Origin of the sequence: Bacillus sp. ISL-34 (assembly GCF_018613325.1) — a bacterium.
In the GTDB taxonomy this organism is placed as follows: Bacteria; Bacillota; Bacilli; order Bacillales; family DSM-1321; genus Peribacillus.
Window position 1 is genome coordinate 1 of record NZ_JAGGQJ010000021.1, and the last position, 57,671, is coordinate 57,671.

50 protein-coding genes and 4 pseudogenes (1 of these 54 running past the window's edge) are annotated in these 57,671 nt (G+C 38.7%); 28 read left to right on the forward strand and 26 right to left on the reverse strand.

Going from position 1 to position 57,671, the window contains the following annotated elements:
- Positions 1–405 precede the first annotated feature (405 nt).
- The 5 genes from J7E52_RS14505 to J7E52_RS14525 all read left to right on the forward strand — a co-directional run bounded on the left by J7E52_RS14505 (position 406) and on the right by J7E52_RS14525 (position 4,938).
- A complete protein-coding gene (locus J7E52_RS14505; protein WP_214747681.1) occupies positions 406–2,025 on the forward strand; it encodes a family 14 glycosylhydrolase in 1,620 nt (539 codons plus the stop codon).
- Between the two features lie 489 nt (positions 2,026–2,514).
- Positions 2,515–2,940 carry an OsmC family protein gene (locus J7E52_RS14510; RefSeq protein ID WP_214747684.1) on the forward strand — a complete coding sequence of 142 codons (426 nt, stop codon included), beginning with the start codon at positions 2,515–2,517 and terminating at the stop codon, positions 2,938–2,940.
- Between the two features lie 354 nt (positions 2,941–3,294).
- Positions 3,295–3,615 carry a hypothetical protein gene (locus J7E52_RS14515; RefSeq protein ID WP_214747687.1) on the forward strand — a complete coding sequence of 107 codons (321 nt, stop codon included), beginning with the start codon at positions 3,295–3,297 and terminating at the stop codon, positions 3,613–3,615.
- A gap of 251 nt (positions 3,616–3,866) precedes the next feature.
- Positions 3,867–4,328, forward strand: coding sequence for a hypothetical protein (locus J7E52_RS14520; protein ID WP_214747690.1), 462 nt, complete (start codon positions 3,867–3,869; stop codon positions 4,326–4,328).
- A 430-nt stretch (positions 4,329–4,758) separates the two neighbouring features.
- Positions 4,759–4,938: a hypothetical protein gene (locus J7E52_RS14525; RefSeq protein ID WP_214747693.1), complete on the forward strand. Its 180-nt coding sequence runs from the start codon at positions 4,759–4,761 to the stop codon at positions 4,936–4,938.
- Between the two features lie 365 nt (positions 4,939–5,303).
- Here J7E52_RS14525 and J7E52_RS14530 read toward each other — a convergent pair whose 3' ends face one another.
- A complete protein-coding gene (locus J7E52_RS14530; RefSeq protein ID WP_214747695.1) occupies positions 5,304–5,513 on the reverse strand; it encodes a hypothetical protein in 210 nt (69 codons plus the stop codon).
- Between the two features lie 522 nt (positions 5,514–6,035).
- Here J7E52_RS14530 and J7E52_RS14535 point away from each other — a divergent pair.
- Positions 6,036–6,965, forward strand: a complete 930-nt coding sequence (locus J7E52_RS14535; RefSeq protein WP_214747698.1) for a bile acid:sodium symporter family protein — start codon at positions 6,036–6,038, stop codon at positions 6,963–6,965.
- 399 nt (positions 6,966–7,364) lie between these two features.
- On the opposite strand, the pseudogene J7E52_RS14540 reads toward J7E52_RS14535, so the two are convergent.
- Together J7E52_RS14540 and J7E52_RS14545 are read right to left on the reverse strand one after the other, a co-directional pair.
- Positions 7,365–7,514, reverse strand: a pseudogene (locus J7E52_RS14540) (tyrosine-type recombinase/integrase); the annotation flags it as partial.
- Between the two features lie 965 nt (positions 7,515–8,479).
- Positions 8,480–8,758, reverse strand: coding sequence for a hypothetical protein (locus J7E52_RS14545; RefSeq protein ID WP_214747704.1), 279 nt, complete (start codon positions 8,756–8,758; stop codon positions 8,480–8,482).
- Positions 8,759–9,176: 418 nt separating this feature from the next.
- Between J7E52_RS14545 and J7E52_RS14550 the strand changes: the two genes are divergently transcribed.
- The 11 genes and pseudogenes from J7E52_RS14550 (at position 9,177) to J7E52_RS14595 (ending at position 21,990) form a co-directional block, all read left to right on the forward strand.
- Entirely contained in the window at positions 9,177–9,908 is a 732-nt protein-coding gene (locus J7E52_RS14550; protein ID WP_214747707.1) for a hypothetical protein, read from the forward strand.
- A 1,230-nt stretch (positions 9,909–11,138) separates the two neighbouring features.
- A pseudogene (locus J7E52_RS27005) lies at positions 11,139–11,378 on the forward strand (ArsR/SmtB family transcription factor); the annotation flags it as partial.
- A gap of 93 nt (positions 11,379–11,471) precedes the next feature.
- Positions 11,472–11,864, forward strand: a complete 393-nt coding sequence (locus tag J7E52_RS27010; protein WP_286197793.1) for an SRPBCC family protein — start codon at positions 11,472–11,474, stop codon at positions 11,862–11,864.
- Positions 11,865–11,944: 80 nt separating this feature from the next.
- Positions 11,945–12,538 (forward strand): YdeI/OmpD-associated family protein, encoded by a 594-nt coding sequence (locus J7E52_RS14560; protein ID WP_214747713.1) that lies wholly within the window; start codon positions 11,945–11,947, stop codon positions 12,536–12,538.
- A 924-nt stretch (positions 12,539–13,462) separates the two neighbouring features.
- Positions 13,463–15,406, forward strand: a complete 1,944-nt coding sequence (locus J7E52_RS14565) for a transporter substrate-binding domain-containing protein (RefSeq protein ID WP_214747716.1) — start codon at positions 13,463–13,465, stop codon at positions 15,404–15,406.
- 24 nt (positions 15,407–15,430) lie between these two features.
- Positions 15,431–16,807 carry a sigma-54-dependent transcriptional regulator gene (locus J7E52_RS14570; RefSeq protein WP_214747719.1) on the forward strand — a complete coding sequence of 459 codons (1,377 nt, stop codon included), beginning with the start codon at positions 15,431–15,433 and terminating at the stop codon, positions 16,805–16,807.
- Between the two features lie 162 nt (positions 16,808–16,969).
- Positions 16,970–17,977 carry a TAXI family TRAP transporter solute-binding subunit gene (locus tag J7E52_RS14575; RefSeq protein ID WP_214747722.1) on the forward strand — a complete coding sequence of 336 codons (1,008 nt, stop codon included), beginning with the start codon at positions 16,970–16,972 and terminating at the stop codon, positions 17,975–17,977.
- Positions 17,978–17,996: 19 nt separating this feature from the next.
- Positions 17,997–19,097: an ABC transporter substrate-binding protein gene (locus J7E52_RS14580; protein WP_214747725.1), complete on the forward strand. Its 1,101-nt coding sequence runs from the start codon at positions 17,997–17,999 to the stop codon at positions 19,095–19,097.
- Positions 19,098–19,142: 45 nt separating this feature from the next.
- Entirely contained in the window at positions 19,143–20,276 is a 1,134-nt protein-coding gene (locus tag J7E52_RS14585; RefSeq protein WP_214748094.1) for an ABC transporter ATP-binding protein, read from the forward strand.
- Complete coding sequence (locus J7E52_RS14590) at positions 20,240–21,184, forward strand: ABC transporter permease (protein ID WP_214747727.1); 945 nt, start codon at positions 20,240–20,242, stop codon at positions 21,182–21,184. Before J7E52_RS14585 ends, J7E52_RS14590 begins: the two co-directional genes overlap by 37 nt.
- Entirely contained in the window at positions 21,184–21,990 is an 807-nt protein-coding gene (locus J7E52_RS14595; protein ID WP_214748097.1) for an ABC transporter permease, read from the forward strand. Before J7E52_RS14590 ends, J7E52_RS14595 begins: the two co-directional genes overlap by 1 nt.
- 64 nt (positions 21,991–22,054) lie before the next feature.
- Here J7E52_RS14595 and J7E52_RS14600 read toward each other — a convergent pair whose 3' ends face one another.
- Positions 22,055–22,696 carry a hypothetical protein gene (locus J7E52_RS14600; RefSeq protein ID WP_214747730.1) on the reverse strand — a complete coding sequence of 214 codons (642 nt, stop codon included), beginning with the start codon at positions 22,694–22,696 and terminating at the stop codon, positions 22,055–22,057.
- 111 nt (positions 22,697–22,807) lie between these two features.
- On the opposite strand from J7E52_RS14600, the gene J7E52_RS14605 reads away from it, so the two are divergent.
- Both J7E52_RS14605 and J7E52_RS14610 read left to right on the forward strand, forming a co-directional pair.
- A complete protein-coding gene (locus J7E52_RS14605) occupies positions 22,808–24,214 on the forward strand; it encodes an FAD-binding oxidoreductase (protein ID WP_214747733.1) in 1,407 nt (468 codons plus the stop codon).
- Complete coding sequence (locus J7E52_RS14610; protein ID WP_214747736.1) at positions 24,211–25,536, forward strand: (Fe-S)-binding protein; 1,326 nt, start codon at positions 24,211–24,213, stop codon at positions 25,534–25,536. Before J7E52_RS14605 ends, J7E52_RS14610 begins: the two co-directional genes overlap by 4 nt.
- Before the next feature lie 223 nt (positions 25,537–25,759).
- On the opposite strand, the gene J7E52_RS14615 is transcribed toward J7E52_RS14610, so the two are convergent.
- On the reverse strand, positions 25,760–26,389 hold the full coding sequence (locus tag J7E52_RS14615; RefSeq protein WP_214747739.1) for a homoserine/threonine efflux transporter: 630 nt from the start codon (positions 26,387–26,389) through the stop codon (positions 25,760–25,762).
- A gap of 140 nt (positions 26,390–26,529) precedes the next feature.
- Here J7E52_RS14615 and J7E52_RS14620 point away from each other — a divergent pair, with 140 nt between their 5' ends.
- The 7 genes from J7E52_RS14620 (at position 26,530) to speD (ending at position 33,211) form a co-directional block, all read left to right on the forward strand.
- Positions 26,530–27,357, forward strand: coding sequence for a TrmB family transcriptional regulator (locus J7E52_RS14620; RefSeq protein WP_214747742.1), 828 nt, complete (start codon positions 26,530–26,532; stop codon positions 27,355–27,357).
- A 243-nt stretch (positions 27,358–27,600) separates the two neighbouring features.
- Positions 27,601–28,056, forward strand: coding sequence for a HEAT repeat domain-containing protein (locus J7E52_RS14625; protein WP_214747744.1), 456 nt, complete (start codon positions 27,601–27,603; stop codon positions 28,054–28,056).
- Between the two features lie 210 nt (positions 28,057–28,266).
- The gene (locus J7E52_RS14630; RefSeq protein WP_214747747.1) at positions 28,267–29,076 is read left to right on the forward strand and encodes a methyltransferase domain-containing protein; all 810 of its coding nucleotides are present in this window, start codon (positions 28,267–28,269) and stop codon (positions 29,074–29,076) included.
- Between the two features lie 633 nt (positions 29,077–29,709).
- Positions 29,710–30,405 (forward strand): GntR family transcriptional regulator, encoded by a 696-nt coding sequence (locus J7E52_RS14635; RefSeq protein ID WP_286197777.1) that lies wholly within the window; start codon positions 29,710–29,712, stop codon positions 30,403–30,405.
- Positions 30,398–31,315, forward strand: a complete 918-nt coding sequence (locus J7E52_RS14640; RefSeq protein ID WP_214747750.1) for a DMT family transporter — start codon at positions 30,398–30,400, stop codon at positions 31,313–31,315. The genes J7E52_RS14635 and J7E52_RS14640 overlap by 8 nt, the downstream gene beginning before the upstream one ends.
- A 310-nt stretch (positions 31,316–31,625) precedes the next feature.
- Complete coding sequence (locus tag J7E52_RS14645; RefSeq protein ID WP_214747752.1) at positions 31,626–32,552, forward strand: spermine/spermidine synthase domain-containing protein; 927 nt, start codon at positions 31,626–31,628, stop codon at positions 32,550–32,552.
- Between the two features lie 269 nt (positions 32,553–32,821).
- A complete protein-coding gene (speD, locus tag J7E52_RS14650) occupies positions 32,822–33,211 on the forward strand; it encodes an adenosylmethionine decarboxylase (RefSeq protein WP_214747755.1) in 390 nt (129 codons plus the stop codon).
- A 359-nt stretch (positions 33,212–33,570) separates the two neighbouring features.
- On the opposite strand, the gene J7E52_RS14655 is transcribed toward speD, so the two are convergent.
- Positions 33,571–33,942: a cyclic-phosphate processing receiver domain-containing protein gene (locus J7E52_RS14655; RefSeq protein WP_214747758.1), complete on the reverse strand. Its 372-nt coding sequence runs from the start codon at positions 33,940–33,942 to the stop codon at positions 33,571–33,573.
- Between the two features lie 399 nt (positions 33,943–34,341).
- On the opposite strand from J7E52_RS14655, the gene J7E52_RS14660 reads away from it, so the two are divergent.
- Positions 34,342–34,521, forward strand: a complete 180-nt coding sequence (locus J7E52_RS14660; protein ID WP_214747761.1) for a hypothetical protein — start codon at positions 34,342–34,344, stop codon at positions 34,519–34,521.
- A gap of 187 nt (positions 34,522–34,708) precedes the next feature.
- On the opposite strand, the gene J7E52_RS14665 is transcribed toward J7E52_RS14660, so the two are convergent.
- Positions 34,709–35,413, reverse strand: coding sequence for a FadR/GntR family transcriptional regulator (locus tag J7E52_RS14665; RefSeq protein WP_286197778.1), 705 nt, complete (start codon positions 35,411–35,413; stop codon positions 34,709–34,711).
- Positions 35,414–35,479: 66 nt separating this feature from the next.
- Here J7E52_RS14665 and J7E52_RS14670 point away from each other — a divergent pair.
- A pseudogene (locus J7E52_RS14670) lies at positions 35,480–35,687 on the forward strand (CPCC family cysteine-rich protein).
- Here J7E52_RS14670 and J7E52_RS27420 read toward each other — a convergent pair.
- From J7E52_RS27420 to J7E52_RS14765, 19 genes and pseudogenes are all read right to left on the reverse strand, one after another.
- Positions 35,684–35,857 (reverse strand): tyrosine-type recombinase/integrase, encoded by a 174-nt coding sequence (locus tag J7E52_RS27420; protein ID WP_214747765.1) that lies wholly within the window; start codon positions 35,855–35,857, stop codon positions 35,684–35,686. The pseudogene J7E52_RS14670 and the gene J7E52_RS27420 overlap by 4 nt on opposite strands.
- Positions 35,858–36,971: 1,114 nt before the next feature.
- A complete protein-coding gene (locus J7E52_RS14680; protein WP_214747768.1) occupies positions 36,972–37,184 on the reverse strand; it encodes a hypothetical protein in 213 nt (70 codons plus the stop codon).
- Between the two features lie 1,015 nt (positions 37,185–38,199).
- Positions 38,200–39,177, reverse strand: coding sequence for an NAD(P)H-dependent flavin oxidoreductase (locus J7E52_RS14685; RefSeq protein WP_214747772.1), 978 nt, complete (start codon positions 39,175–39,177; stop codon positions 38,200–38,202).
- Positions 39,178–39,246: 69 nt separating this feature from the next.
- Positions 39,247–41,130 carry a sigma-54-dependent Fis family transcriptional regulator gene (locus J7E52_RS14690; protein WP_214747775.1) on the reverse strand — a complete coding sequence of 628 codons (1,884 nt, stop codon included), beginning with the start codon at positions 41,128–41,130 and terminating at the stop codon, positions 39,247–39,249.
- A gap of 204 nt (positions 41,131–41,334) precedes the next feature.
- Positions 41,335–42,111 carry an acetoin reductase gene (locus tag J7E52_RS14695; RefSeq protein WP_214747778.1) on the reverse strand — a complete coding sequence of 259 codons (777 nt, stop codon included), beginning with the start codon at positions 42,109–42,111 and terminating at the stop codon, positions 41,335–41,337.
- Between the two features lie 45 nt (positions 42,112–42,156).
- Positions 42,157–43,539, reverse strand: a complete 1,383-nt coding sequence (gene lpdA / locus J7E52_RS14700) for a dihydrolipoyl dehydrogenase (RefSeq protein WP_214747781.1) — start codon at positions 43,537–43,539, stop codon at positions 42,157–42,159.
- A gap of 17 nt (positions 43,540–43,556) precedes the next feature.
- On the reverse strand, positions 43,557–44,777 hold the full coding sequence (locus J7E52_RS14705; protein ID WP_214747784.1) for a dihydrolipoamide acetyltransferase family protein: 1,221 nt from the start codon (positions 44,775–44,777) through the stop codon (positions 43,557–43,559).
- Between the two features lie 107 nt (positions 44,778–44,884).
- Positions 44,885–45,919 (reverse strand): alpha-ketoacid dehydrogenase subunit beta, encoded by a 1,035-nt coding sequence (locus J7E52_RS14710; protein WP_214747787.1) that lies wholly within the window; start codon positions 45,917–45,919, stop codon positions 44,885–44,887.
- Positions 45,920–45,940: 21 nt separating this feature from the next.
- A complete protein-coding gene (locus tag J7E52_RS14715; protein ID WP_214747791.1) occupies positions 45,941–46,933 on the reverse strand; it encodes a thiamine pyrophosphate-dependent dehydrogenase E1 component subunit alpha in 993 nt (330 codons plus the stop codon).
- Positions 46,934–47,259: 326 nt separating this feature from the next.
- A complete protein-coding gene (locus J7E52_RS14720; RefSeq protein ID WP_214747794.1) occupies positions 47,260–47,808 on the reverse strand; it encodes an NADPH-dependent FMN reductase in 549 nt (182 codons plus the stop codon).
- A 70-nt stretch (positions 47,809–47,878) separates the two neighbouring features.
- Positions 47,879–48,202, reverse strand: coding sequence for an antibiotic biosynthesis monooxygenase family protein (locus J7E52_RS14725; RefSeq protein ID WP_214747796.1), 324 nt, complete (start codon positions 48,200–48,202; stop codon positions 47,879–47,881).
- A 110-nt stretch (positions 48,203–48,312) separates the two neighbouring features.
- Entirely contained in the window at positions 48,313–48,906 is a 594-nt protein-coding gene (locus J7E52_RS14730) for a TetR/AcrR family transcriptional regulator (protein ID WP_214747799.1), read from the reverse strand.
- 588 nt (positions 48,907–49,494) lie between these two features.
- A complete protein-coding gene (locus J7E52_RS14735; RefSeq protein WP_214747802.1) occupies positions 49,495–51,483 on the reverse strand; it encodes an acetoacetate--CoA ligase in 1,989 nt (662 codons plus the stop codon).
- A gap of 107 nt (positions 51,484–51,590) precedes the next feature.
- Entirely contained in the window at positions 51,591–52,781 is a 1,191-nt protein-coding gene (locus J7E52_RS14740; RefSeq protein ID WP_214747805.1) for a sensor histidine kinase, read from the reverse strand.
- 250 nt (positions 52,782–53,031) lie between these two features.
- Positions 53,032–53,267, reverse strand: a pseudogene (locus J7E52_RS14745) (Lrp/AsnC family transcriptional regulator); the annotation flags it as partial.
- 179 nt (positions 53,268–53,446) lie between these two features.
- Complete coding sequence (locus J7E52_RS14750) at positions 53,447–53,779, reverse strand: (2Fe-2S) ferredoxin domain-containing protein (RefSeq protein WP_214747807.1); 333 nt, start codon at positions 53,777–53,779, stop codon at positions 53,447–53,449.
- A gap of 159 nt (positions 53,780–53,938) precedes the next feature.
- Positions 53,939–54,613, reverse strand: coding sequence for a C40 family peptidase (locus tag J7E52_RS14755; RefSeq protein WP_214747810.1), 675 nt, complete (start codon positions 54,611–54,613; stop codon positions 53,939–53,941).
- A 696-nt stretch (positions 54,614–55,309) separates the two neighbouring features.
- Positions 55,310–56,452 (reverse strand): acyl-CoA dehydrogenase family protein, encoded by a 1,143-nt coding sequence (locus J7E52_RS14760; protein WP_214747813.1) that lies wholly within the window; start codon positions 56,450–56,452, stop codon positions 55,310–55,312.
- Positions 56,453–56,557: 105 nt separating this feature from the next.
- Positions 56,558–57,671: the 3' portion of a GTPase family protein gene (locus tag J7E52_RS14765; protein ID WP_214747816.1), read on the reverse strand. It continues 134 nt past the right edge of the window; only the last 1,114 of its 1,248 coding nucleotides appear in the window; its start codon lies off the right edge, out of view; it ends in the stop codon at positions 56,558–56,560.

A 57,671-nucleotide genomic window follows, 5' to 3' on the forward strand; every position in this document is an offset into this window, starting at 1 on the left:
GTAGGCAAAAGAGGTTCTATCTAAATTTTATAACAGAGTTGATTGGAGCGAAAGGTGCGAGACTCCTGCGGGAAAAGCGCGTCTAGGGGAGACCCCGCAGGCGCAAGCCGAGGAGGCTCCCGGACCGCCCGCGGAAAGCGAGTGCCTGGAGTGGAAATCAACGTTCAAATTGTAAAAGCCGTAAAAAGACTGTAGACAAACTCGATGAAAATCGAGTTTGTCTACAGTCTGCTGGATAGTCTCTTAGACTATCCATTTTTTCTTTGACCTGACGGAATAATTGATAATTATTTCCAAAACAAATATAATTTCTAGTAAAGGAATGCCTTTATTAAACGAAGGGAATGTAAACGACTTCAATGAAGAACAAATGAATAAAGTTATAGGGGAAAGGTTGGCGTTTTTATGAACAAATTATCTGTTGGCGTTTTTACTTTTATGCTGTATTTTGTTCCATTATCAAGTACTTCACCTGGTTCAGCAGAAGTAAAACCAGATTACAAGCTTTATGTGATGGCCCCATTGGGTGAAATAACAGATTGGAAGGCTTTTGAAGCAGAGCTGACACAGTTGAAGAAAAATGGAGTATATGCCATAACGACAGATATTTGGTGGGGATTAGTCGAAAGTAAAAAAGATAATCAGTTTGATTGGTCCTATTATAAAAAATATTCGGAAACCGTAAAAGCTTCCGGTTTAAAATGGGTGCCCATATTGTCTACACATCAATGCGGCGGTAATGTGGGGGATGATTGTAACTACTCCATCCCGAGTTGGCTCTGGAATAAAGACACTCTAGAAAACATGGCATTCAAGAGTGAAAGTGGTTTCTGGAATAAGGAGGTACTTGCTCCATGGTGGGAAGGTACAGCCGATCAATACAACGAATTGTATCAATCCTTTGCAGAGAACTTTGCTGATAAGGAGGATTTAATAGCTAAAATATATTTAAGTGCAGGACCAGCTGGGGAACTAAGATATCCCTCCTATCAAAATGCTGATGGCTGGGACTATCCTGAAAGGGGACAGCTACAAGTTTATACTGAAGGAGCGAAACGGGACTTCAGGCTTACCATGAGGGAAAAATATTCATCGATAAAAAAATTAAATGCTGCCTGGGGCAAAACGTATAAAAACTGGAATGAGATTCAGCCGCCAGGAGACGGGAATGAATTTTTCACAAGGGGCGGAGCAATCGATACACAATTTGGATATGACTTTATGCAATGGTACCAAGGAGCACTCGAAAAGCATCTTGCAAAAATCTCGAAATTTGCCCATAAACATTTTGATGAAGTCTTTGGCGTGCCAATTGGAGCTAAAATCTCGGGAGTACATTGGAAAATGAATGATCCAGTACTGCCGCATTCAGCAGAGTATAGTGCAGGGTACTATAATTACTCCCAATTATTGAATCAGTTTAAGAAATCGAATATGGCCCTCACGTTCACCTGTTTGGAAATGGGGGATCAAGACGCACAAACTGCACCATCCTATAGCGCTCCTAAAACGTTGGTGACCCATATTGCCTCATTGGCTAATGAAAAAGGAATTTCATTAAACGGGGAAAACGCACTCCCGCTGATCAATAATGAAGGGGGCTTTGACAATATAGCAGAAATGGTTTTTAACCATGATTTTGAGGGATTTACCTTGCTAAGGATGTCCTATTTATTCGACGATGAAGGAAAACCAACAAATGAGTTCAGGATGATGGCTGATAAATTGGAAGGCATGTCCATTCCAGTTACATTCACAGTTGAAAATGTACCTGCCACACATGGAGTTTACTTAATTGGGGATAGAGGCGAAATCGGCAGGTGGAATCCTGAAGATTACGAATATAAACTCACTCAAAGCACAGATGGCAGCTGGAGTGGAACATTCCGTTTAGCCGCAGATCGATTTTATGAATTCAAGTTCGTACTGAAAGATGAAAATGGAAATATCACTTGGCAAGATGGGGAAAATAATAGTTATAAAACTCCTTTGAATGGGGAAGGAAACTATAAAACTTCATGGTAGATGGATATATAGGGCTATTTGGACACGCTTTTCCCGCATGAGACTCAACACTTGTTCCAATCAGCTTTGTATTAAAATTTAGATAGAAACCCTGAGTAGATTTAATAAATTTGCGACACTCCTGCCGAATAACTGGCTAGCCGAGACCCCACAGACGCTTGCTTTGATGAGGCTTGGCAGACAATCGGCGGAAAGGGAGCGTTTCTCTGAAATCACCCGGAATGTTTTTTTGAGGGTTTTGCCTGAAGGCAACGTTCGAATTTTATAATATGACTAACTAAGTAGGCCTTGTGGGAAGAATATAAGGTATGGAAAGGTCATCACAAGTTAGGTTCATATTACAAATTCCAGAAGCCAAGTATTCTATTTACGTTCTGACTGCAATATCGGGGGAATATTATTTTAAGACTTAAATGATCTGTACTTACATTAAATAAACATGTGGACTATTTCTAGGACAAAACAACAGATAGGGAGGAAATGAAATAAATGAAGACAATGATTACATGGACAGGGGAAATGGCCTTTTCTGGCACAACTCCGTCGGGACACGAAATAAAGATGGATGCTGCAGAAGAAGTAGGAGGAAAAAATAGTGGAGCAAGACCCACGGAGTTACTTTTGCATTCTCTTGCCGGGTGTACAGGAATTGATATTGTAATGATTTTAAAAAAAATGCGATTTGAAACAAAGGCCTTTCAAATTGAAATAGAAGGGGCACGATCAGAAAATCATCCTAAGCGATTTACCGATTTTCATATCCACTATTTATTGGAGGGTGATCTGCCTGAAGATAAAGTGGTCCGTGCGATTCAATTATCCAAAAATACGTATTGTTCAGTATATCATTCATTAAATGCCGCTATTAAAATCAGCTATTCGATAAATGGTGTTAAAGGAAAACAAGAATTATGATGTAATGGCTTTAACTGATAGTTGTTTATACTTTTTCATATAAGAAAACAGCCTTCATCTCATAAGAAATGGAGGCTGTTTTCGACTGAAATGAATATCCTTTTTCATGGATAATCATCTTAACCAAAACGTGCAAACCTCAGAAAATGATCCCTCTACATGTTAAACCTAGGAGTATTCTTGAGAAAAAATCAATCTCCAAAATTGATTTTCCAGGTAACGAACTCCATTTTTCGGAAGGAAAGGATTTATTTAGTCAGCAAGTAATCAAAATGTAATCGTTTGTCATTGGAATACCCTTGATGTTAGGCTTTTATCCATATAAACTTTATATACTATTGAGGAGTGGTTAAGATGAAAGAGATAACAATTGACAAATTAATATTTAAAGATCATTTATCGATGATTGAACAATATTCATTGAAAGATTTCATGTTTAAGTGGCTCGGCAGCCCCGAAGAAGGTTTAGATGATCTTCTTCCGCTTAAATACACAGATCAAGTCTTTGCAAAAATGGAAACGACATTGGAGACAAAAATAAAGATCCACGGAGAAGAAACATTCAGGTATGTCACCATTACGGAAGATAATCAAATTGTAATAGGAGGCTTAGACTCTAATCAAGAGTTAAAGTTTAGAATTGTTTCCCTGGAGGAGCGTTTGAAAAGCTACTAAAACTTTAGACTAAGCCTTTTCAGACAGATAAATAATTAAGGCCGTTCCTTTTTATTTAAGGAATGGCCTTTTTATTTTTTCATCACGTTAAGAGCAGCTTCAAAACCATGTACTGCAACGAAAGTTATGATAGTTGACTTCTTTATATGCGCAATATTTTGGATTAATTTAACAAAATATAAACGATTAATGGTTTGTCTTAGTGTATTATAAAGTAATGAAGTCGATTAAATTACTAGGGGGGAATTGAGATGAGCGAGACGTTGGCAAGTTCGATAAAAACGCTTTTGAAAGAAACGTTTGAAGGACCGGGAAATGATGGGAGCTATTATACTGAATCAAGACAGAACACAGGGATTTTTGGGACACTTGATGGTTTAACCGCAGAAGATGCTTCACGTTCCATAAACGGATCAACAATAGCTGCTCACTCAGACCACATTCGGTATTATTTATGGGTGATCCGAACAATGATAAGTGGTGCAGACTTTGAAAAAGATTGGGACGCAAGCTGGACCATTGCTTCTGTTGATGAGGTGAAATGGGGGGAAATCAGGGAGGGATTACATAATGAATATGTAACTCTTTTCGAAGAAATCGATACAATCGATTTAGGAAAATGGCTGACAAATGTAAATGCGACCATTGCCCACTCGGCTTATCATCTTGGAGCGTTACGGCAAATGATAAAAAGCCTGAAATTTCAAAAATAGTTTAACATATTGAGGATTTTCCGCGGGCGGCCCGCTCGCGGCCCTCTTTGCGCCTTAAAGTCCCCCTTGGACACGCTTTTCCCGCAGGAGACTCGAACACCCTCCAATCAACTGAAATGTTATTTAAATAAAAAAATGCAGGTAAACTCGCTTTTCATTGAGTTTCTCGACCTAATGAAAATTACCTCATCCCAGACCTCTAGCTTGGCTGACAGTCGATGGAAGGGGAGCGGATTTCTGAAATCAACTGGATTGCTATTTTTAGGGTTTGTAAAATCTGATCGTTGATATCCATTTTGAAAGAAGTAATAGTGTAAAATTGCGCCTTGTTTAAGGGATGATGGGATGAGCTGTCGTTGATCGTGGCATGATGGATATGTCTATCTATTAAATTGTGTTTTTACTTTAAAATGAAAAAAGGAGTGAAGATATGAAGAAAGAAAAAGTTGATTTTCTTGAATTAAATAAGCTGTTAAATCGGGTTGAAAAACAGCATGAAGAGCTTCGGAAAGCAAAAGGAGAAGAAGGTCCTTATAAAGATCTAACGAAGCAAGATCGAGTCACTGTCTATACAAACGACAAACAAGCTATGAAGTTCTGGGAGGAATGAATAAAGTGATAAGAGCATAAGGAAAAACTGACCCCAACTAGGTTGTGGTCCTAGGCAAAGCCTAGTGTTTTAATGGGTACATGAATTCTTTACAGGTGAGCTGACATGGGGTACCTTATTTTTCTCAGGTGGGCTGATGACTATTTTTCTTAAAGTAACGTTCTTGCTGCATTAAAATGAATAAAATCACTTGAGGAAAATAAAGAAAATGTATTAGAGAAAAACGCTAAAATGTTTTAATACATTGTTCGTTTCTTCTTCCGTAATGCCGATATAACGCAGGGTAACGGTTGGATGAGAATGATGCGGAATCCGTTGCAACGTGGCTATGTCTTTCGTGACCTTAGCTCTTAGCATACTAAAAGCTAAGAGGTGACATTTTTCGTTTGAGGAACCTTATCAGGATATTCAAGTGAGATACCTCTTTTTAAGGCTGATTGTTCAATCAATCTAATTTCATGATACATAGCATTAGATAAGATTCCTTTTTCAATGTTCTTATTTATTTCATAAAAGAATCCAGTTAGTAATTCTAACGGTAGTTTATCGTAAAGTGAACTTTTTTCTTTCTCCATAAAGTCACCTCCTATGCCAACTATACAAAAAAGAAACATCAATTGAAAGCGTTTACCTTTATTGCGTTTTTATTAATATAACCAGCTTACAGCAATGAAAAAAAGGATTTCTTGGGAATGATGCAGGATCGAAGCTAGAGTTCCTGAATTTAAAGGTCAGATTCAAGCACGAGAAAAAGGTCTCGACTTATTAGACACTATTATGGAGGACATTAAAGAGGCAGGAAGGAACAGGCAGTGGATGAACAACGTCAAAATCTTCAGCTACAGAAACCAAAAAGAAGAAAAAATGGAAAGATGATAGGAATGAAAAATAACCCTTGTACCAGCCTTAAAGAGCATATAATCGCGTTCCGAACAATGGAGCTTCAGCACCCATTTCATATCTTCCCAATAAAATTTAGACCTTCTTAATCAGAAGGTCTAAATCTCAAACATAAATCAAAAATTATCTTACTATTGTTTATATTCAGTTTTAAGTATATAATTTAGAAAATTAAATGAATTTTAAAAGAGGTAAAAATGAAAACTTTGGAACGTTTTAGTCAGTTTGTTAGTAGTACATTTGCCATTTGGGTATTAATTTTTGCAACACTTGCTTTTTTGTCGCCAAATACATTTTCCTGGATTGGCGGATATATTACTATTTTATTGGGAATTGTCATGTTCGGGATGGGTTTAACCATTACGGTAGATGATTTTAAAGAAGTATTAACGAGACCAAAAGATGTGGCGGTTGGAGTCATTGGTCAGTTTGTTATTATGCCTACTCTTGCCTATCTTTTGGCTAAAGGATTTAATTTACCACCGGAGGTTGCAATAGGAGTTATATTAGTTGGATGTTGTCCGGGCGGAACTTCGTCGAATGTCATGACCTTTTTATCTAAGGGGGATGTGGCCCTATCTGTAACTGTTACGTCTATCACAACCATACTGGCTCCATTTGTTACACCTGCACTTATTTTATTATTCGCCAGCGAATGGGTTGATATCGCGCCAAGCTCTTTATTTATTTCGATTGTACAAGTAGTCCTCATTCCGATTATCTTGGGAATTATCGTTCAAAAATTATTTAAAAAACAAGCAAAAGCCAGTGTGAAAGTGTTACCGTTGGTTTCAGTAATTGCAATCGTAGCGATTGTATCAGCCGTTGTGGCTGGAAGCCAAGAAAAAATCGCTGAAACAGGATTACTGATTTTTGCGGTTGTTATTTTGCACAACACACTTGGTTATATTATTGGGTACCTATTTGCCAAACTATTTAAAATGGATTTACCAAAGAGAAAGGCCATCGCAATCGAGGTCGGTATGCAAAATTCGGGATTAGGGGTTGCTCTGGCAGCTGCTCATTTTTCACCTTTAGCAGCCGTACCAAGTGCCATCTTCAGTGTATGGCATAATATTTCAGGCCCCATTTTGGCAACCATCTTTAGACGTATGAAAGATAAATAAGGAACAAGCATTGAAAATTAACTAAAGCTATATAAACCAAATATAAAATGAAGAAAATGCAATCATAACTCCCGCATTTTCTTCATTTTTTTAAGTGGAAAATACTTTGTGCAAGATCATGTAGCCTCAGATAAATAAATTTACAACGTTAAGGAAATTTCATTTTCCCTTTACCAAAAAAAGTGAGTAATTGGAAACAATACAGCCTATGACCTAAAACCTCGTGTATCTCGGCACCTCCAAAAAACCCCCAAGTACTGTAAATTCTTCAGTATCCGGGGGTTACTTAGTTTTTATAGGGATTTATCCTGTTTTCGGTTAATCTACAACATTTAACTTCTCGAAGGATTATTGTGTGTAAAAACGCTAAAATGTTTTCAATACGTTGTTCGTTTCTTTTTACGTAAGCCGAATATAACGCAGGGTAACGGATGGATGAGAATGATGCAGGATCCGTTGCAGCATGGCGATATCCTTTGTGACCTTGTAAAACCAATAGCCAAACGTTTTTCGCAAAGTATGGTTGCCGACATGTTCCACGCCAGCGAACCAGGCACAACAGCAATTTAACCAATTGGGAAATCAGCAAGGGCAACAACAATTTGGTCCCAAAATGGGACAGCAAAACCAACTACAATAATGTAAATTAGCTATTAATCCGAACATGTAAGTAATTAGTATCTCCTTATTCAATTTAAACAATAAATTCCATCTGTTTTTTATAATTTTTGGATTCGGCTAAATTGGAACCTTATTTGTATTGTTAAAATATATATATTTTGAGTGTTAGTTCAAAAACCTTAATTATTGTCTATTTTTATTTTTATGTGTAACTATTTTTGTTCGAGAATAGTTACCTTTTTTGTGTCCTTATTTAAACGTAATGTTCGACTTGCGAAATAAATATGGGATATAAGTGAAAAATACAGTTACTATATTGACCAAATTTAAGGATTCCATGACCCTTGTCAGTCTTTAATAAGCTCTACAGGGCTATTTGTCGTACTTATTCTGCCCACCAACTGGTTTTACTTCTTCCTATAAGATTTCTATCAATGTATAATTTAGGAATTACATAATCTAAAACTGCATTTGATTTTTCGTCTAACGTATATTTAGTCAAAAAAACTGCACTCCAATTGTTAGATGGTGTCTAACAATTGGGGGGCAGTTCAATATCAAAACATTCCATTTAACATACTACCAATTACTCCAAAAGGAATTTCATCGCAGCATTTCTTCTTGCAACAATCATGGTGATGGTCTTTATCGCGGCGTTTTTTCTTCTTACCACAATCATGGTGGTGGTCGTTATCGCAGCGTTTTTTCTTCTTACAAGACATAGAAATATCACTACTTTCTATTATTTATTTGCTATCAATATATGCAAAGCAGATAAAAAAGGAAGTACTCTTGTCCATATTGATAAAAAATTTTGTATAGCGATCAATAACTATCGCGTAGAGGAAATGCATAAAATCCTGCATGTTTTTATCTGTTTTAGGCTGGTACGTTTAAATTAACCCCATTCGCTTACATTCCTGTATTTTCTTTTTACTTGTCACATCAGCTAAAATACTGTACTGTTCGTCCAAATACAATTTATTTGGTTCGGATTTAATCGATAGACGCTTATCATTAGTAATCATCTTTTGCCAATAGCTAGAACCATCCACAAAAGTAACTTTGCAGTTTCTTATAGTTGATTTTTGGTAGTGGTAAAAAGCTTGGTTGCTACCTTCACTAGCTAAGGGCATTTTCATCACGCTTGTGTAGCCTTCTTCTTTTTCCATCTCACAGCCACCTCTTCAAAGTAAAAAAAGACCACCAGCGATTAAGCAAGTGGCTTGTCCCTTAGTTATCTTTATTTTATGAATCTGTAATTGCCTTTGCTTGGGTTACGTTCATAACCCCCCTATCCCTAACAGGTAGTTCATGAAAGAAGGCATAAAAAAGAACGGCTGTTAGGCCGTCCATTTAAGGTGCAAGAAAGTCTGTGAAGTCCCATTCTAGTTAGGGTTGACTAATAGTTCATTAAATGAATCCTAAATCACAAAATAAACTGGATGAAAAAAAAACTCCATTTATTATAGATACATAGGTTACTTGCCCAAGCAATCGTTGATTTTATTTAATACGATAACATTGTAACGACAATATGAAATATAAAACTTCATATTCAAAAAAAGTTACAAGAAAGGATTAGGATATATGAGAGATCATTTAGAATATTGGAAAAACCTGACTAAGGACGATAAGGGGGATAGTGACCATAAGTCAAAATGTGAACATAAAAACTCTTGTGGGTCTTGTGGGCATCATGACAAGTCTGCTTGCGACTGCAACTTTAGAAGTATCAAAAAAGTTCCAAAATTAAACAGCGACTGTATTTTAGTTAATTCAGTTGTAGGCTCAAAAATGGTACAAAAGGTTGCAGAAATAACACTTCCTGCTCTTGATTTTGGAGTTGTAGATATTGCAAATATTGTTTCGATAGCTGTTGTACCGAATTTAGCTGGTATTACCCATAACGTCAGGGTCATTCGGGACAAAGTAGTTAACATTGGGCTTATTCCTGTAACTATTACCATAACGGTACTTGATGGTGGGGTTCCTGTTGTTCTACCCCTTATTACAACTTCTATACCATTCCAGGAGCATACAGATTTTCCAGGTGCTTGCCCTGAGGATATAGTAACAGAATCCCCATTTGTAGTAGAAGGGATCTTTAATCAACCAGGAGTACCAATCATTGACGCCGGGCTTATTACTCTTACAGGTATTTTAATCAAGGTTGTACTTCGCACTACAATCACAGTAACTCGACCGGTTATTGTGGATTCACATGGTGGCATTTGCGACGCAAATGACCGTCGTTGTGAAAGCCCGACAACTCCACCTACTTTCACTTTTCCTGCTCCACCAACGACAGGCGGCCTTTAGGCTAGTTAAGTCCTCTCCAAATGGAGAGGGCTTTTTATTTAAATAGACGAGAACAACTCCAATTACTCCAGATGCGTAATGCAAGAGACCTAAGACTAACTCTTACGAATCGACCAGGAACGGTAAATCCGAAGTTCTATTCTTTTTTCCTAAAAGTATAAATAGCAACCGTTTGTATATAAAACGGTGGCTATATTTCATTGCTAAAAGCGATTCCAAATTTTCTTTAAATCTAATGGTACGAATACTTTATCCTTATGTATGATGAGGTGTGGAAGGTATGAATACTTAACTCTTCTTTTTTATGCCTAGCTGGGTTTATTCCTAAAAAATTTCTAAAGTCTTCAGGTAACCGCATCACACTAACTCCTTTTTTCTTTTTTTAAGTAATCTTTCTTAATATATCCATTAAGAATAACTTTATTTCTAATATGAGCGATTGCAAAATGTATTGTTTATCCTTATAAATAAGGTGGTTCTGGAAAATGGATGTTATTTTATGAAGTGATTTATTTATTTTATTTTGTTCCAAAAAATATGTGAGTCCGAATTGTATATACAAAGTTCAAAGAACGTTCGTAAACCTTTTTTTGTACTTAACCGAATGTTAAAACTTGCGTTTCGTAAAGAAATGATATCGTTTGTTGAATGTATACTTTTATGAACGCAGGGACTTTCATTAAGATATAAAATGCCATCTTTGGGTTCAATAACAGTTCAGATAATATAAAATCAGAAACAAGCAATTATTATAAAATTTAATTTCGTTTATTCCCTGTGAAAACTAGACAGTATCCAAGCGAGCAAATGACCCTGAAAAAGCGGTAGCAGCTGAACCGGTAAAATCCTATTTATTAAACACAAAATCTTATAATTAAGTCACTCAATTGGATTCGGACAATACATAAGGTTTTGAATGTACGATAAATCACATTATCTTACATTCAAACTAAAGTGAAAAAGTACACTTAATGAAATGACAGGGTAGGGTAGTTTAGTGAACAAGAAAATATGAGTGAGATTGTGTTTAGTTATTGAGGGAGGATAGTTGTAAAAGGATTTAATAAGTTTGAAGCTTAATCTATTGCACAAATAATTAAAGAAGCAACCTATATACTTGATGAAAGGAGTATAAAACAAATACGGTGATGTCAATAATAAAATTGACAGGACACCAATTAGTGTCATATAATAAAAGACACCAATTGGTGTCCAATTAAAAAGGGGGGGGTGATTTTGAACGAGAAAAGTCAAGATCGTGATATTTATGTAGCTATCGCAGACTCAACAAGACGTAAATTGTTAAGTTTGTTGGCAGACGTGGAAGAATTGCCACTCAATGAGTTGACCATTCATTTTGAAATGGGTCGTACTGCAGTTTCAAAGCATTTGGCAATCCTTAAAGAGGCTGGTCTCGTAATAAGCAGAAAGGTCGGCAGGGAAACACGTTATCGACTGAATGCTGCTCCGTTGAGAGAAATTGAGGAGTGGGTATCGTTTTACAGAAGATTCTGGAGTGAAAGAATCTTACTTTTAAACCAAATATTACAGGAGGAACCAAATATGAATTTAACAGTATCACAAGATTTTAATTTTAAGAGCCCGATCGAGAAGGTATGGCTCGCCTTAACGGATGCCAATACTCTTACGAAATGGGTAATGGCTAATGATATTAAACCTGTCGTTGGACATAAATTTCAGTTTCGGAATGAACAGTGGAATTTAATTATTGATTCCGAAGTTCTTGAAGTGGAGGAGCCTTATAAGTTATCTTACACTTGGGTAGGTGGTGGGATAAACACTACAGTCACATGGACATTAAAGCACGAGGACGGAACAACTTACTTACATCTTGAACAAACAGGATTCGAAAAAGAAGATCAAGCGTTCAATGGTGCGATATATGGTTGGGCGAAAATGGGCGAAGATCTTAAAAAAGTGTTAGGGGAAATGTAAGATCAAACTTCTGAACCTTTTTTAGTATTTAGCTAACGTATAGGAAAAAGCAAACTGCTCGGAAAGAGGAGTGTTACGTGATGACAAATAGTAGAATGAATCCTAAGGTTGATGAATTTTTAAGTAAAGCTAAACAGTGGAAGGAAGAATATGAGACGTTGAGAAATATCGTTCTTGACTGTGACCTGACCGAAGAATTTAAATGGATGCATCCCTGTTACACGTTTGAGAAAAAAAACATAGTTTTAATCCATGGATTTAAAGAATATTGTGCGCTTTTATTTCACAAAGGTGCCCTGTTACAGGATGCCCATGGGATTCTAATCCAACAAACGGAGAATGTACAGGGGGCACGCCAGATTCGGTTCACCAATGTTCAAGAAATAGTTGCAACGGAAACCATTCTGAAAGCCTATATCCATGAAGCCATAGAAGTTGAAAAAGCCGGTTTGGAAGTTAATTTTAAAAATAATACAGAATTCATAGTTCCAGAAGAACTTCAAAATAAATTCGATGAAATCCCTGCCTTGAAAAATGCTTTTGAAGCATTGACCCCGGGACGGCAAAGAGCATACATTCTTCATTTTTCTCAACCCAAACAATCCAAAACTCGAGAGTCAAGAGTTGAAAAGTGCATGCAGAAAATTCTCAATGGAAAGGGATTAAAAGATTAATAAATTAATCCAATTTAAGATATTACCTCACTTTGCGTTCATCCGCCCTCTTTTTTTAGATCGCAGTAACCACTCAAACAAATAATCTAAAATGGATACCATAAGCGATCCGTAGAGTATAAGAAAACTACCGTGTAATAGGCTTACGCATTCCACCTAAGAAAAGAAAGATACTGCATACAAAAGTGTACCCCTTGGCTTTTTGCTGAAAGGTACGCTTTTCCTGAACTAACGGGTGCTTATCTTGAATAAGGTTTAAGCAATGTTCTTCATTAATACCATCTTATAAAAATATAGTCGTATTCCATTATAGGACACTTTAATGGAGTAACAAAAAAGCTCCTTTTCTCAATTTTAATACAAAGAAATGGGGCTTTTTATTCTGGAATTTCGATTTAGGATAATGGCTGTCAATTGTAAATGCGACCTTTGCCCACTCGGCTTATCATCTTTAGCATTTACGGCCAATGTTAAAAAGCCTTGAATTAGAAAAATAATTTAACATATTGAGGGTTTGTAAAATGATTGGAACACAGGGTACTCGCTTTCCGCCTTGTTTTAGAATTGTTTATACTTTGTGTATTTTTCCTGTTTTAAGAAACACTGACTAGATTGAAGAAATTTGCGATACTCCTGCTGAATTTCTGAAATCAACTGGATCTTTTTTTTAGGCAAACCTAAAACCCAGAAAGGTTACTGGGTTTATATTTATTTCGTTAGACAGAATCCCACACCTTTTTGTAGGTAATTGTTAGATTGTGTCAGATTATATTAAGAAATCTTTACATTTTAAAGGGTTCAAGTCCTGATTGGAGAAGTATATTATCATGGTGTTTTTAGCCGAGAAACACTGACTGCAAAGATTTTGATACAGAAGGAGGACTCTTAATTAAAAAGCAGCTGTTTATAATAAGTATATTTTGCTTGATAGTCTTTGTTCAAACGCTTTGGTCTCCCGCTGTTTTTGCTGAACAAAAAACCTTTATAATTGCAGGAGAAAGTGCTCTTCCTCCATTTTCATTTGAAAATGAAGCTGGTGAGCTGACAGGCATCAATATTGATTTAATGGAGGAAATAGCAAAATATAATGGCGTAGACTTCAAATATATTCCGATGGTGATGGAAGAAGCGGAAAAAGCCTTAAGCAACGGAACAATCGATGCAATTGTTGGAAGTACCTATAATACCGAAAAAGATAACCAACTTGATTTCACTCAATCCTATTTTACAATGTCCCAATCAATAATCATTCCAAGTAAAAGGAAACAGGATATTCATACGTTAACGGATCTACGTGATTCACATGTTGTTCTTGACCATAACACTTCAGTAATCAGCACATTTCTCAATATGAGAAATACAAACTTAACGACCGTTTCGAATCAATACTCGGGTATTTTAACATTATTGAACAACCGTGCAGAAGTATTCATCGGAAACAAATGGACTGCAGACTACTATTTGAAAAAATTCCGCCAAGAAAAGAATTACATCATTCTCGATGAGGTCATTGAACCCGCGGATTATACGGTTGCAGTGAAAAAAGGGAATCAATCGCTTCTTTTCATGATGGACAATACACTCACAGAACTTAAAGCAAACCGAAATATCAATGGGATAATCGATAAATGGGTCATGCCACAATCCAATCAAAAAATTGCCAGGCTGGAGCAATTCATATTCTGGTTGATTATCACCTTAACTGGAGTAGCCCTTATCCTTCTAATCATTTACATATGGAATCAAAAGCTAAAAAAATCCGTTCATAACCAGACGATGAAATTACATTTATTAAATAAGGATTTAGAGAAACAACGGCAAAGCATCGCTAACGCTGAAGCATTCAAAGATCAAATCTTAAACAATATCAATAATGGCATCATAACATTCGATCTCGATTTCATGATTACCAGCTGCAATGCAAAGGCAGCGGACATTCTCAACATTTCCAAGGAAATGATTCTGAATCTTATGAATCATTCGCAATTAATGAAGAATTTCGAAGCTTTCAACCTAGAGCAAAATGATAATAATCGTACGGGATCATTTCGAATCTTAGTATTTAATGAGGAAAATGAACAGAAGGTGATCTCATATTCGATGCATAAGATGTTCAATTCTAAAGATATACAAACCGGATACTTGCTTTCCATGAATGATGAGACGGAAAAGAAAACATTGGAGAAAAAATTGATCACACAAGAAAAGCTGCACGCTCTTGGTCAACTAGTTGCAGGTGTCGCACATGAAATAAGGAATCCTTTGACATCGATTAAAACATTCATTGATTTACTTCCGAGTAAATATGATAATCCTCAATTCCGACAAGTTCTAATGGAACACTTGCCTACTGAAGTAAACCGTTTGAATGCGATTGTTACCGATTTAATTGAATATGCACGTCCGCGACCGCCAAATATTACAAATTGCCGCGCTTATGAACTAATATCATTACTTGCTTTTCATAAGGTGACAATGGAAAAAAAACAAATAAATTTCGAGCAGACGATTGAGGAGGACCTTATTTTTTATATAGATTTACAACAAATTCAACAAGTACTTCTTAACTTGGTGTTGAATTCGATTCATGCCGTTGAAGAAACAAAGGAAAAGACCATTAATATCACCATTGATAAAGAGAATGAAAAGACAGGGCGGATTACCATATCCGATACGGGGAAAGGGATGAAACAGAAGGAACTGAACCATATTTTCGAACCTTTTTTCACAAATAAAGAAAAGGGCGTCGGTTTGGGACTTACGTTATCATATAGGTTAATTAAAGAAAATAACGGAGATATCCATGTGAAAAGTTATCCTAATTCAGGAACGAAATTCACCATTTTACTACCTTTATATGTCGAATAGAAGCCTGGAAAGAGGAGGAGTATTATGAAAATGCATGTATTGGTGATCGATGATGAACCTGCCATTTGCACCGCACTTAGCTTTGCATTGGAAGATTCCTATCAAGTCGTGACAACTACTGACCCGGATGAGGGTCTTCGAAAGATCGACAAACAGCACTTTGATATTGTGTTACTTGATCTGAGAATAGGAAATAAAAGTGGACTTGATGTCCTACAGAAAATCAAACAAATAACACCTAACGTGACAGTCATCATGATGACTGCCTATTCATCCATTGAAACTTCCATCGAGGCCATAAAAAAAGGCGCCTACTACTATATTGAGAAGCCAATTAATATAGAAGAACTTTCTTTGCTCTTGATGAGGGCAGCCGAATTCAAACAGATGTCCAATCAATTGGAGACATTACATGAAGAATTAGAGATTCAAAAGGGATTTGGTAACTTCCTTGGTAACAGCAAGGCGATGCAGCGTATTTTCTCAATGATTGAAAGAGTGAAAGATATTGATTCCAGTGTTCTTATCACGGGAGAAAGTGGTACTGGTAAGGAGCTTGTAGCCCGAAACATCCACACGCTGGGAAGAAGGAAAAACAATCCCATGCAGATTGTCAATTGTGCAGCAATTCCTGAGATGCTGCTGGAATCTGAACTGTTCGGTTATGAGAAGGGAGCATTTTCCGGTGCAACACAGAGGAAGGAAGGGAAATTCGTTGCTGCTAATGGGGGCATCCTCTTTCTGGATGAGATTAGTGAAATGCCCCTACCTCTTCAAGCCAAATTATTAAGGGTATTGCAGGAACGGGAAGTGACGCCTCTGGGATCCAATACAAAAATCTCATTGGATGTCCGTATTATAAGTGCAGCCAATAAAAACCTGGAACAAATGGTGATGGAAGGGGAATTTAGGGAGGATTTGTATTTCAGGCTAAATGTAATTCCCATCTCGATGCCGCCTTTAAGAGATAGAAAAGAAGATTTACCGATCCTTATGGATTATTTTATAAAAAAGCACGCTAAGGATATGAATCGTGAAGAAAAGACGTTCTCGGCAACCGCACGTCGGATTTTACTGGATTATCATTATCCTGGGAATGTCCGTGAGCTGGGTAACATTATAGAATATGCTGTTGCCCTATCAAACTCGAAAAGAATGGAAGAATCCGACTTGCCGCAATATGTTCAAGAACAGAAGTTCATTCTCCATCCGGATGGCAATGACGATGATTTTAACAGTTTCAGGATTCCCATTGGCATTTCCATGAAAGAGATAGAAGAAAAAGTCATAACGGCCACTCTTCAATACTGTAAAAACCATCGGCAAAAAACAGCTCAAATCCTAAAAATTTCTGAAAGAAGCCTTCGAGATAAAATCAAGCTCATTTCAAAAGGAGAATAACAGACTCATCGTGTTAATCGGCAATTTTTTCTGGATAACCGGAAAAAATTGCCGGTTTATACTTGTATAACATCCAAGGAATCGGCAGGATTTGCGTGTTATAGCAGAAAATCGCCTTGGCATGGTATTTGCATCTAAATTCATTAAGAAAGGAGGGCCACGATGAAGAATGGAACACTCTTTATAAAAGTCGCTTTGTTATTTTGTTTCATGACAGGATGTTCTTTTATGAATGAGCAGCAGGAAATATCTAAACCTGCTTCTACCTTGATTCAGAGGCAACTAACTTCTGAAGGACAGGATCTAAATAATAGGCTGCTAATCATTGCAACCGGAGATATGACAGGTGTTTATTTTTCATTAGGACAAAGATTATCAAACATGTTTGAAAAATATAATGGAGCTGTGTCAGGAACCCAGGTAACGCATGCTTCCATCGAAAATACTGAATTGGTTAGCCGCCAACGGGCAGAAATTGGTTTTACCACAGTGGATGTACTTGATTTGCCTGAAACGGATAAATCCAAGTTAAGAGCTTTAACGGCCCTATATTCCAATTATGTACAAATTGTTACTACTAAACAAAATGATATTGATTCCTTGGAAGATTTAGTTGGTAAACGCATTAGTGTGGGAACGGCAGGAAGCGGTACAAGGCTTATTGCAGAGCGGATACTGTTGGAATCTGATTTACCGACCGATCAATTGAATTTATCCTATCTTTCTTTTTCTCAATCTGCAGAAGCATTACGAAATGGTACCATCGATGCAGCTTTCTTTTCTTCGGGAATCCCAAATAATGAAATCGCTTTCATATCCAGTCAGATGGAACTATCTTTCATTCCAATACCGGGAGACATCATTGAACGACTTCAAAAACAATATGGGGTTTATACTCATGATGAAATTCCCAGAGATACATACAGAGGAATGGAAAAAAATGTCCAAACGATTTCAATTAAAAATGTCCTGGTAACCTACAAGGAAATGTCTGACCCTCATGCATACAATCTTGTGAAAACATTATATGAACATCTGCCTGAACTGCAGCATACACATCCGGCCGCTTCTGATATTTCAATAGAGGAAGCAACCAAACAAGTTCCACTCGATTTTCATCCAGGAGCCATGAATTATTTTACCGAACAAGGAATTATTGATAATCAATGAAAAACGGGAGGCAATGATTATGAAAAAACTGATGAGTCTTTTATCTATAATAGTATTGATCGCTCTTGCTGGGTGTGGTAATCCTACTCCGCAAAAGCCGGGGGAATCCGTACAAACGAGTACAGGCGAAAAAGGAGAGAAAAAAATAACGATAGCCGGTAATGGAGGTGTCATTGAAAGTGCCATCCGAGATGTGATTGCACCAAAGTTCAAAGAAGAAACGGGAATCACTGTTAATTATATTTCCGGTTTATCAGGTGAAATCCTATCCAAAGTGGAATTACAGAAGAACGCTCCGCAAATAGATGTTGCCCTATTTGTACCAGTTGATGTAATTCGCGCTAAGGAGAAGGAACTGATCGTACCAATTGATGAGTCCAATGTTCCCAATATGAAATCGGTGGACCCACGTTTCATTCCGATTGAAAAGGCGGCCGCTCCAGCATTCGGTTTAGTCATTGCACCAGCTTATAATACGGAAACCTTTAAAAAGAAAGGGTTAAAATCAATTGACTCATGGAATGATCTTGTCTCTTCTGAGTACGAGGGTAAAACGGCATTTTCAGATATTACGAATGATTGGGGCTTTAATACCCTTAATGGTCTGGCGATTTCAAACGGCGGCAGTACGGAAGACATGGAACCAGGTCTTGAAAAGGCAAAAGATCTTGCAGCGTATTCCAATACATTTTATAAAAACTCAACGCAAATGATGCCAGCGATCCAACAAGGAGCTGCTGACGTAACGGTCATGGGAAGTTATTCCATAGGTGAACTAGCCGTTTCAGGTATTCCGATTAAGATGGCCGTGCCTAAAGAAGGCGTGCCGCTTCAAGCTTTCAGCGCGGGTCTAGTGAAAAATACGCCTAATAGCGAAGAAGCCCTAGAATTCATCAACTATGTAATCAGTGAAGAAGCGCAAGCATTAATTTCCGAAAAAGGATTTTATCCGACAGTAGAAGGCATGAAAATCCCAGAGAAATATGAAGAGTCAATCGGCCTTAAAGCAAGTGATAAAACATTCAAACCTGATTTCGCCAAGTTTGCCGAAATCCGTGCCGAGGTGTCAGATAGATGGGCGAAAGAGGTTACTCCTGAATTAGGGAAAAAACTCAAATAAAAGGAGCGTGTTGATCACATGGAAGTATTAAGAAAAGATGTGGAAATGAATAGGCAGCACCTGGAGGCAGTTCAGGGGCTTGGATCAAATAAAAATGATGTAGAGATAAAAGGCGCGTTTAAACAATTTGGAGCGAATGTTGTCCTGAATGGCATTGATCTGGAGGTGAAACAAGGAGAGTTACTCACTCTTCTTGGGCCTTCCGGGTGCGGAAAGTCAACAACCTTGAACCTCATTGCAGGGTTCCTCGATGCAGATCGGGGCGAGGTCCATATTAAGGGCAATAATGTTACGAAGGTTCCGCCCTATAAGCGGGATTTAGGAATGGTTTTTCAAACTTATTCGCTTTTCCCTCATATGACAGTCTATGAAAATCTCAGTTTTGGCTTGAAACTGCGCAAGGTCGGTAAAGCTGAGCAAAAAAAGAAGATAAGTAAAGCGCTTGAATTAGTGAAAATGTCAGGATTGGAAAATCGTTATCCAAAGGAATTATCAGGAGGTCAGCGTCAGCGTGTAGCGATTTCCAGGGCACTTGTAGTGGAACCGGAACTTCTTTTGCTTGACGAACCGCTTTCAAACCTTGATGCAAAGTTGCGCCATGAACTCAGGGCAGAGATAAAGCGTTTGCAAAAGGAAATTGGCGTAACGACCATTTTTGTGACCCATGATCAAGAAGAAGCTCTTTCCATGTCTGATCGAGTCGTGGTCATGAATGCAGGGAAAATTGAACAAATCAGTACTCCGACTGAGATTTACAATCATCCCAAGACCGAATTCGTCTTTCAATTCATCGGGAAATCGAATTGTTTTGAAGGGAATGTGTCTGCTATAGATAAGCGGAAAGTTTCAGTCAAGATCGGGCCTGATATCACTCATGTCGACGCAAATAACATCATGGGAAATGATCGTGATTTGAAAACCGGTGATGAGGTGAAGCTTTATATTAGACCAGAAAAAATGCAAATTGTTTCTGCTGATGAAAAATCTTCATCTCCATTGGATTTCCATCATGCTAAGATCAGTCAAATTAACTATCTTGGTACCTCATGGGAAATCAATGTTCTATTACAGGGGAAAAGTATTCAAGTATTGACTTCCGCTTACGATCCATCATGGCAAAATGGAAGTGAGGTGTTGATAGGATGGAGCCCATCAGAAGTTATGCTAGTCAAGAAATAGAACAGGAAACGAATCCTATTGAGCCGCAAAAGCAACCTAAAATCAAGAAAAGGAAAGTCTGGATGCCAGGATTACTCCTATTAACGCCGATTCTGCTTTTCATATTTGGTTTCTTTGTCATACCGATGTTGTACATTTTATATTTAAGCTTCATATCCACAGATAATCTTGGGGGAGCGGATGCTGTTTATAGCCTAAAAAACTATACACAATTATTTTCCGATAGCTATTACTTATCTTCTTTATGGCTGACAGTGAAGATCAGTTTATATTCGGTCATGGTTGCTTTATTTCTTGGATATCCGGTAGCTTTGACGATGGCCAAAAGTTCAGCGCGGATCAGGGGGTATATCACTCTCTTGATCGTGTCACCGCTCTTGGTAAGTATAGTTGTCCGTAATTTTGGCTGGTACCTCTTGTTATTGCCTAACGGGACGATTAATCAAACCTTGATGGCCCTTGGCATAATAGATGCACCATTGAAACTACTGTTTTCGGAAATCGGAGTTGTGATTGGGCTATCCAATGCATATCTTCCTTTTATGATCTTATCCATCGTTGCAAGTCTTTATAATATTGATCCTTCTCTGGATAAGGCAGGAGCGATACTTGGGGCAAGCCCATTCAGAAGGTTCTTTTCGATTACATTGCCGCTAAGTATCCCTGGCATCGTATCTGGCTGCATTCTCGTATTCAGTTTGTCAATGAGTGCTTATGTAACGCCTGCACTGATGGGGGGAGCCAATGTGCCCGTGATGCCTGTTGTCATCTATGATCAAATAAATAACCTGCTGCATTGGACATTCGGATCTGCTCTTTCTTATATTCTATTAGCAACCACTGTCATATCAGTGGCCGTCTTTACCAGAGCGTTTGAAAAAGGGAAATTCAAGGAGGTATTCCGATGATGAAAACATTTGGCGGCCTGCGGGTTGCCGTTGCCGTATTGGCCATTATCTATATCTTGATCCCGCTCATTGTCGTTATTCCCGCTTCTTTTACAAGTGCAAATTATCCAAGTTTTCCGGCTGAAGGCTTCTCACTGCAATGGTATGCCAAGATCTTGGAGCGTCCTGAATTTTTGGAAGCCTTTTTGAACAGTGCGAAGTTCGCAGCATTAGCTGCCCTTTTCTCCGTCATATTCGGAACTTTCGGAGCACTTGGCATCGCAAAGTATGATATACCGGGAAAATCGTATATTACGGCCCTTTTAACTTCTCCATTAAGTGTGCCGCAATTAGTCTTGGGGATTGCACTTTTGATGTACTTTACACCCATGATGCTTGCCGGTACGTCTACAGGATTTTTAATTGCCCATATCGTCATTTGCATACCATATGTTATGCGGCTCGTATTAACCGGTTTAAGTGGATTTGATTATAATCTCGAACGGGCCGCGGCCATACTTGGAGCGAATCCACTAACAGTATTCATGAAAGTGACACTGCCGCTAATTGGATCCGCGGCCATCTCAGGAGGATTATTCGCATTTTTGACATCATTTGATAACGTAACGGTCTCTCTCTTTATGGTATCACCTGAAATGAGAACGCTGCCGATCGAGATTTTCTCGCAAATGCAGGATGCCTACAATCCAATCGTTGCATCCGTGTCAAGCGTGGTTATTTTCATATCAGTCCTTTTAATCGTCATACTTGAAAAAATTCAAGGTGTCGGGAAAGTTTTTGGCGGTTCCCATCATACTAACGGTTAAAAACGATATGAATGATGTGACAAACGATCATGCTGGCTAAGTTCTGATTTTTTTCGAAGAAAACTCATCTGTATGTTCCATTCAAATGATCCAAACACCTTTTGGCAGCCAGTAGTGGAGCCGTTAGAACAGGGACAGAAGGATTAACCTGCTTTGCAATATGTTCCATACTATATTGTGAAAGCAAAATCACTTCTGTCTTTCCATCCAATTGTTCCACCATCTTTTTAACCCGATCGTCATGTTCCTTTCTTTTTCCTTGTGATAATAAATGGATGATCCCGGGATCCACCAATGACTCGATCAAACAATCGGGATTCTTATTTAATAAGTAATTTTGAAGGGCGATCGGCGTTTCTTTTACGGTTGAAACCAGGCCCATGCTAGAATCGCGAAGCGCTTCATCAAGCATGGCCTCATCTGAACGAAATAACTTTACAGGGTATAGGGGTTGTAATATTGCAGTGATGCCATTAAAGGCAGAGCAAGTAAGTTGGATGCATGAAACGTCAGAATCATAGGCTATATTCACTAATGCAGAAAAGCGGCGGATGATTTCCGGAGTTAACTTGCCGCTCTTTTCCATCAAGGCGAGAAGACCCGTGTCCATGAAATGAAGGAGTTCAATGTTCGGAGCAATAGACTGAAAGGCCACTTCAATTGGTTTTAGTGCAGTTGTGGTTGCGTGAATCAATGTGATTTTCAAAAAAAACCTCCTTTTTTCTTCATCATTATATCTAGCAAAATCATAAAGTTCCATAATATTACATACTGATATTTCTTTTACAATTCATTATTAAAAAAGGAAGTGAGAAGCATGGATAAAGAAGCCTTGGACGATCTTAGTCAGGTAATTCCAAATGACAGAATGTTCCTTGATTTGGCAGAAAGGTATTGTTATAGCTATGACGCATCTTTTGGGGAATATTTACCTGAAATCGTTATACAGCCAAAAAACGCGGAGGAAATCAGTGAAGTGGTTAAATTGGCTAACACTCACAAAATACCTGTTTACCCTAGAGGCTCCGGAACTTCGCTAAGTGGCGGACCTTTACCTGTAAAAGGGGGGATGGTTCTTGATATGACCCTTTTACGGGAGAAATTGATCATTGATCGGGAAAATATGCTTGCGATTGTCTCTCCTGGTGTGATTACGGCAAATATCCATAAAAAGGCTGAAGAATCCGGCTTGTTCTATCCGCCGGACCCAAGCAGTTCCAATGTTGCCACTATAGGCGGGAATCTATTGGAAAACTCCAGCGGGCCGAAGGGATTGAAATACGGAACGACAAAAGAATATGTGATAGGCCTGGAGGTGGTCACCCCGACGGGAGAAATCATTCGTACTGGCGGAAAGACCGTGAAAAATGTAACAGGGTATGATTTGACCCGATTGATCGTAGGATCGGAAGGTACTCTGGGCATCGTTACAGAAGCAATCATCCGCTTGATACCAAAACCTCAATCTATACAAACTTTTGTCGCCCACTTCAATCATTTTATAGACTCTGGCCATGCCATTACCAGCATTTTATCGTCAGGAATTCTACCATCTGCCCTTGAATTGATGGATAATGCGTGCATCCGTGCTGTAGAAAGCTATCGGCCATCAGGGTTGCCCCTTCAGGCAGAAGCCATTTTGATCATAGAAATAGATGGTCACCCATTGGCAATTGAGGAAGAAATCAATAAATGCGCCGATATATGCAGGGCGGAGGGTGCTTCCTACGTCAAGATAGCGGAGACAGAGGAAGAACGCCAAACTATTTGGAGTGCGCGTAAGTTGGTTTCCCCGGCCATTACACAAATGGGTCCTACTAAAATTTCTGAAGACGCGACCGTTCCACGCAGTCAAATACCGGCGATGATGGAGAGATTAAACAATATCCGGGAAAAATACGGGTTGAACTTGGTTGTATTCGGCCATGCAGGGGATGGGAATCTACATCCGAACATCATTACCGATAAACGAAATATTACGGAAATGAAAAAAGTGGAGCTGGCAGTCAGTGAAATCTTTGAAGCTGCAATCGAACTAGGCGGAACGCTTTCAGGGGAACATGGTATCGGTACTTTAAAGTCACCATATATGGAAATGGAATTAGGAATAACAGGGGTGAGTATGATGAAAAAAATAAAAGAGGCATGGGATCCCAATAATATCCTGAATCCAGGAAAGATTTTTCCTGATAAGGGCCAGACAAGGGTCGTGTTGGTTACATGAGCCTACCTGTTAAAGCGAACGAGACAGCGATCGAAAATTTATATTCAGATGCCTATGATTGGACAAACCAATGCGTAAAATGCGGTTACTGTTTACCAGCATGTCCTACCTATGAATCAATGGGTGTAGAATCCGCCTCTCCACGCGGTCGAATCAATCTAGTGAAAATGGCAGCCGAAGGGAAAATTGATTTCCAAAAAGATTTAGCTGAACCAATCGACCTATGCTTAGGCTGTCGTGCTTGTGAAACCGCATGTCCTGTTGGTGTACCATACGGACATATACTGGAAGCGGCAAAGGAAGCCGTTGAAAACTCCCCATCAGCAAACAAAAAAAATAAAATGACCATGATCAAAAAAATGGCATTGGTACATCTTTTTCCATATCCAAAACGTATGAACAGGATTGGAAATGCAGTACAGCTCTATCAAAAAACGGGATTATCAAAGCTTATCCGGACATCGAATGTACTGCAAAAGATTTCCCCTGCCCTTGCACATTTAGAACAAGCACTACCTGCCATCGAGTCGTCCTCCAAACGAATCCGGACAGGTACGATAATGCCGGCAAAAGGGGAAACGAAATTAAAGGTGGCATTTTTTGCTGGGTGTATCATGGATTCCATGATGTCACGAATAAACCGTCTTACCATTGAGCTGCTCACCATAGCGGGCTGTGAGGTCATTCTCCCTGAAAATCAGAATTGCTGCGGTGCCCTGCATTCCCATCAAGGTGAAACAAAACAAGCGAAAGCATTGGCAAAGAGGAATATCCAAGCCTTCATGCAAACAGATGCTGATGTAATTGTAAATAATGCAGGAGGCTGCGGCGCTTCGCTTCTCGAATATGGCCATCTATTGGCAGATGATCAAGAATGGGCTGGGGCGGCAAGGGCTTTCTCGGAAAAATCAAAAGATATCAGTCAAATCCTTCATCAATTGGGACCGCTTCCCTTTACTGAAGAATGGCAAGGCATCGTTTCTTATCAAGATTCATGTCATTTACGCAATGTTCAAAAGGTGCAAAAGGAACCTCGTTTAATATTGCAATCGATACCAGGTGTTACCTATGTGGAAATGGAAGGGTTTGACCGTTGCTGCGCATCTGGAGGCATTTACAATCTTCTCCACTTTGATGAATCCATGAAGATTCTTGATGAAAAAATGAAGAGCCTAAAAGAAACGAAGGCCGCAACCGTAGTGACGGTTAACCCCGGCTGCCAAATGCAAATGAGCATTGGCATCCAAAGGGAGGGAGCAGCAAACCAAATGAAAAGTATGCACCTTGTTGAAATACTTGCCAAAGCTTGCGGCTTGGATTGACAAAATTGATACTCCAAACTTCATAGGACATTGCACGTCAGTATTTCCTGCTCTTTTGGGAAAATACTGACGTTTTTATGTTAGGAACGTAATCATTCTCCATTAATGAAGGAGGAAAAAGTCTTTGTATCGGTGCAGGTGTTAGCTCACATTAGAGGCATATAAAAAAACCGTTCAATTTTCTGAACGGATGGAATCAAATAAGATGCGTTAGTAAATGAACTTAAATTCCTGTTTTTATGCCAAAACCTATTAAAATTAACCCTGTTGATTTTTGGAATGCTTTCTGGAATTTGGAGTTGTTCATCCATTTTTTTGCGTAATCAATTAAATAAACAAGAAATAGAAACCACAGTACAGCGAGTAAGGTTAAGATGAAGGCTAATATAATCAATTGCTGGTTTACATTTCCGTTCAAATTGATAAATTGAGGCATGATTGTTATATAAACTAAAACGGTCTTTGGATTAAGAATATTATTAAGTAATGCCTGCATAAAGGAATCTTTATTATGCCGATTTGAATGCTTTGCAGGTGTATTTGCTTGTGCTTGAATTTCTTTTAAAGAAAAAGCGCTTTTAGCAAAAAAACTTTTTATTCCTAAATAAATTAAGTAGGCGGCTCCCAAATATTTGATTGCACTAAATAGAATCACAGACTTTGCAATGACAACAGATAATCCAAGAATAGCGATAAGCGTCCAAAAAGAAAGTCCCGTTGCCATTCCGAGAACGGTATACCGTCCCGCTTTTGTACCATGGCTAAGCGTGTTTTTCACTAAGAGCATAGTATCTGCTCCTGGTATAATAACCATCATTGCAACTATTGAAATGTATGTAAGTAAGCTATCCATGATATTTCTCCCTTTCCCTTTAATAGTGGCTACTCAAGTAACTACTTATGTAAGTATATTAGATGAAAATGGAAAACGTCAACAGATTTTGTTAAAATATTAGTTACAAAGGTAGCGACTAAGGTTGTGTTGGAGGGTTTATGAAAGAAAACATTTTAGAAACATTAAAAAATCTAAATTTTACCGAATATGAAGCGAAAGCATATCTTACCTTATTGGAAGAATCGCCATTAACAGGCTATGCAGTAGCAAAAAACTCCGGTGTACCGCGTTCAAGAATATATGAAATTCTGGACAGTCTGGCAATAAGAGGAGATATTCTGGTTAGTCCTGGAAACACACCACAGTATACGCCTGTTCCTGCAAAGGAGCTAATAAAAAACCGTCGGGTGAAAGCAGAAGAGAATTTTGAACTGGCAGAAAAATCATTAGCGGAGTTTGAACGTTCTGCAAATGATCGTGAAAATATCTGGAATATCATGGGACGCAGTGAAATACTCGATAAGGTTAAAGCTTGTATATTATCTGCTGAAAAAAGAATACTCTTAGAGATTTGGGAAGACGAATTCGATGAATTAGAGCCCGAACTTAGACAGGCAGCAAATAAAGGGGTCAATGTAACAATCATTGCCTATGGGGAAATCGTCTGTGATTTTGCTAATGTTTACCTCCATTATATGGGTTATGCAATTACAGAAGAGTATGGCGGACGATGGCTTGTTATTAGTGGAGATGATTCGGAAGTGGTAGCAGGCATTGTATCGCTTGGTAAAGATAGCCGTGCAGCATGGACCATGCATGTAGGTTTAGTGATGCCCATTACAGAAGTCATGATTCATGATTTGTATCTAATGGAAATCATGGAGAAACATAGAGATCTTTTAGAAGATAGTTTTGGTGTAAACCTCGCCAATTTACGGAAAAAATTTTCTATCCATCCAGATTATAAAAAACATTATGTGGACTAGATTTATGCTATTTTTGTCTGTTTTTTACAAGATAAGAAAAGCATACTTACAAGTCAATTTTAGGGGCATGAATCCAGGCAGGATTTATGCCTAATAATGTTGTAGTTAAAGTTACTTATTGAGCTATAGGCAGATATTTAACAAATTTAACTATATTAAAATATGGAAAAGGGTATAATAAGAAATGTAATAAAGAATTGGATTAACATTTTTGATATCCGGATTACTAAGACAGAAGGAGAAATGATTCATTTGAATAACAAAGAAACAAAGGTTATCGAGTTACCTGCCAACTATGAGGAATTAAAAAAATCAGCCAATCGCAAATCTAATTGGAGAGAACGTTTAGATGCAATCGAAGAATTAGGTCAGTCAAAAAATAAACAAGTAATCGATATTCTCACACATATCATGAATAATGATTCTGTATATAAAGTTCAAGAGGCAGCCTACCGTCAATTGAAAAGTTTAGGCGAAGATGTTCAATTGCCAGCAAGGAAAAAGGGCGAGTTGGTTAAAGGTTTAACCAAAATCTTAGTCAGGATCAAGAAGAGTTTACCAGAAAATCACACATATTCTGAATTCAAAGAGAAACTTCAGAAGATGAGAATGGATATATATGATACATATGAGGGTGAAAAAGGAGCAGACTTTGATAAGTGGCTTGAAAATACGTGGTCAGCTTTATCGAAAAGATAAAAGATGAAAGAAAAATAAGCAATATTTGAAGCAGGAGCAAAATTTTGCTCCTTTTTCTTATGTATAAAACAAAAGTTTTAGCTATGGTATGCTAATATATTTTAAAGAGGAAGTATATGGCTGTTAGCTTCAATTTGAAATCAAACGGCTATACGCAGCTCCAAACCACTGTGAAAACCGATATATACATACGAATTCAGGGGAGAAAAGATGACAGATTATATTGAACTTTGGAAACAGGCAATGGCAGATCATACAGGGAAAATACCTAACAGGCTGAAAGATGATGCAGCAGAAGAAGCTTTTTGGTCTTCTAGAGTGGCAGGGAAAAAACAACATAAAGCGGACCCATATGCAAAAATTGTACAGCAAGAGTTATTGGCATTATTAAAACAGGATGATCATGTATTGGAAATCGGCCCTGGATGGGGCAATTATACATTTGATATTGCAAAAGAAGTCAGGAAGCTAACATGTATAGATAGTTCCAAAAGCATTATCAATTTTTTGGAATCCCAGGCGAACGAAAAAGGTTTCGAAAACATGGAGTTGATTCATGATAAGTGGGAAAGTGATAGCAAAAGAGACAAATATGATGTAGTATTTGGTTTTAATTGTTATTACCGTATGACAGAAATCGGTCAAACCTTATTAAAAATGAATGAGTCTGCAGCCCGTTTAGTGATAGCAGGTATGACAACCGGACCAGAAAAACCACATTATATGGAATTGAAGCAGCGAGGTTATACAATCAATTTAAGAAAGCGGGATTACATACATATCTTGAATATTTTGTATCAACTTGGAATACTGGCGGACTGTAAGATCGTTAAATTGAAAAGTAAAAAAATTTATTCCTCCTATGAAGAAATGATTCGCGATAATACAACAAAAATTCTTAATGAACATTTTTCCTATGATGAAGTAAAAACGATCCTTAATAAATATGTGGTGGAAAAAGAAGGAACTTTCGAATACGAATATCCGTTTCATGCAGCTTTGATGTATTGGAATCCGTGATGAATTTAATTTTCCAGTACCTTTTTCTCTGAACTTCAGGAAAAAGGTATTTTTTCTACTGGACATTCGCAAACTATACTAACAAGGCTACAAAACAATGATGATAATACGGAGTGTGAATGATAAATGAAAGAAATATCCGAAAAGCGATTTTGTGAAACTTGTAAAAAAGAGACCGTTCATACAGTAACTGAAGATGCATTGGAAATAGAATATTCATGTAATGAGTGCGGTAAGCACCAAGACATTTTCAAGACATTTTTTTAGAAAAGATTCGAACCAAATTCGCAATCAGAATTTGTTGCAAGGTAAGAAGTTCGACTAAAGTTGACTTTTTTTGTATTTGGGGATGACAGAATTCCCTCGCATTCTCCGTTAATTTTTGCATTTCCCCATACTTAGAGCGGAACGAAATCCAACTGAATAGTTAAAAGCCTGCCAAAACAAGTGGACCTCCATCTAGTGCAATAGTTACATTCCCGCTAGCCGCCACTGGGTTTGGCCTCTCAATCATTATTTATACAATCACTTGAAAAAAATACAGCGGTAATATTTTTTAATCTCTATTTCACCAGCATGCAATATGTGATATATTGCATATTATGTAATGATATTTAGAGGAGGATATAGCCGTTGGCACATTCAGATTCATCACAAAAAATTAAACGCACTTCTGTACGTGAAGAAGCATATATGATCTTACGGGATTGGATAGTTCAGGGAATCCTTACGCCTGGCCAGCAATTACGCGACAAAGAATTAGCCGAACAATTGGGAGTAAGCAGAACCCCTATTAGAGAAGCACTATTAAGGCTTGAGGATGAGGGATTTGTTGAGACCAAGCCGAGCCGTTCAACTATTGTTTCTCCTATTCGATTCGATGAGGTATTAAACATATATTCCGTTGTATGGACACTGGAAAAGCTGGCTATGGAACAGGCTTTTGATTTCATTGAAGAAAAAAACTTAATTGAGATGGAAGCCATCAATCATGAAGTGAAAAAAGCAATCGACGAAGGAAATCAAAGAGTGGCCGTTCAGAAAGATAATGACTTTCATTCCATTTACATCAATCTTTCTACAAATGATGAATTGAAGCGGATTCTATCGGGACTCAAACAAAAACTTAAACGAATGGAACTGTTTTATTTCAATCAAGTAAGTGATGTTCATCTTTCCGTTAATGAGCATGATCAGATCATACAGGCAATAAGGAACGGAAGTCTCACTTTGGTGCTAGAGGTGATAGAAAAGAACTGGAAAGAAAGTTATTTTAGAATTCAAGCCCATACGGAACGTGTAAAAAGTGGGGTGGAAAAAAATGAGTAATGATACGTTAGTTGCTATATCACCTTCAAGAAACAAAGGGATTGCACTAGTACTGACGGGCGCTGCGTTATGGGGAGTATCAGGGACGGCAGCTCAATATCTATTTCAGCAGCAAGGTTTCAGTCCTGAGTGGCTTACTGTTGTACGCTTGTTGCTTTCTGGTATCATCTTATTGGGTGTCGCTTATAAGAATGAGAGAATGAAAGTTTTTGAGAATTGGAAAAATAAAAAAGATGCGCTTCAAATTATCCTTTTTGCCATTCTCGGAATGCTCGCTGTTCAATACACATATTTTGCAGCAATTGAACATGGAAACGCAGCAACTGCCACTGTCCTTCAATACTTGGCACCGGCCCTGATCACTTGTTATTTAGCCATTCGCTCCAAACGTTTTCCAAGCATAACTGTGAGTGTAGCTGTGATCATAGCGATTTTAGGCACTTTTTTGCTTGTGACGGGAGGGAGCATACATTCACTTTCCATTTCCGGGTGGGCAGTATTTTGGGGAGTAACATCAGCTTTTGCATTGGCATTCTATACATTGCAGCCTTATGAACTCCTTTCAAGATGGGGTTCAATGATTGTTGTGGGATGGGGCATGTTGATTGGAGGCATATGCTTTAGCATGATCCATCCTCCATGGGCATTTGAAGGCATTTGGACGTTACCTTCATTTTCAGCGGTTTTGTTCATCATCATTTTCGGTACGATCATTGCTTTTTATTTTTATTTGGAAAGTACCAAATTCATCTCGGCTTCTGAGGTAAGTTTATTTGCTTCGGTTGAGCCATTATCCGCAACCTTAATATCCGTTTTCTGGCTGAATGTAACATTCGGTTTTGCCGAGTGGCTCGGCACACTTTGCATTATTAGCACCATTACGATTTTATCGATCGTAAAAAACAAGTAAGGTCAGTAGTAAAGGGCAAAATAAAGGAATCTTGCTGTAGTTTATATAATACTTGGAGATAAAAACCAATTGCTTTTAGGATCAAAAAAGATCACCCCCTGTTCGATTATGTTCAGGGAGTGATCTTTTTTTATAAAGGTTTGCTTCTATCTGTACAACCGATTTCCCAAGTGAGTCATTATATTCGGATTCATGGCCAATTACTATGGACTAACAAAATTAATTGGACAATCGTGCAATCTTTCTAACAAGGGCCTTCATATACTAGCCTTACGGAGACATTACATCAAAGGTAAAGAGGAGATCATAAATGAATAGTAAGAATGGGATGCAAAATGAAAGCCGAACGTTTGTCGGTGGTGATATCTGGGATCAAATTGGTCTCAGGGAAATTAAGGCACTCAAGCATAAAGTCCTTCATGAAGGGATTAGCAAATATCAGGATATCAATGTAGTGGAAGCTAAAGATATAAGAATGTATCTCAATGAACAACTGCAGTTCTCTTCATTAGATGAACGCATCTATCATGAGGCACTCGTTCATCCTGCAATGACTTTGTCTAAAAAACGGTCACGCGTCTTAATTTTAGGGGGAGGAGATGGACTGGCCCTTCGAGAAGTCCTCAAGTACAGTGATGTAAAGCGTGTTGATCTTGTCGATATTGATTCGGAAATCATTAAAGTAGCAAAGAGTGTTCGCAAGATTGTAGAGCTTAACGAGGGATCATTCCTTGATAGACGTGTAAAAGTTCATATCCAGGACGCCCAGAAATACGTTTCTTCAAATACTCGCAAATATAATGTGATCATTGTAGATTTCCCGGACCCAGCAAATGAAATCTTAGGCAAATTATACACAAAAGAGCTTTTTAGCCGTCTATACAGTTTCCTTGCAGATGATGGAGTAATAGTCTGCCAATCCAATTCACCGGACGATGCCCCGCTCGTTTATTGGAGTATAGGACGGACAATCAGGAGTGCCGGGTTCGATGTCATGAGTTACCACACAATCGTTCCATCTTTTGGTGACTGGGGCTTTCATATGGCTGCAAAGAAATTCAGGACGAAACGCATGGATAAACTATCAATTAATGTCCCCTATGGAACTCTTCCAAAAGATTTATCTTCATTGTTTCAATTTAAGGATTATCACCTTTATGAGCGTAGATATGCAAAAGTAAATACACTCGACCAACTCACACTTCATCAATTTTATCAGCAGGAAATGGATTATTGAAAATTATTATAGGACATCGCCAACTTTTATTTAGTTGGCGATATTTTTGATTAAATTGAAAGAAATCTCCAGTTGTTATACATACTTCCGTAAGTAAATGAATGACTTGATTATTCGTGATTTGCGGATTTTTTTTATTTTAAAAGGTTGTCCAACCGCAATTAATCATTCATGCATAAACTGTAATATTAAATGGTAATGGAGTGGGCCACACTTATGGATTTAAACTGATATGGGCCCATGAATTGATAGAGAAAGGGGAACAAACAATGGAAACTAAAGGATTCCATGTCATTATTGATGCGTTTAACTGTAAATCTAGTATTCTTGATGACGCCGATGAACTAGAAAAACAATTGGATCTTACAGCTGAGCGATTGGAAATGATCGTATTGAATCGCAGCTTTCATAAATTTGAACCATATGGTGTTACAGGAACGCTAATACTATCCACCTCACATATGTCCATTCATACATGGCCAGAAAAGAATTATGCCGCCATTGATATTTATACTTGCGGAAAAAAGAATCCATTTCAGGAGGTCCAAAATATTCTGCAATATTTAGGTGCTGAATACGCAGTCGTATATGATGTTTCTAGAGGAGCGGAGTATATGGCAGAGCAGTCTGTCCGTATAATCCGAAATGAAAAAAACTAGTCACAAACCGTGTAAAACCGCATCAGTTCTAAAGTAATATCAGGGTCGGAAGAGAGGGGAAATGCGAATGGAGCACCAATTGGTCTTTTCCCTTTCCCAAATACATAAAATGTTTGCGACGATGGGCATAAAGTGCAGGAAACTTGTTGTTTGCATAGAATGGCAATCTATCTATTAGAGTTATCTCCATCTTGAAAAACAGCAACAACTTCTAAAATAAAGTTGCTGCCATTAAAAGGTCTTATTTTAATAGGGAGGACTTGGCATTCCTTCTAAGACATTGGTTTTGGAAATGCTTTTCTACCACACTATCAGATTTAATAAAATCATTATGAAATGTAATGGAGATCGAGAAGAGTTTACCGTATATCTATATAATGTTGCAGTACCTTTGATGGGAAGAATTTGAGGGGCAATGGTCGTAAGGATACAATAATAGAAGGGGGCATAGTTAAATTCCGCTGTGCTTGCTTTAAACAGTTATACATTGCTTTACCGCCAACCGAATTGGCAGAGTGAATAGTAATGCGATTTGCAAAGAGTTTATCTTTGACCATCTTTTGAACAAGCATAAAACCATTCCTGGTTTTATTTAATAAATCATGGTCCAAAGAGAGATGTTCAATATCAAAGTTTTGCAATAGCTCTATACATTCGTCAATAGTCTCGACTAATACATAGCCATCGGGAGCTTTCCGATAGTCATCCAGAAAAACGCTGATTTTCTTCATTTCTTATACTCCTTTCCTTATATAAATGTGACTAAGAAAAGTCAATTAAATCCAAGAATAATATGGTTTTATATATTAAGTCTAACACAACAATGTAAGAAGGGGACATATTCGACGTTAAAGGCTAATATGCGACAGCCTTTTTCAATAAATTTTCTTTATACTTATCGTTGTGCTTCTTCAACTAACGGGTCTTTACTAAAAGGAGGAACTGATACTGAGCCACCCCATTATGAAACTAAGTTGCATGGTTTATAATAACTAGCGTATTGTCTTTTGATGGTTTAGTAACTGCTTCTAAATATCCCTTGTGAAATACGGGACAAAACATCCGCTTAAAAGTTAATAATTGTAATAATTAGGGTAAAAGGTAATATCTTAACTAAAAGGAGAAGGGATATGTTACATCCAGACGAGATTTACCTTGTACTAAGGGACAAAATGCTGCTGTTGGAGTTAAAGGAACAAATAAATGACTGTCATATTTTCTACTTATCGATGATTAATGATCAGCTTTCAATGATTGATGATGCTCTAAAAGAATGTAGCGTTGATTACTGCAATATATCAAAAGGGTAAAGCCGACATTTACTGTCTTATTTATATAGGGAATCAATTTTTCAACTATATATAACCAGCTTAGCGCCCTCTAAGAAAGGCGCTTTTTTAATGTCAAATTTAATTGATCTCCGATAAAAAAATCAATTAGCTAATAATTTAAGAGGTATACGTGCATGTTCTGGTTAGTTATATTGCAAGCGGAAGCTTATTTATCACCTTCAGCATTACGATGAACTATTTCATTTTTATAAGAAGCAATTTTGGCATTATCTCCAATGCTTTCAAGTGTAGCCGTGGCCATTTCTTCTCTAATGCGAATAATATGGGCATCCATTAATTGCTTGGCTTTGTCCGCTTCCTTTAATGCGATAGAATAGTAGATATCTTTGTGTTCTTGAAGCGTTTCTTGAAAATGACCTGGTTTTGCGAAACGATGTCGCCTGGTGGCACGGATAGTATCTTTCATTTGATCACTAAGGGTATGGACCAATCCAGCAAATATTGAATTGTTTGTCGCTTGAGCGATACTATAGTGAAACATTAAATCTGCTCGCAAGCCTAATTCTTCATCATGTTCCGAACTTGCCATTTCTTCTAGAGCTTTAAGGATATTTTGTAAATCAAGAGAGTTTGCTCTCTGTGCAGCAAGAAAAGCACATTCGGTTTCAATTACTCGACGCACTTCAAGCATTTCATAGACCATGTTATCTTCAGCTTTGATGATTGAGGTGGAGAGCTGTTCGATCAGTGACTGAACATCAGATTTTCTGATAAATGTCCCATCACCTGGTCTGACCTCAATGACTCCGTTAATCTCCAATACTCGAAGGGCCTCTCTGATTGATGTTCGACTCACTTTAAAACGATTGGACAACTCCCGTTCAGGGGGTAGTTTATCTCCAGGTTTCAATTCACCGCTAATAAAAGACTACAGGAGCATGTTAATTGAACGATAGGTAGGAATTAATATGATCGTATGAAATATACTAGTCCTGTTTGGGGTTATAAACATTAGAAAAGAACCAACTGAAACATATGATATTTGCAAAATTTGTTTTTGGGAAGATGATGGAGTTCAATATAGTGCCCCAGATGAAGAGGGTGGTGCCAATATCCCATCTTTACGGCAAGCGCAATTATCTTGTGTTGGAGCCTATGAGGAGAAGTGTATTTGTTTATTTTAATCCTCTTTATCTTTGTTTTCTTGTAATAGTAAGGTAGCAAACGTATGCCTTAAATGGTGCAGAGAAAATCGGTGAGCGGGTAAACCAGATCGTTCTAAAATCCCATTAAATATTTTGTGCAATCCACGAGGATTTAAAGGCTTATTTTTCCGATTATAAAAGCGGTTCACTATAATGTTTTTGCTGCTCTATAAGAGTTTCTTTTTAGTCTTGAAATCGGTATGACAATGAGATGAAAAGGGAGGAGGCCTTCTTTTCATCGAACTAAAATCGTTTAATTTTCTAAATTAACTTGATCCCATGTTAAATCCACTAATTCTTGACGACTCATTCCTGTTGTTGCAAGTAATTTAAACATTTATTTAGGTGAATTCTTATCAGCTTTGGCGTTTGAATACTTGCTGTGAAGTCAGACTTCATGTAAATATCTTTTAAACAATATATACTTAATGATTTTAAGCACGAAATGCGGCGTTGTAGCGTTCTTGGCTTAATACTATGATTGATGACCTGATCTTGCACAAAACAACGGACACTGGACGATATGAGTTAATCTAAGTCTAATGATCGGTTGTTAGCAGTTAAAAACTCACCGTAGAGCTTTAAATCGAATGCGTAACTAGTTAAAGTGTTCAAGAAGTAATTTTTCTCAACTTCTAAGTACACGAGATTATCATCCGAAGCTTGAACATAATTCATAATTAGGAATTATTCGGTCCAAGCGAACCCTGAGAGTTATCGGAAGCAGCTATGAATGTTATAGTCAACTTCAGCCCAATTAGGGGACTATAATGAATCTTAGGGGACTATAATGAATCTTAGGGGAATATGAAGCTGTGACCATTTATTTATTATTAATTTTATTCTAGTTTACATAATATATATTATAGGAAGTTATATTTTTAATGTTAATTTCGTCTCATATCTTAAGAATACTTAACTTAGTGAGACGAAATGCGAAATTTTATATTTAACCACGAAAGTTTTTTATTATTATCTTTTTATCTAATTACTCATTGTTAACTAAAACTTTAAGTAAATATTATTACGTTTATTTAGAAAAAATTGATTGATGATTAATTCTATATTGGGATTAAACTTTGGCAGTAAGTTTTGCTTGGATTTAAGCTTTCACAATCAGTTACGTCAATTGTCATTAAATTTCCTGATTTTTATTCTGAATTTTAATTTATCTGCTAATTGCTAACATATCGTTTTTGGCCATTTTATTATAGGTGCGTTTAATCAATTAATACACTTTAGTTCACTTATTAATTGACATACTTAGTCATTCACTCTAAGAATCTCTAATTGTTTTGTTGTAGTAAGCAAGTCTATTGTATTATTTCCATTCGTGAAAAAAACGGAAGCGCCTTTACTTTCCCCCTTTTTCCATCCATTCGCTTTAAGGGCTAATTCATATCCATATGGTATGCCGTTTTCTTCAGAAGCCCTTGACCATTCAAATCTTTTCCCTTGCTCATTTATCTGAACCAATTCAACATTTCTAGGTACAGGGAATTCGTATAGATCTTCTGTAGTTGTGTATGAAATAATAAATGATTGCCCCTCCTATATATAAAGCAGCAATGGTGAGTGCCCAACTAACCCTTTTCTTCATTTTGCTTACCCCTCCCTAAAGATCTTTTCTATTGAATCGTTATCTAACAATTTTGTAGTAATTTAAATAAATCCTGCTTAACTGACACGATTTATCGATTTTGTTATTCTGATATATAAAATAAGTGGAGAAATGAGAAAAATCACGGGTTAACACTTATGAAAAATTATATAAATATAATTTACTCCAGTGACAAATCAAAGGTTTTTTATCTTGAAAGTTCTCCTGAAAATGATGATACCTATTTAGCCAAATAACCTCCTATAAGCCTTCTTTGATGATCAATCCGCTCTGTTTTTAAATTTTTAAGGGAAAGTTGCGATTTTAAGGAACTGCTTTCATAAGTGCAACAACATGCTGTGAATCACTAGAAAGCTGCCAAGAGTTATAAGGTAAACCTTTTAATCGAATTTGTTTAGAAACACACCAACTTTCAGCAATCAGTTTTTTATGTGAATCGTGAAAGTTAACTTCGCTTTTTACCTTTTATAAAAGGATTTAAAAAATTTCAGGAAATCAAAGCAACTTATATGGTAATGACAGAAGACATTAAAATGGTATAAAGCTCTAAGGTGTTGTCTGATTAAGCGGAAAAATAATGTTATGTAAACTCTATACACGAAATGTTGATTACCTATTTCTTTGGTTCTTTTAAAAGTCTTTATTAAGAAGTTACCGAAAGTTGGTTTGATGAGATATGTACCTTTTTTCTATCTTGAATTGGCTTTTCGCGTTAGAGTGGCGAATAAACCATTCTTTCCTTGACCTTCTGTCGTAAATAATAGTAATGCTCCCTTCATTAAGAGAAATATTTGGAAAAAGCCTATACTTGGCCACCTATAAAAAAAGGAACATGAAATCGCAATTGATCTCAAGTTCCTGATACATTATTTATGTTCGAATGGATTCGATACGGCTTTGGATGAATTCGAACGAGGTTTTTGCTTCTTGGACGATTTGTTGGATTAGTTCATTAACGGTCAATACTTCTTTTATCAGTCCTACGGATTGACCGCATGACCAGATCCCTCCGTCTAAATTTCCTTCAAAGTACACTTTCTTGCTTCGTTGTCCCGTAATTAACGGAATCAATTCCTCTATAGTGGCACCTTCATTTTCAAGTTTGTCCACTTCTTTACTGATGGCATTTAATGCTACACGTGACGGACTGCCAATATTCCGTTGGATGACAACTGTATCCATTTCATTGGCCGATACCATCCACTGCTTCACGTTATCATGGATCGGCGCTTCTTGCGTTGCCATAAAGCGAGTCCCCATGACGATACCTTCAGCACCGAGTGACAAGGCACTAATAAGGCCTCTGCCATCCGAAAATCCCCCGCCAGCTATTACTGGTATAGTAACAGAGTCAACGGCTCTAGGGAGCATGACAAGGGTTCCTACATCTCCCATGCCTGGATGACCGCCTGTTTCATTCCCTACAATAATAATGGCATCGACACCTAATTTTTCTGCCGAGATTGCGTTTTTGACGTTCGCTACCTTATGTATCACGGTAAAGCCGTGTTCTTTAAGTTTGGGCATTAAATTTTCTGGGCTTCGGCCACTCGTTTCAACAATTTTTACATCTTCGTCAATTAAAATATCGATGAACTCATCATTCGGGGTTGCCGTTTGACTTGGAAACAGGTTCAGGTTGACAGCAAAGGGCTTCTTTGTCAAAGTTTTCACTTTGCGTATTTCATCGCGGAGACCTTCTGGTGTCACCTGTGTTTTCGAAGTGATGATGCCAAGTCCCCCCGCTTCTGAAACTGCGGCTGCGAGCGGGGCTCGGCCAACTTGAAACATCCCGCCGCAAATAATCGGATACTCAATCCCCAATAATTCAGTAATTCTCGTTTTCATTTGCCATACCCCTTTCATTTTCATGGATTTCTATAAATCTACTCTTCTTACATAATGTATACACGCTGTCTATATACCATACCTATGGAGCCGCTTGTAAAATGTACTTCTTGGTATATCCATCAACTTTGCTGCAGCGGTGACATTTCCTCTTGATTTTTGTAATGCCTCTATCATTAAATCCCGTTGAATTTTTTCACGGATCGTCAGTTCATTTTCCTTGATGCCTTTTTTACCGGGCTCCTCCCATGTAGGGTGATCATCATGCCGGGCAACGGGCAGTGAATGCATGGAATTCAACACTTTAACATAATCCAGTGGTCCTTCTGCAAGTAAGATGGTCAATCGCTGAAGTACATTCTGCAATTCTCTTATATTGCCTGGCCAATTGTAATCCTTTAAACGATTCAATAATTCTTCCGTTAATGGAATATTCCAATTATTCTTCTCGCACAAGTAGTTGACTAGATAAGGAATGTCTTCAATCCTTTCCCTTAAGGGAGGTACATGAATGGGGTAAACGTTCAACCGATAGTATAAATCCTTACGAAAGGATCCTTCATTGACAAGCTCTTCAAGATTACGGTGTGTGGCAGTGATAATGCGAATATCCAATGAAATGCTTTTTGTGCCGCCGATCGGAACGATCTTTCTTTCCTGTAGTACACGCAGTAAGGCAACTTGCATCGCTGAAGGGATTTCACCGATTTCATCGAGAAAAATGGTCCCTCCATTAGCCTGCTCGAACTTCCCTTTGTGCCCTTGCCGCCTAGCCCCTGTAAAAGCGCCATCAACATACCCGAATAATTCACTTTCCATTAATTCTTTAGGTATGGCTCCGCAATTTATCGTGACGAACGGTCCTTTTTTACGAAAGCCATTTTCATGAATAGCCTTGGCAATAAGCTCTTTCCCGACCCCTGTCTCACCGGATATATACACATTTGCTTCTGTCGGTGCAACAAGCTTCACTTTATGTAATGTGTTATGAAAGGATTCGCTAATCCCTCTTTCCCCTTTGAAAGCAAACCTTTCTGAAGGCATTGAAGCAGAAAAAAGCCTATTGTTATGACCATGGTCCTCTGATAAGAATAAACACTTGCCGGAAATCCTATTATCTTCTTTGGATAAAAGCGGGTTTTCCTTCACGATTCGATATCCATGATTTAATAGATCGGCCAATGCCATCCCAATGGATTGAGGGATTTTTTTGCGAATCTGTTTACTGGCGGAGATTATCATTTCTTTATGATTACAGACGATAAAAGGCAGATCTGGATAGGTCTCCGCAAGTTCTATCGAGTGCTGGGTCAGTGCCAGCTCCTTTTTATATGAACGCACTCCCATTTCCTGTTCGATCGTATACGCCAAATTGGCTACCATACCCAGCATGGAGGGATGGAAATATTCTACTGGACATGATATATCCAAAACTCCCAATATCTTACCGTCTTCATTTAAAATGGGCATGGCAGAGCAACTCCATTTGTGTGAGGCAATTGAATAGTGCTCGGTACCTTGGATCATTACGGCTTCACCCGTTTTCAACGCTGTTCCAATGGCGTTCGTACCAACCTCACCCTCCGTCCAGCATACGCCTTCCACAAAATTTATTTTGCTTGCCTCATCGAGGATTTTCTCGTTTCCGGATAGTGAAAGGACATATCCATCCGGATCCACCAATAAAGCCATCATTCCAGATTCTTTTATCGATTGATTCATCCTAGATAATTGGGGTGATGCCACTTCTAATAGGAAGGAGTTTTTTTCTCTTTGAATGTCCAATAATTCATTAGTCAAAATGTGTTTGCCTTTATTAAGGTATGGGTTGACTTGATCTTTTTTGCAGCGATGCCAGGATTCCATTATTCGCTTGTTCAGACGATTTGAATCGAGAACCCCTTCACTTACAAAGCGTTCCCATGTACGTAGATAACAACTAGTGGATAGCATATAATCCTCCTCTAATCATTTGGTTTGAACCTTCATTTGACCAGTCAATCTAGAGGAAAAATACCAAGGAGTATAAAATAGGATGTTAATCGAGGTCTTTTTAATTATAGTAGATTATGTATTCGCTTACAATATATAGATTGTGTTTACAAAAAAAGCATCATGTGATCATTCACATGATGCTTCTCCATTGAACAATATTGTTTATGAAAAAATAACCCCTCCGTCAATCATGATGGATTGCCCTGTCATATAATCCGAATCCGGTGAAGCAAGGTAAGATACGAATTTCGCAACATCTTCTGGGGTTTCGGAGCGTCCTAGGGTTATGGAATCCGTAAACTTTTTAAATGTTTCCCCTTTAGCAAGATTCATATATTGACCCATTTTTTCATCGATTAAATCCCACATTTGCGTCCCGACAATCCCTGGACAGTATGCATTCACCGTAATGCCAAACTGGGCCAATTCCTGTGCTGCTGCTTGCGTAATGCCTCTTACGGCAAATTTTGTGGCCGAGTATGTACCAAGTAAGCTAAAACCTTTATAACTGGCGATGCTGGCAGCACTTATGATTTTCCCGCCTTCTTGCTTTTTCATTTGTTCAGCCGCGGCTTGCAGACAAAAGAGGACACCATTTACATTTATATTGAAAATCTGTTCAAGATCCTCTTGAGTTACTTCCAATAGAGGCTTTATTTGAGCAATTCCTGCATTTGAAACCATGACATCGAGTTGCCCAAAACGTTCCACAACTTGATTCACCATTTCGAATACTTCCCGTCTATTGCTAACATCCGCTTTAACTGCAAAGCTTTCTTGTCCAAGTTCCCTAATCTCATTCACGACCGATTCAGCACTATCCAGATTGACATCGTTAATGACCACATTCAATCCATCTTGAGCCAATCTTAAGGCAATGGCACGTCCGATACCACGCCCTGCACCAGTGACTACCGCCGTCCGTTGACCGCTAGCCATACAAAATCCCCCTTCTTATAAAACCTTATTTCCATCAATGATTTATTAGGAATGCACAGCTTGTCCTACAACGTTTAAAAGAGCTTCATGTATGGATTCAGACAATGTTGGATGCGCCGCTACTAAATCTTCCATCATATCTGCGGTTAGTTCTGCATGCAGCATGACCGTTCCTTGACCGATCAATTCTGTTGCATGTTGACCAACAATGGAAAAACCTAGAATTTCATTATATTGTGGGTCCACTAGGACTTTGACCTTTCCTGCCGGTTTATTGGAAAGGGCAGCTTTCCCATTTGCCAAAAAAGCGAATTCACCAACTTTAATCTCGCCATATTTTTTACGCGCTTCTTTTTCAGTCAAGCCTACACTGGCAATCTCCGGGGAGGTATAAATGCAGCGAGGGATTGCCCGGTAATTAACTTGTGCAAATTGACCGCAGGCATTCAGAGCCGCCACTCGCCCTTCATGAAAAGCGACATGGGCAAGTTGTATGCCTCCTATAACATCACCGCAGGCATAAATCGAGGGATTGCTAGTTTGCATCCGATCATCCACCAAGATGCCAAGTCGGGAAAAATCAATATCGTTTCCCTCTAAGCCTATTCCGTTCAATCTTGGTTTTCTCCCTATTGATACGAGTACGTAATCAGCATGAAGTTCTTCCAATTCGCCATCGCTTTTCTCTAAAAATACCGTCTTACTGGTTGCATTGATGTTATTGACAGATGTGGAGGTATGGATTGTAACGCCTTGGGTTTTCAATTCTCCATGGAGGATGCCCGTAATATCATCATCTTCCCCTGGAAGCAGCTTTTCCCCCATTTCGATAACGGTGACCTTGGTGCCCATCCTGCTATAAATACTGGCAAATTCACATCCGATGACGCCGCCTCCGACAATCAGCAGCGAATCGGGAATGGCAGGAAGTGACATGGCATGGCCACTGTGGATGATCCATTCACCATCAAACGGCGCAAAGGGTAAGGGAATCGGTTCCGACCCCGTTGAAATGATGATCTTACTTGCTTCAATCTCTTCATTTTTATTTCCGTTCTCGATCCGCAGTCGATTGCTCGAAAGGATTGACGCTCTTCCCTGAATGACTTTTATTTTATTCTTACTCATTAAATATCGAATGCCGTTCACTAGTTTGGATATGACATCTCTTTTTCGTTCCTGTACGGTATCCCAATCGACTTCAATCGAATTGGAGTGAAGTCGAATTCCCATTTGCCCGGCATTTTTCACCAAGTCATACGTATCGGCACTATTCAATAATGACTTCGTTGGCATGCAGCCTTCGTTTAAACAGGTCCCCCCCAATGGCCCATCGACTACCAGTATGACCTCCTTACCCTGCTGGGCAGCAGTGATTGCCGCTACATACCCTGCAGGACCTCCGCCTATAATAGCTATACGATTCAAGAGCTTTTCCTCCTTTTCTATAAAATCACGGTCATCGGCTCTTCTAAATACCGTTTTAGTGTTTGTAAAAAGGCAGCGGCTGGTGCCCCGTCGAGTACTCGGTGATCAAAAGTTAAACTGAGTGGCAAGATCGTTCTCCTCTCCAATTCTTCGCCAATATAAATCGGTGTATCGTAAGCAGAGCCAATTCCAAGTATCCCCGTTTCCGGTGTATTGAGAATCGGTGTAAAGTGCTCTACGCCATATGCCCCAAGGTTACTGATTGTAAAAGTGGACCCTTGCATGTCTTCGATAGGCAATTGACCTTCACGTGCACACCGGGCCAACTCCTTACCCTTATTCGATAACTGTCTTAGGGTACAATTTTCGGCATTTCTTATGACGGGAACAACGAGCCCATTCTCCAAGGCCACCGCTAATCCAAGATGGATATGCTCATACATAATGATGTTATCTTCAATATAAGCACTATTCATTTTAGGATGCTCTTTAAGTGAAAGCACGACAGCCTTGGCAACAAAGTCCGTTATAGTCAATTTAGTTGATTCATGTCTTTGCAGCGTTTCAGCGGCCTGTTTTTGCAAAATGACTAAATCGGTGACATCAACTTTCATCGTTAGAGTTAATTGGGCACTGCTTTGCAAGCTCTCCTTCATACGTTTGGCAATGATGTTCCTCATTCCGGTCACAGGAATCTGCTGCGGACTCTCTAAAGTAGGTTTGGGATTCACTATTCTTTCTTCCATATTTACAGACATGGAATCGCTTTTCTCAATTTCTTTCTGTACATCCTCTTTAGTGATTCTACCGCCTGGTCCAGTGCCTTGTATCTTCTCAATGTCAACATTCGCTGCCTGTGCCATTTTTCGCGCAACCGGCGTGATCATCAATCGATCTCCCATTGGCAAAATGGGTGACTCTTTTGTTTTCGGCTTTTCTTGTTCAGCAGTTTTCGGCTGAGTTTCTTTCGCAACAGGCTCATCGATCGTTATTTTTTCATTAGGATTTCCGATATGACAGATAACGGTTCCTGGAGGTACTCCTTGTCCTTCTTGAACGGCTATATTCAGAATCGTACCTTCCGCTGGAGATTCAATATCCATTTCTATTTTCTCTGAATTGATGCTGGCTATCGCTTCCCCTTTTTCGACTGGATCTCCAACAGCCTTACTCCATAACGAAACAGTGCCTTCTTTCATTGCCATGCCCAATTTCGGCATTACCACTTCGACCGCCATATCCTTTTTCTCCCTTCAGATTGGTTTCTGTGTCCATCATTGATTTTATTGCTCCAACTTTTGCAGTTCTATGCGAAAAAGCTGGAGCATGCATCATACTGATTTACTTACACCCCAAGAATGGAAGGCTCCCCCAATAATTCTGAAACGACTTGTATCACTTTTTCTGATGTTGGAAGGTAAATATCTTCTAACGGAGGAGAAAAAGGTACAGGTGTATGCGGAGCCGTAATCCTCTTGATTGGCGCATCGAGCGTGTCAAATCCCTTATCCGCAACCAGTGCGGCAATATCCGTAGCGATGCTGCATCTTGGATTCGCTTCATCCATCACGATCAAACGATTTGTTTTTGCCACAGAGGAGAGAATCGATTCTTCATCCAGTGGTGACAAGCTCCGCGGGTCGACAATCTCAACTTCAATGCCCTTTGCTGTAAGTTTTTCAGCAGCCTCCAGCGCGGTGTGAACTTGTTTACCGATGGCAACGACCGTCAAATCCGAGCCTTTCCTTTTAATTTCAGCTTTGCCGATTGGGATTGTATAGTAGCCTTCCGGAACCTCTCCTACCATGTTGTATAGTGTTTTATCTTCAAAAAAGATGACAGGATCATTATCTTCAATGGCTGAAAGTAAGAGTCCTTTTGCGTCATAGGGGGAAGAGGGAACGACGACCTTCAGTCCAGGAATGCTAGTGAACAAGGCATAAAGGCTTTGTGAATGCTGAGCTGCAGCCCTGAACCCTGCACCATGCATCGTACGGATCGTCACGGGAACCTGTGCTTTTCCCCCAAACATATAGCGGAACTTCGCACCTTGATTCAATACTTCATCCAAACAGCTGCCAATGAAATCGTTGAACATTAACTCGGCAATCGGTCGTAAGCCTGTCGAAGCGGCTGCCATTGCCGCTCCCATATAACCTGCTTCCGCAATGGGTGTATCAAGGATTCTATCCCGGCCAAATTCTTGAACCAATCCTTTTGTGACACCTAAAACACCACCCCATGCTTCGTCATCCTGCAAATGATCAACTTCTGCACCGCCGGCTACATCTTCTCCCATAAGGATGACATTTTCATCTTTTCTCATCGCCATGGCCATTGCCTCATTTATCGCCTGTGACATACTGATTTTTCTACTCATATCAATTCCTCCTTTTATGGTTTAATAGGATACATAAACATCTTTTAATAAATCGGATGCCTCTGGATACGGGCTATCTTCACTGAACTTAACTGCTTGTTTAATAGATTCCTCAACGGCATTCTCAAGAGAAATCAGTTCTTTTTCCGCCAGCAGATTCTGATTCAGTAAGTAATTCCTAAACAGGGAAATCGCATCTTTCACTTGTTTATGCTCCTTTTTGTCTTGTTCTTTTTTATATTTCTGTGCATCTCCCTCGAAGTGTCCATAATTACGATAAGTAACACATTCGATTAATGATGGACCTTCTCCCCTGCGAGCTCTCTGAACGGCTTCTTCAGCCGCCTTATACACAGCCAATACATCTTTCCCATCCACCCGGACACCCGGGATATTGTAGCTTATCGCCCGGTCGGCTATCGTTTTACAGCTAGAAGCATAGTTGAATGGCGTGGCTTCCCCATACCCATTATTTTCAGCAATGAATATAACGGGTAGCTTCCAGATTGCCGCCAGATTTATCCCTTCATGGAATGTCCCATGATTGTTGGCACCATCACCAAAAAAACAAACACTAACATGATCGGTCTTTTTATATTTGGCAGTTAATGCTGCACCGCATGCGAGCGGAAAGCCTCCACCGACTATCCCGTTCGCACCTAACATCCCCTTATCCAAATCGGCAATATGCATGGAACCGCCTTTTCCCTTGCAAAGCCCTGTCACTTTCCCATAGATTTCAGCCATCATCCCGTTTAGGTCACACTCCTTGGCAATACAGTGCCCATGACCCCTGTGAGTGCTTGTAATGCTGTCCTTTTCGGATAGGTGAGCACATACACCTACAGCTACCGCTTCTTCCCCAGCATACAAATGGACGAACCCTGGTAAAATCCCTTTTGCAAAAGATTCATGCACTTGGTCTTCGAATTTTCTGATCTCCAGCATTTTTTTGTACATCCAATAAGCCTTGTCCTGTGATAACTTTATTTCATTCGATTGAAGCGTTTCCATTTTCCAGCCCCCTATCATTAATAATGAGTCAATCTTTATATTGATATTGCAAATGCCGTGCCAAAATGGAAAGTCGGTAAAATAAGGACTTTATCTATTTTCAGTCGAAACAAAACGAGACAAAATGAGATTGTTGTCTCGTTTTGTCTCGTTTTTTAAAAATATACTATCCCAATTCACTTATCACTGAAGTGAAGGGATGGTTTGAATATGGAAGCAGCCTGTTTAAGGAAAAAGCTCTTTATGCACCATTTTCATAGGTGTTAGTACTTACTAACAAGAATATTGTTTAATGATTAGAGGGGAAGGACCTAGCTAGTAAACTATCAAGCTTTTCGTAATCTTTTTAAGGCACCGCTCCATGCAATCGTTTGATCTAACATGGCATTGACATTACCAAGGTGTAAATCAGCTGGTTTAAATGTCTTGAAGTTTTCAAAGTCTGTAAATAGTGATAATGTTGGATTTACCCGAACGTCCGCAACTAGTAATTCCCCTAAGATGCCACGCAAATGTTCGGCTGCACGGGCTCCGCCAGTTGAACCATAGCTCACGATGCCCGCAGCTTTGTTGTTCCATTCATCACGTGCGGAATCAAGTGCGTTTTTTAAGGCCCCTGTAATACTGTGATTGTATTCTTGTACGATAAATACAAAACCATCCAAGCTAGAAAGTTTTTCTGACCAAGCGAATAGTCCTGATTCTTTACCAGTACCTTCTCCAACAAATGGCAAGTTAAAATCTGCGATATCGACGATTTCATAATTTGCATCTTCTCGTTCATCAGCTATTTCCTTTACCCAGTTTCCTACTTGTGGACTTACGCGTCCTTTACGTGTGCTTCCTAAGATAATTCCAATGTTTAATTTCCCCAATGTTTTTTCCTCCTCGGTACTGACTGGTAAATAATTTGTTTAAGAATAAAAAGGTTATAATTTAATGGATTTACAAATTTTCAATGTTTTCCACTAACGTGTAGTACCCACCTTCTGTATCTTCAATGAGATGCTTTATTTTGTTAAGGTGTTCTCTAAATTCACTTTTTTCCAACCAATTTTTATGAAAATCAATACTCTCAAAGGTAGTTACCATAATTGCCTTATTATTATCTACAGAACGATGCCAACGGCTACTAATCCAACCAGGAACACCCTGAGATCCCTTCTTAAAATTGAGTAGTTCTTCAGCTTGGATAGCAACCAATTCATCTAGTTTTCCTGGTTTAGCTGTAAATACATTAATCCATACTATTGTATTACTTGATTTCATATTCATAATCTCCCGTCATTTATATTATTTTTTCTCAAATCATTAAAATCGGTATTTCCTTTCATCATCAAAGAGTGTCTGTACTAACTGTCATTATCCTTCATGAAAAACTAGGGAGTCAAAGCCCTAGTAAATGTTTGCACACTCTCCGTTATAAATGCCTCCAGGGACACGGTTGGATAGTTTTCATCGGCATCCAGGTTGTTCATAAAGGAACCGAAATTCATCATCATGAACGACAATGCCTGAAGCTCTGGATCTGTGTGAATAAGCTTTCCTTTTTCGTGCATCGTTTTAAAATAGTTTTTCAAAATTTCCAGTAACTGTCGAGGATGCTTTTGTGTTTTTTCTCGAATCCCAGGTAAATTGCCTTCCTCCTTGATACTTATCATAATCATTTTCCGGTTACGATTCATGATCTCATGATATGTTCGACTGATCAGTTGTAAGTCTGAATGCAAATCCCACACGATTAGCTCTTCATTAAAAAGTTTTGTCATCTCATCGGCATAATGATATCGGTCGAATGCCGTTTCTAGAAGATTTTGCTTGCTTCCAAAGCGACGAAACAACGTTTTTTCACTCAAATCTGCGGCACCAGCAATTTCCTGAGTGGAGGCGCCATTGTACCCTTTCTCTGCTATTAGATCGATCGCCGCCAACAGCAGTTTATCATCGGTACTTAGTTTATTGCTGCTATTCATGCTCTCACCCCTTCGAATAGACTGTCAGCACTTACTGACTTTTAATTTTATACTATTCAACTGTTTTAAAATTGCCAAGGAAATATTTCCAGCAGTACAGAATCTTTTTTCAGTTGGAAGTCAAATCCAATCGCTTTGTCAGTTAGCAATTTTCTAGCTTTTATAGGAAAGTTGACTACATAAGAGCTGCCTTTCATGCCATGGTTGGCATATGGCATAACCTTCTAAAATCCAGACTAGTATCCAGAAATGGAGAAGTTGTTCGTTTCTAAGTTTATTCAAGAGAAATTTAAAAAGACGGAGCTTTTTGCTCCGCCTCAGTTTGTAGACAAAAGGGTTCTATCTAAAAATTAAAACAAAGTTGATTGGAACGCAAGGTACGAGACTCCTGCGGGAAAAGCGAGTCCAGGGGAGACCCCACAGGCGCAATGGCGCCGAGGAGGCTCCCGGACCTCCCGCGGAAAGCGAGTGCCTGGAGTGGAAATCAACGTTTAAATTACACAAATCCCTAAAAAAAACTATAGACAAACTCGATATTCATCGAGTTTGTCTACAGTTTGAGATGAAGCTTTTTGCTCCGCCTGATTGCTAAAATATTTTTTTCTCATTCAACTCAAGAGCTAATTCTTTAAAAAACTGCAGCGATTCCGGATTTCCCATGGAGTCTGCATTCACTACTTTATCAAACTCGAAACCTAACAACACTTTTCGTATCGGGACTTCCATTTTCTTTCCGTTCAATGTTTTTGGAATTTGTTCAACGACATGGATTTGGTCAGGAATGAAGCGAGGGGAAACATGCCCTCTGATTTGTTCCTTGATTTTTGCCGTCAATTCTGAATCCAGGCTTTTACCGGGCTTTAGGACAACGAACAGCAGCAGGGATGAACCGCGGCCAAGCACTTCCCTATCAATGACAAGGCTTTCCATCACCTCGTCGATCGCTTCGACGACCCGATAGATATCGCTAGTTCCCATCCTTACACCAGAACGGTTGATGGTCGAGTCGGAACGTCCATAAATGATACAGCTGCCCTTGTCGTCGATCTTTATCCAATCACCATGTTTCCATATGCCAGGATACGTATCGAAATAACTCTCGTAATATCTTGTCCCATCTTGATCATTCCAGAAGTATAGCGGCATGGATGGCATCGGTTTGGTAATGACCAATTCACCGACTTCATTAATCAATGTTTGACCATGCTCATCATAGGCTTCCGCACAAACACCCAATGCCCTTCCTTGTATCTCTCCGATTCTCACGGGCAATGTGGGAACGCCGCCTACAAATCCGGCACAAACATCGGTTCCGCCACTGGATGAACTGAGCCAGATATCCTTCTTGACATTCTCATACACCCATTTATAACCGTCGCCAGACAATGGAGCTCCAGTTGAAAAAAGCGCCTTCAATTTCGATAAATCATATTTTCCCATTGGCTTGTTTCCTAACTTCATGGAATTCGTAAGGAATGGTGCACTTGTTCCAAAGAAAGTCATGCCGGTATCCTCAGCCAATTCCCAAAGGGCATCCATATTCGGAAAAGAAGGACTGCCGTCATAAAGAACGATGGTCCCTTCATTAAGTAAACCGCCCATAAGGAGATTCCACATCATCCAGCCTGTCGTCGTAAACCAGAATACGGTATCCTCGGAAGTCATGCCTTGATGGATTCTTGTTGATTTTAAATGCTCCAATAATATACCGCCATGCCCTTGTACAATTGGTTTTGGCATTCCGGTCGTACCTGATGAATAGAGAATCCAAAGCGGATGATCGAACGGAACATATTCATAAGATAATTCTGCCTTTTCTTTTAAAAGGTCATCCCAAGGAATAACATCTGCCAGATTCACTTCCAAAATCTTTTTTTCTATGTAAGGAACCAACACGGTATGCTTGACAGTGGCCAATTCCTGTTTAAGCTGTGAGACGACTGGTGTTTTATCATATACATTTCCATTGTACTGATACCCATCAACCGCCAGTAATACAACAGGTTCAATCTGTTTGAAACGATCTATGACACTTCTTGCCCCAAAGTCAGGTGAACAACTGGACCAGATGGCACCTATGCTTGCTGTTGCCAAGAAAGCTATGACAGCTTCAGGTATGTTTGGCATATAGGCAACAACACGGTCACCGGATTTCACACCAAGTTCCCTTAATGAATGGGCGACAGAAGCTACTTTTTCTTTCAGCTCTTTCCAGCTAACCTCCTGCTGCCTGATATGTTCGGAACGAAAGAAAATCGCCGTTTTCTCTTCTTGTTCATTCAATAATGCATTTTCAGCATAATTAAGCCTTGCCCCCTCGAACCATTTCGTACCTGGCATTGATTGCTCCGCTAAAACCCTGTCATATTTCCGGGCTGCTTTTACATCACAATAATCCCAAATTGAAGCCCAAAATTGCTCCAGTTCATCTACCGACCATTTCCATAATCCATGATAATCATGAAATGTTAAACCCTTCTTTTCTTTTAACCATTTCACATATTGAGTCAATACCGTTTGCTCGATTCGTTCCTTTGTCGGTTCCCAAATGATCTGTCCATCTGTAAGCGGTTTCATTCAATCATCTCCCTTAGGTATCAACTGCGTCATAGAATCATTTCATAATATTGGTAGTTTACTTAAATTGTAATCTATGAGTGTAAAACCGTCAATTTACACTAAACTCAAATAGGCTCGTATCTATGTATGGGCAGGTTAATAGAGAAACATGTCCCTTTCCCTTGTACACTTGACACATGTACCGTTCCATCCATGCTTTTGATAACGCTATATGAAACCATCATGCCTAATCCCGTCCCTTTATTTTTTGTCGTGAAGTAAGGCTCACCTAAACGGTATATTTGTTCCTTTGTCATTCCAATTCCCTGATCTTGGATCCTAATTTGGATGGTGGAGGCAGCACGAATTAAATGTATGCATATTTCGCCATCATGGTCCATCGATTCTATCCCATTCTTTAAGATATTGAACAAGCACTGCTGGAATTTCTTCCTTTCCCCCATGACATAATAAGCTCCATCTGCAAATAGGGATAACTTCAATTCTGTTCCATTATTGTTAGCCAAGGGTTTTATGCTGTTCACGACATGCTGAATTTCCTCGGATACCCTTAATCGCTCTTTATTTTCAGGGCTTATGGCAGCAAACGTCAAATAATCATTAATGACTTCCGTGGCCCGATCTAATTCCTTCAGAGCTATATTTGCATACTTGACCTTTGAATGGGAAGACACGTCTTCACTTAGCATTTGAATATATCCCCTGGTAACAGTAAGGGGATTTCTGACTTCATGAGATATGCTTGCAGCCAGATGACTAACGATTTGCAATTTTTCCGCTTTGACTAATTTTTCGAGAACCTGAAAATTAGTGAGAATGACTTCCCATAGTAAGATTACAACAACGATTCCAATGACTTGGATCGTGAAGTATTGTTTCCATAGACTTATACCGATAGTAAGTTCAAATACTTCTGTAGAAATAAACTGTGTGAGAATATGAACAATAAATATCAATGATATACCGATGAAGATTTTTTTACTGACAGACATTTTTAGATAGTATTTAGAAATAAAAAACAGGGAAACTCCCATTAGCGGAAAAGTGATGCATGATATATAAAATCCATTTTCACCCCCTGTTAAATAGCGGATAACAAGAGTGATGACTATCAATATGATTCCTAACCGGTAGCCTCCATATAAACCGCCTAATAGGAAAGGGATCCATCTAAGATCCCAAACAAAATCCTCTTCTATAACAACGGGAAACAACATGCATAGAACAAGTGAAAGAATAGGGAATATCGATAGGAAGGATCCTTTTAATGCATCTAAACGGTATACGTACTTCACTAGATAGCTCATTTGCAATAAAAAGATTGGAAAAAGGATAATTAAAAAGTTTATCAGTAAATCTTTTGTCATAAGATTCATTTTTACACCGAACTTTCGATATTTTTCGAAGATTGAGATAGGTATATAAATCATAACAAGATAGTGAATGATAAGCTAGTAAAATTAACATGCGGGTGTTTCCTCATCCGCTATCTTGGAAGAATTTTACATAATGTTATAAAAAAATCCCCGATTGTAAAAGAGTACTTTACGAACGGGGATTTTCTTCCCATATAGGCAAAACTGTTGAATAATTTAATTTCTCTAAGAGCTAGGCTAGTTAGAATTCTTGTAATTCCTTGTTTATTTAACTTTCTAATAAATATTTCTAATTCCTTCCGATCTTTGTTAGCCACTTTTAAAAGAGGTTAAACAAGGACACTCTAATACTTCTGACATAGACGCTAATACCAAAACATCCATTTTTTCCAAGATAACAATTTTCAATTAGTATTAATGGGGAGAAGTAAAGCCTATTGATGGAAATATGGACTGATCGGTAAAAATGATCAGTCCATAAAAATTTTCTTATTCCGTAGATGATTGAATATCGCAATTTTTTTCTTCCAGAAAAGCGCCCTGTACAGAAACCCTTTTTAGATATAGAAGTAAGATGCTACAGTTCATTCACTCTCATGGTTCTTGAATGTTTTCCCATCATGGTAATAAAGTTCAGAGCCTATATGAACATTGTCATTTTCTTTCAATTGACGAATAAGTTCTTCACTTTTTGTTTTATTCATTTCTTTATACCAAGTTCCTTGTGGATATAGAACAGCGATCGGCCCATGCTTGCATTGGCCGTTGCATAATGTTTTTGTCGTGTGAATCTCCTTTTGTAGCTCTAAGTTTTTCAATTCTCCCCTAATGGTCTCTGTTACTTCTTCTGCTCCATTTTTCGTGCATGTTTTCCCGTTGCAAATTAATAAATGTTTGCTAACCCCATCCAAGTTCATAAAAATTCCCCTTTTTCCTTTTTATTTGACCTCAATAACAAATGGATAGCTATTGACTTTACCATCAAATTTAAAACCTATTTGTAGATTAATGAAAAAAAAGCCAGTCCTTTGATAAAAGAACTCGGCTTAATGTCATAAAAGTTAAAAGTCACCTTATCAATTATATGATTTTGCACCTAAATATCTTTCTGACCAATAGCTATTATTCATCGAAGTAATACTTACACCTTTAGAGGAGGAACTGTGAATGAATTGGTTTCCTCCGATATAAATGCCCGCATGAGAGGCGCCAGGTTTATAGGTTTCAAAAAAAACAAGATCCCCAACTTTTGGCGAAGAAACCTTATTCCCCTTCTTATATATTTCCGCAACAGTTCTAGGCAAAGTCACATCGGTACTTTTTTCGATAACATAGTTTAAAAATCCGCTGCAATCAAAACCTTTTGGCGTACTCCCTCCCCATACATATGGTACACCCAAATATTTTTTAGCGTTATTTACCAGATTAGTAGATGAATTACCGTTTGCCTTTTGAGCAGCGTTTTTCTTAATCCCCAAAGCCTTAAATGTATTCGGACCTACAATACCGTCAGCTTTCAAGCCCTTACTTTTTTGAAATTTCACTACCGAACTTTTAGTGATTGTCCCAAAATATGTAGTGGTGTTTTTATTAGTGAAGTACCCTCTATCCTTTAAAACCCCTTGTAATTGTTTTACTTCGGTATGTGTCATTCCACTTTTTAACGTACGATCTCCTAATGCAGCATTACTAACCAACGGATTTGATAGTAACAATCCAGTCACTACTACTGAAGCTATAATTTTTTTCATTTACTATTTTCCCCCGATGAAATCTCTTTTTTATAATTTTATCATCCTTAAGTGACACACACATTTTCCTGAATTTACATTATCATTACAAAATTATGCAGGATTTGTGCAGAAATGACAAAACACGTAAAATACCCCAAACATCTATCGGAATTGATATGTCTGTAGTTCACCTTAAAATTAATTACAGAACTTTAAATTCGTGGGTATCTTACGAAGATAATCCATACAATAAGCAATTTGAATATCTCCAACAAATAAAATTATCCTATGGTTAAATGTAAAACCAATATCTGCATAATTTCGACTTTTATCCAACAAAAAAATTGAAGAAAAGCTCTGTAGAGATTCATCTCGACAGAGCTTACTTCAAATCATCTGGTAGCTTTCAAATAATGTTTGGGTAGTATTTTTCCTGACTCTTTTTATTTTGCATTTGAGTCCATTTAACTCGTTCAGATGTTTGTTTGTTCCTAAGTTGTGAATACCTGGTATTTCTAACCTTAACTTTATAAATGTTTAGTTCTATTTTTCCCCACACTCCAGAAGTCGTAAAGGCTACACCTAATAGCTACTAGCCCCCACCTTAAAACTGCACTTGAAACGAAAGCATAATTTAATGTTAGAAGATGAACAGGAAAAAACACTGAAACGACGAAGTCATTTCAGTGCCATCTAAAATATGCGAGTACGCACTTAATAAAGAGCTGATTTTGCGAGATTGGTTATTGTCGCATCATCCATAGGAGGATTATGAAGACCCGCGCGTACATCCCTGTAGTAGCGTTGCAGTGGATTGTTTCGTTGTAAACTTTTGGCTCCGACGACTCTCATCGCTTTATCGACGATGGAAATCGATTTGTTGACGACGGATAACTTAACAGCGCCCAATTGCTTCGATAATTCCTCATGATCTTCAGGCTGACGCACCCATTTTTCGGCGACAGAGTAGAGGAAATGGTGTGCTTCGCTCAATTCCAGTTCCATCTCCCCAATTGTCCGTTGAACATTCGGAAGGTCCCTGATTGGTCCTGGTAAGCTATTCGGAGAATAGGTTTTCGCGAATTCGACTGCATAATTTCTGGCAGCCACTGCGATTCCCAAGTAGCAAGCCGGTATATGTAATAGCCACGCTTCAGGTTTTCTTTTTTCACCAGGATTGCTTTTCATGACATAGTACTTTTCAGGCAACGAGACGTCATTTAACACCAAATCATGACTTCCTGTCCCCTGCATGGAGATCATATCCCAAGTTTCTTCTATACTTACACCCGTTACATCACGATGAACTAAAAATGTGCCTAAACACTCATCCTCGGGAACCCATGCCGTTACAAGAAAAATATCAAGGATGGGAGAGAGTGTAGTAAAAGTCTTTCTGCCATTCAAATTCCATTGTTTGCCCTTTTTGATAGCGATCGTTTCCGGTCGGCCACCGCGCGTCGGGCTTCCCGTTCCATCTTCAGATGCAGCCGTATTGATTAGAGCGCCTTTCGACACTTCATCAAACAATTCATTCATGACTTCTTTTTCCCATGGTCTTTTCTCCGTTAAGGAGAGGACCGTTCCGACATGCCAGCCTATTCCTAAGGATGTTGGGCCGCAATATTGAGCTATTTTTTCTTGGCATAGGAGAAAATCATATAAGGAACCGCCATACCCTCCATCCTCTTTTGCTAACGTTAATTGGGGATATCCGAATTCCTTTAACTCCTGAATATTTTCAAAAGGAAATCCCTTTGAATCATCAAGTGCTTCAGATCGGCCGGAAAAAGACTGAATCGCTTCCTCTAATTTTTGTATATATTCTTTTTGCTTCTGTGATTGAAAAAACGACATGAAGATCATCCCTCCTGTAGTAAACAAAAATCCAGCAGCAGAAACAGAACTGCAAACTCCACTTTATCATATCACCTTAGTGTAGTTTATGGTTGAATCTGCCCATTAAGAGTCAATGTCTTCATTTTTATATTCTTTGTTCGCGTTCTTGTAAGCTTCCTTCGCCTGATCAATATTCTTGTTTTCGAGAAAGTAAGCTATCGCTGCTTGCCCGATTCCATATGTGACTGCGCCCGCAACCGCACCGGAAACGGCTAGGCCGGCTCCTGGGATGAAACGGACTGCAGCCCTGACACCTTCCCTGACGAGGAGACCGATTCCGACATTGATCCCTAATGCTGCAATGAATTCACTTGCCGTTTTTGTATTGATTTCTTTATCCGCGATAAAACCAATCACCACAATCATCAAACCTTGAATGCCGGTCAAAATGGGAAAATCGGCAAAAGGTATTGGCTCTGCACCGATTAAACCGGCGATTGCCGTAAACGTTCCCACTATAGTCCGCGCGAATTTCTTCTTAACGAATTGGCTCTGCATCGCTTTGGCGGTCTTCAGCTTCGCTTCACTGGGTAAGGCCTCAATCAAGTAATCAGAAAGCAAATCTATGTTCCAACGCATATCATATTCAATATTTCCGTTTTCATCAAAATCAATATACGAACAAGTAGGAATGATGTTCAAAAGCGGTATTTCACTTTCTTTAAATCGTTTTGACATCAAAGCGATGGCTTCATCAATATTCTGTTTTTTCTTAGGATTGGCATCAAAAGGTGCTTGCTTATCTTGTGGCGGATCTAATTCATCCACTTGGGTGATCACGCAGATGACGGGTACATCATAATGGTGATTCTCTTTAACGATCTTGCGCAGCTTCTTCAATTCTTGTAAATCTTCTTCAATCCGAGAATCCGTTTCTTTTGCTTTAATCAAGAAAAGAAACACATCAGGCTGTTCTTCTGTTACCGCTTTTATCAATTCATCCATTGGTGTTTCTTCTTCGAACTTCTCCGTAGGAGCTTCACTTTCCCCCAGCCCGCGTGAGTCCAGCAAACGGATTTTGGGCTCGGCATCACTCGGGTACCATAGCCATTTTCCCTTACCCGTTCCAGATTTAACGGAACTGACATATTGCAGTTCCTGACCAAACATCGCATTGATCAGTGATGATTTGCCAGACCCTCGCCTTCCGACAAGAGCAATTCGCGGTTCCCTTGCA

What these genes read in the sequence shown, in the direction of transcription:
- J7E52_RS14505 (WP_214747681.1), top strand. Translation starts at nt 406, where the DNA reads ATGAACAAATTATCTGTTGGCGTTTTTACTTTTATGCTGTATTTTGTT.
- J7E52_RS14510 (WP_214747684.1), top strand. Translation starts at nt 2,515, where the DNA reads ATGAAGACAATGATTACATGGACAGGGGAAATGGCCTTTTCTGGCACA.
- J7E52_RS14515 (WP_214747687.1), top strand. Translation starts at nt 3,295, where the DNA reads ATGAAAGAGATAACAATTGACAAATTAATATTTAAAGATCATTTATCG.
- J7E52_RS14520 (WP_214747690.1), top strand. Translation starts at nt 3,867, where the DNA reads ATGAGCGAGACGTTGGCAAGTTCGATAAAAACGCTTTTGAAAGAAACG.
- J7E52_RS14525 (WP_214747693.1), top strand. Translation starts at nt 4,759, where the DNA reads ATGAAGAAAGAAAAAGTTGATTTTCTTGAATTAAATAAGCTGTTAAAT.
- J7E52_RS14530 (WP_214747695.1), bottom strand. Translation starts at nt 5,513, where the DNA reads ATGGAGAAAGAAAAAAGTTCACTTTACGATAAACTACCGTTAGAATTA.
- J7E52_RS14535 (WP_214747698.1), top strand. Translation starts at nt 6,036, where the DNA reads ATGAAAACTTTGGAACGTTTTAGTCAGTTTGTTAGTAGTACATTTGCC.
- J7E52_RS14545 (WP_214747704.1), bottom strand. Translation starts at nt 8,758, where the DNA reads ATGGAAAAAGAAGAAGGCTACACAAGCGTGATGAAAATGCCCTTAGCT.
- J7E52_RS14550 (WP_214747707.1), top strand. Translation starts at nt 9,177, where the DNA reads ATGAGAGATCATTTAGAATATTGGAAAAACCTGACTAAGGACGATAAG.
- J7E52_RS27010 (WP_286197793.1), top strand. Translation starts at nt 11,472, where the DNA reads ATGAATTTAACAGTATCACAAGATTTTAATTTTAAGAGCCCGATCGAG.
- J7E52_RS14560 (WP_214747713.1), top strand. Translation starts at nt 11,945, where the DNA reads ATGACAAATAGTAGAATGAATCCTAAGGTTGATGAATTTTTAAGTAAA.
- J7E52_RS14570 (WP_214747719.1), top strand. Translation starts at nt 15,431, where the DNA reads ATGAAAATGCATGTATTGGTGATCGATGATGAACCTGCCATTTGCACC.
- J7E52_RS14575 (WP_214747722.1), top strand. Translation starts at nt 16,970, where the DNA reads ATGAAGAATGGAACACTCTTTATAAAAGTCGCTTTGTTATTTTGTTTC.
- J7E52_RS14580 (WP_214747725.1), top strand. Translation starts at nt 17,997, where the DNA reads ATGAAAAAACTGATGAGTCTTTTATCTATAATAGTATTGATCGCTCTT.
- J7E52_RS14585 (WP_214748094.1), top strand. Translation starts at nt 19,143, where the DNA reads ATGAATAGGCAGCACCTGGAGGCAGTTCAGGGGCTTGGATCAAATAAA.
- J7E52_RS14590 (WP_214747727.1), top strand. Translation starts at nt 20,240, where the DNA reads ATGGAGCCCATCAGAAGTTATGCTAGTCAAGAAATAGAACAGGAAACG.
- J7E52_RS14595 (WP_214748097.1), top strand. Translation starts at nt 21,184, where the DNA reads ATGAAAACATTTGGCGGCCTGCGGGTTGCCGTTGCCGTATTGGCCATT.
- J7E52_RS14605 (WP_214747733.1), top strand. Translation starts at nt 22,808, where the DNA reads ATGGATAAAGAAGCCTTGGACGATCTTAGTCAGGTAATTCCAAATGAC.
- J7E52_RS14610 (WP_214747736.1), top strand. Translation starts at nt 24,211, where the DNA reads ATGAGCCTACCTGTTAAAGCGAACGAGACAGCGATCGAAAATTTATAT.
- J7E52_RS14615 (WP_214747739.1), bottom strand. Translation starts at nt 26,389, where the DNA reads ATGGATAGCTTACTTACATACATTTCAATAGTTGCAATGATGGTTATT.
- J7E52_RS14620 (WP_214747742.1), top strand. Translation starts at nt 26,530, where the DNA reads ATGAAAGAAAACATTTTAGAAACATTAAAAAATCTAAATTTTACCGAA.
- J7E52_RS14625 (WP_214747744.1), top strand. Translation starts at nt 27,601, where the DNA reads ATGATTCATTTGAATAACAAAGAAACAAAGGTTATCGAGTTACCTGCC.
- J7E52_RS14630 (WP_214747747.1), top strand. Translation starts at nt 28,267, where the DNA reads ATGACAGATTATATTGAACTTTGGAAACAGGCAATGGCAGATCATACA.
- J7E52_RS14640 (WP_214747750.1), top strand. Translation starts at nt 30,398, where the DNA reads ATGAGTAATGATACGTTAGTTGCTATATCACCTTCAAGAAACAAAGGG.
- J7E52_RS14645 (WP_214747752.1), top strand. Translation starts at nt 31,626, where the DNA reads ATGAATAGTAAGAATGGGATGCAAAATGAAAGCCGAACGTTTGTCGGT.
- speD (WP_214747755.1), top strand. Translation starts at nt 32,822, where the DNA reads ATGGAAACTAAAGGATTCCATGTCATTATTGATGCGTTTAACTGTAAA.
- J7E52_RS14655 (WP_214747758.1), bottom strand. Translation starts at nt 33,942, where the DNA reads ATGAAGAAAATCAGCGTTTTTCTGGATGACTATCGGAAAGCTCCCGAT.
- J7E52_RS14660 (WP_214747761.1), top strand. Translation starts at nt 34,342, where the DNA reads ATGTTACATCCAGACGAGATTTACCTTGTACTAAGGGACAAAATGCTG.
- J7E52_RS14685 (WP_214747772.1), bottom strand. Translation starts at nt 39,177, where the DNA reads ATGAAAACGAGAATTACTGAATTATTGGGGATTGAGTATCCGATTATT.
- J7E52_RS14690 (WP_214747775.1), bottom strand. Translation starts at nt 41,130, where the DNA reads ATGCTATCCACTAGTTGTTATCTACGTACATGGGAACGCTTTGTAAGT.
- J7E52_RS14695 (WP_214747778.1), bottom strand. Translation starts at nt 42,111, where the DNA reads ATGGCTAGCGGTCAACGGACGGCGGTAGTCACTGGTGCAGGGCGTGGT.
- J7E52_RS14705 (WP_214747784.1), bottom strand. Translation starts at nt 44,777, where the DNA reads ATGGCGGTCGAAGTGGTAATGCCGAAATTGGGCATGGCAATGAAAGAA.
- J7E52_RS14710 (WP_214747787.1), bottom strand. Translation starts at nt 45,919, where the DNA reads ATGAGTAGAAAAATCAGTATGTCACAGGCGATAAATGAGGCAATGGCC.
- J7E52_RS14715 (WP_214747791.1), bottom strand. Translation starts at nt 46,933, where the DNA reads ATGGAAACGCTTCAATCGAATGAAATAAAGTTATCACAGGACAAGGCT.
- J7E52_RS14725 (WP_214747796.1), bottom strand. Translation starts at nt 48,202, where the DNA reads ATGAAATCAAGTAATACAATAGTATGGATTAATGTATTTACAGCTAAA.
- J7E52_RS14730 (WP_214747799.1), bottom strand. Translation starts at nt 48,906, where the DNA reads ATGAATAGCAGCAATAAACTAAGTACCGATGATAAACTGCTGTTGGCG.
- J7E52_RS14735 (WP_214747802.1), bottom strand. Translation starts at nt 51,483, where the DNA reads ATGAAACCGCTTACAGATGGACAGATCATTTGGGAACCGACAAAGGAA.
- J7E52_RS14750 (WP_214747807.1), bottom strand. Translation starts at nt 53,779, where the DNA reads ATGAACTTGGATGGGGTTAGCAAACATTTATTAATTTGCAACGGGAAA.
- J7E52_RS14755 (WP_214747810.1), bottom strand. Translation starts at nt 54,613, where the DNA reads ATGAAAAAAATTATAGCTTCAGTAGTAGTGACTGGATTGTTACTATCA.
- J7E52_RS14760 (WP_214747813.1), bottom strand. Translation starts at nt 56,452, where the DNA reads ATGTCGTTTTTTCAATCACAGAAGCAAAAAGAATATATACAAAAATTA.